Origin of the sequence: Microcystis wesenbergii FACHB-1317, assembly GCF_014696875.1 — a bacterium.
Taxonomy (GTDB): domain Bacteria; phylum Cyanobacteriota; class Cyanobacteriia; order Cyanobacteriales; family Microcystaceae; genus Microcystis; species Microcystis wesenbergii_A.
Map to the genome: position 1 here is coordinate 1 of NZ_JACJQV010000170.1, position 40,771 is coordinate 40,771.

Below are 40,771 nucleotides of genomic sequence, written 5' to 3' on the forward strand. Positions count from 1 at the left end.
AAAATATTCTTAACTACACCCAATCGTTGGCATTGGCTAGAATTTCATACTAAACTTCCCCTAATCCATTGGTTACCTAAATCTTGGCATCGGTTTCTATTAAATATAGTCGGGTTATCCTTCTGGTCCAAGGAAGATAATTTAAACCTACTGAGTAGAGCCGAATTATTAAACTTAGCTAAACAAGCTTTAGGAGACAATTTTAGTATTAGAGTCGAAACCATCTGGGCGCTGGGAATGCCTTCCAATTTAGTATTATTAGCTAGACGGGTTAATGACTAATATAGTTAAGCCCCCATGCCTGAATAGTGTTGCAATCGGCTACCCCAAGCCAGCGATTCAGTAAAACGTAGGGTGCGTTAGACGGCAGAAATTGCTGCTTTAACTTGAAGGTAACAATCCGTCGTAACGCACCACCTATAAAGATAAAATACAGTAAAACGTAGGGTGCGTTAGACGGCAGAAATTGCTGCTTTGACTTGAAGGTAACAATCCGTCGTAACGCACCACCTATCATCAACTAAGTAGCCGGTTACAATTAAAGATTTATTATAACTCGATCGCTGTTAAAATTGCGGTAGAATCGGGAGAGTGACTCGGAGTTTTTTCTTGGGGTGCCGATTCCCGCAAAGGATAGCCATTTATTCTATCAGAATGAGAAGATATTACTTATGATAACACTTGTGACTATATTTTTCACTGCCTTGCTGGCAGTTACGGATTTTACTTACCAAGTTTTGATTCATTTTCCCATACAAATCCTCAATTCTTTGGGGTCGTTGCTGTCCTATGGAGTGATTGGACTGATAATTTTAGTCCTAGTGTGGATTGTGGGTGACTGATTTCTCAGGGGAAAAAAATGAGAGAATCAGCCTGAGCCAATTCTCCCCAATTTCAGCCAACTTTTAATTTTTACTGTTCACTAGCCACTGCTTGGGGTTGTCCTTGCGGTTGGAATTGGAACAGGGAATAAACCACGTTGCGACGGATATCAATCATCATTTCTAAAAACATCTCGTAGCCTTCCTGTTTATACTCAATTAGAGGGTCTTTTTGACCGTAACCGCGTAAACCAATCGACTCGCGTAAAGCTTCCATAGCTTGCAGATGTTCGCGCCATAACATATCGATTTGTTGCAGGATAAAATAACGTTCGGCATCGCGCATTAAACCGGCGCGAATATTATCCACTTGACGTTCTTTAATTTCGTAGGCTTTGCGAACTTCTTCGTGTAGGAACATCTTGATATCATTAACACTCATATCCTCGATATCTTTAGCGGTAATATCTGCCAACAGATGGACGAATTCCTGAGACTTACTAATCAGTTTTTCTAAATCCCATTCTTCCGCCGGCAGTTCGGGATTCACATAAGCCGTGACGATTTCATCCATGGTTTTTTCGGCGTATTGCAGCACCTGTTCTTTTAAGTCCATCCCCTCCAAAACCCGACGACGTTCGGCATAAATAGCGCGCCGTTGATTATTCATCACCTCGTCGTATTCAAACACCTGTTTCCTGGCATCATAATAGAAGGTTTCCACTTTTCTTTGCGCTCCTTCCAGAGAACGAGTTAACATTCCCGATTCAATGGGCATATCTTCTTCCACCCGGAAGGCATCCATTAAACCAGCCACGCGGTCGCCCCCAAAAATCCGCAATAAATTGTCTTCTAGGCTTAAAAAGAAGCGTGTGGAACCAGGGTCGCCCTGTCTGCCCGCCCGGCCTCGCAATTGGTTGTCAATACGGCGGGATTCGTGGCGTTCCGTCCCGATAACGTGCAGTCCGCCCCTTTCTACTACTTCATCGTGTTCTTTACCTGTGTAATCTTCATAACTTTTGCGAATTAATTTATAGACTTCGCGTAACTTTTGAATAACCGGGTCATCCGTGGGGGCTTTTTCGGCCGCGATGGCGATTTTTTCTTCTACTTCTAATTCGGGTAAACTTTGAGTTCCGTGGGTATCAACGGCAAATTTAACCGCTTCTTTCAGGGCATTTTCTACCTCTTTCGGTAACTCGGTGGGAAAAATTTCCGCCGAGGCACGCCAGTTTTTTTTCTTTTTATCCGGAGCGAATCCTTGGGGGCGATTGCGTTCGCCTAAACTGGGTAAACTAAAGGCCAAATTGTCATCCTCGGGCATAACTAATTTGGGCATTAAATACTCGCGAATTTTCAATCGGGCCATATAGTCGGAGTTACCACCGAGGATGATATCGGTTCCCCGTCCCGCCATATTCGTAGCAATAGTTACGGCCCCGGCCCGGCCTGCTTGGGCGACGATTTCCGATTCCCTTTCCACGTTTTCTGGACGAGCATTAAGCAAGTTATGGGGAATCTTTCTTCCCTGTAATAACAGCGAAAGTACTTCTGATTTTTCCACACTGGTGGTACCAACTAAAACCGGGCGACCCTGTTCGTGCATTTGTTGACATTCTTCGGCGACGGCGTTCCATTTTGCCTGTTCATTTTTATAGACCACATCGGCTAAATCTTGCCGACGAGAAACGCGGTTAGTGGGGATAATTGTTACTTGCAGGTTATAGACTTTTTCTAGTTCCGTTTCTTCGGTTTTGGCCGTCCCAGTCATGCCGGATAATTTCGGATAGAGCAGGAAAAAGTTTTGATAGGTAATCGTGGCTAAGGTTTGGGTTTCCTGTTGAATTTCTACCCCTTCCTTAGCTTCCACTGCCTGATGTAAACCATCGCCCCAACGTCGCCCCGGTAATACCCGTCCCGTGAACTCATCAACGATAACAATTTCACCACTGCGGACGATATAGTTAACGTCTTTTTTCTGGAGTTCTTTGGCACGAATAGCGTTAGAAATATAGTGCGCCCAGGGATTTTCTTGGTCGTATAAATCGGTGACTTCTAATAGTTCTTCCGCTCTTTTAAAGCCTTCATCGGTCATTAAAACGTTACGGTCTTTTTCGTTAACTTCGTAGTCTCCCGGTCCGTCTTCTACTTCTTGGCGCACTAATTGCTTGGCGATTTCGGCGGCGAGAATATATTTTTCTGTGGGTCGATCGATCTGTCCTGATATAATTAATGGAGTTCTGGCCTCATCAATAAGAATGGAGTCCACTTCGTCGATAACGCAGTAGTTAAAGGGTCTTTGGACAACTTCCCCCATCACTGTAGCCATGTTATCGCGCAGATAATCGAAGCCGAGTTCGCTGTTAGTGGTGTAGGTGATGTCACAGGCATAATTTTTCTTTCTTTCTTCCGGACTCATGCCGGCTTGAATTAGTCCCACACTCAACCCTAAAAAGCGGTGTACCTGCCCCATCCATTCCGCGTCACGACGGGCGAGATAATCGTTAACGGTGACGACGTGAACCCCTTTTCCGGTCAATCCATTCAAATAAGCGGGGAGTGTGGCCACCAGGGTTTTTCCTTCCCCGGTTTTCATCTCGGCGATTTGTCCTTTGTGCAGTACCATTCCCCCCAATAACTGCACGTCAAAGTGACGCATCCCTAAGACTCGGATTCCCGCTTCCCGGACGATGGCGAAAGCTTCGGGGAGGATTTCCTCGAGAATCTCCTCTCTCTCCTCATAATTTCTGGCTTTGTCTAATCTTTCCTTAAATTCGCTGGTTTTGCTCCTTAATTCCTCATCGGACAGGTTTTTAATATCTTCTTCCAGCAGGTTGATTTCGGTGACGAGGGGCTGAAATTTTTTAATTTTGCGGGCGTTGGGATCTCCGAGTAGGGCTTTTAACATAGCAGTTTTTATTCTCTCGCTTCGATTGGCTCTTGATCTGTGGTGTTAACAATTGTATCACTCTCGTTGGGAGTGGAGAATCATTTATCCCTGAAAAGGGACTCTTGCCAGTGGGCAAAAATTAAGTTAGAGATGGTATCTTAGAGATAAGAATATGCTCATCTACTTTGATTCCCTAAAACCTTAAAAAACTTAGTATTGCCGACAAAGGAGGGTGAAACCATGACAGAAAGCCTTACCATGGCAGCCCTCTACGGGAAACTCTCAAAAATCGGACTAAAAAAAGATTATGTCCGAAAAAATGGCTTACCCGGTTGGTGGGATGATGAACTCAATGATAAACCCGTTGCAGTCCTAGAAGGGGCAGGTTATATCGCCAAAAAGCTCAATCTTGACCTCTCATCCTTATTAACCCCTCAAGAAAAGGTCAAATTTAATCGACCTCCCCATACTAAATTTAAACAGCACAATAGCCAAAATAACCAACATCCCCATCTAGCGCAAGCTTTAGCGAGTCGTTTTGCTGAGTTAATTTCCTTGGGGGTTGAAGTTAATTATACCCCTTTATCTAAGGATGCTAAAACCATCAGAGAAGACATCTTAAGTCACTGGCCAAAGGTTGACTTGACCTCTCTTTTAGACTATTGTTGGTCTCAGGGAATAGCGGTAGGATACTTTGATCATTTTCCTGACAAAACTAAGAAATTTGCTGGATTAATTCAATGGTATTCCACTTGTCCTGTAATTATTCTTAGTTCAAAATATCAACAGTCGGCAAGACTCGCTTTTAACTTAGCGCACGAGTTAGGACATTTAGCATTAGCACATCTAAAAGATGGGGTATTAGTTGATGAAGAGATTAAATTTGATAATGATAGCGAAGAAAAAGAAGCTAATCAATTTGCCACTGAATTACTCCTAGGTGATTGTGATAACTGCCTTGGGGATAGGAAATTCCAAAATGTTGAAAAATTGAGTAAATATGTTCAAGAACATTTTATCTCTCATCATCCCGATATTGATATAGGTGCAATTATTCTGAACTATGGATGGCATAACAACTACTTTGCTTTAGCCATGGCTACTTTAAAAGTATTAGAACCCAACCCAAATGGCAATAAGATTATTAATGAATATTTGGCTAATCAGTTAGACTGGGATAAATTTGATGACGAAACTTACGAGTATCTAGAAAAAGTGTTAGGAGTTTAACCTTGACTGATTCTCTTTATTGTTTGGATAATGACATTATCCTAAAATTGGCCACCTGTGGCTTATTTGAGAAAACCCTCAATACCTTTGGAGTTGAGATTAATCAAGTCAAAATTCTTGAGACATTTAAATATAAATTTAAAAGGCAAGCGCAACAAAAAAGGAAGAAAAACCCTAATGAATATAACCTAGAAGACGCTTTATCTGTGGTTGAAACCTGCGATAAAATATCAATCCATAATATCAATCAAGAGGATTTTATTCAATTACAGAAAATCGCAGGAATAGATATAGGTGAGGCTATTCTCATCAGTTATGTTAGCTACTTGAATAAACAAAATAATTTAAGCTATTTACTCACGGGAGATAAACGCTGCTTAAAAAATTTAAATGTTCCTGAAACCAATCAGATTACTGGCTATCTTCAAGGTAAAATATGGTGTTTAGAACAATTAATTTTAAAAGATATTGAAATTTATGGATTTCAGTGTATTCAAGAGAAAATTTATCCCGTTTGCGATTGTGACACTAATCTTAAATTTATATTCGGTTATAGCAGAGAATCAGCAGAGCAGGAAGTCAGAAAACTGTTAGAAACTGAAATTAGGGAATTAAGAAAAGAAACGGGAAACTTACTTTATCCCTACCCTCAAGGATAGCAAAATTTGTTGTTTATTTTCGTTGATACAGTCCTGTCAGCAAGCGAGTGGAAGGAACCACTCCAGACACAGAGGACACGAAGAATAATACTAAATCTGGTTATTAAAGACTGATTATTTATTCCCCTTTTTCCTTTTTGCATGAGTAGAAAACGGGTTTCTCGGAGAAACCCGTTTTCTGGGCGTTACTCAACGGATTTAGTATAAGAGAGCATCCTTGGGAGTGGAGAATCATTTATCGGTGAACAGGGACTCTTGCCAGTGGGCAAAAATTAAGTTAATCTTCTCTCACCGGTGGCTTAACTAAAGGGGAAACCACCATATTTATTGATAATTATATCTATAGTTTCCATAATTGCGATCGATTCGCCCAAAATGGAGATAATTTGTTGATAATGTTCTAGGTCATCGTAGCTAAGGTGGCGACCTTTGCGGTCTTTTAGCCACTTCTGACACACTTGATAACCGCCGATATAAAAGTTCCAAATTTGGGGCGGAATCCCCGCAAAATACTGGTCAGAATTAATCGAAATTTGTTGTTTATTTTCGTCATATTTCACCTGTTCGACTAGATTGGAACCCGCCACGGGATAGCTACTAATTTCTTTTCCCGTTGCTTTCATCAGGTGTAACTGCACTAATCTGTCACCTTTTTTGACTAATTCCCAGAATAATTTTTTATTACTGGTTAGGGGAACACGAGGAAAGTCTATTTTTAAAAATTCGGCGTAACGTTGGCGATATTGGGGAGAGTGAAAGACAGCATAGATATAGTTAAAAATGTCTTCCGGTCCAAAGGTTTTCTTTTCGTCTCCTTTGCCATCACTGATAAATTCTAAGTCAAGTTTTGCCGAAAGTTCCTTAATAAATTCTGGTGCTAGATTGGGACGGCGAGACATTCCCATGTCTTTCTCTGCCTGAGTTTCAGGATAACAATATAATGGCATAGTGTATCCTCTTTCTCTACTTTTGTTTGAAACATAGGAATCGTCTGTAAGCTGATTAGTAATTAAAATATGTTGCCAAGTTTCACTGACTATTTGTCTGCATATATGAAATCCTAAATTATTTTCTTTTAGGTGACGCATAGTATCAATTCTTGCTCTACAGTGAAACCCACCTGAATTACCTGTATAATAGGTATATCTTTGATCAAAAGGTCTATATGAAATGGGTAAGAGGTTATCTTTAGATAAATTTGATTGCTTAACATCTTTCTGTGCTAAATCTATCTTCCAATCTTGAGAATCTTTACCTAAATTATATTTAATCCTAGCTTGTTCTGGACTGAGCTTGACAAAATCATTGATTATATCCCAAATTTCTTTTTTATTCCATTGAATTGTTAAACTATCTCTAGCTGTGACGATACCAACACTATTAATTGGCATAATTTCAGTAATCTTCCAAAATTGATCGTATTCCGAGCGCAGATTAATATTCTGAGGTTTAAATAGATAAAAAGGAGAATCAGGTTGTAATTCTTGCCAAGAAGTAGAACAAAGATCATTTTCCTCTAACCAGTGATACTTACCACCGACAATAACTTGATTCTCAATCATCTCTCTTTTGCCCCATAAATCAGCATGATAAACTTTAGCTAAATTTGAAGAACCATTGTGATATTTAATAAAAATACCAATAGCTACACCTTGCTGAATATCAAACACATTTTGATCCGGTGAACCGTCGGGACAAGCTTCTTTTTTCTTACTGTTGCCGTGTAAATCGAGGATATAAATATCATCAAAAGTTTTTAATAAACTTTGACGCATTCCCCGAAAAGTTGGGTTATCCAGATAACCATGATTAGTAACAAAAGCTAAAATTCCGTAACCAGTTTTCTCGATGCGCCATTGACTAAAGCGAATAAATTTTACATAATCATCATTTAACCATTTGGGATTTTTTTCGCCTAAAGGTTGCTCATCTACTTCAAAATAACTAGCAGTTTTTTCTCCAGAAATAATATCTTTTCCCTTCAATAATTCCTTAATCCATTCTCCTGTATTTACGGAATGTCCAGAGTAGGGAGGATTACCAATAATCACCATAACCGGATGTTCTTGCTTAACACCTTGCGCTGACTCTGCTTCATCGCGAATACGATTTAAAAACCCATCAGCAGGGGGAATTTGAAAAGCTTCCTGTAGGGTGTTGGTGAGATAGATTCCTAAGCGTTCATCGGCACTAAAATCATAGCCTAATTCCTGAAGTTGTAAACCTAACTTCATGTGTGCTACGGTGTAGGGAGCCATCAGTAATTCAAACCCAAAGAGACGGGGTAATAAATGTTTACTGACATAACTAGACCACATCCCTTGCTGTTGACGAAAACTATCATAGATATGGTCGATAACAGAGTGTAAAAAAGTGCCAGTTCCCACAGCAGGATCGAGGATTAAAACTTGGTGAACTTCCTGAGTTTCTTGGCTATCATTAGGATTTTTAATCATAATTTTTTTGGCATCGGCCAAACCTTTAGGAATCTGAAACTTATTTTTTAGAATGTAGTCCACACTGCGAACCATGTAAGAAACCACGGGTTCAGGGGTATAATAAACACCCCTAGACTCACGCATTTTACTATCGTATTCGGCTAAAAAAGTCTCATAAAAGTGAACCACAGGATCCTGCTTGCGCGTGCGTTTTCCAAAGCTGCTAAGAATTCCCTCCATGTCCGTTTGTTGTAAAATAGTGGCTAGAGTATCCACGGCCCAAGTAATCCGCTCATCTAATTCTGTACCAGCAATTTGATGAAAAATTCCCCGCAAAAAAGGGTTAGTTTTTGGGAGGCGAAATGCTGCCGTTTCCCTGGAAAAAGAACTTATTTGATCCGTATTACAGCGTGCCGCAAATAAACCATAACAGATTGTTTGTGCATACATATCGGCAAACTGCGCTTCATTGAGATCACTAATTAAAACTCGTTGAAAAGATTGCAATTGTTGCCGCAACATTCCCCCGCAATCTTGATCTTTTAAAGCTTGACCGATTGCATCTCGAATTAACTGCGCTAAAGCGGCCATTTTTTTCGCCAATTCTCGCGGGGTTGTTATCTGAATAACTTTTGAGAGGGAAAATTGATAGAACAATTGTTCTACTTGTAAAATACCCTGGGAATCAGGTTTAATTTGCTTTTTTTGATTAAGAGTTGCCACGGCAGCTGATAGACGCAATTCTCCCGATACATACCAACGAAATTCTAAATGATCGGTGATAATTAAATTACCCAAAGCCTGTAAATAACGTTTTATTTGGGGAGTATTTTCAATCTTTTTGAGAGAAGTTCCGATATCTTTTGCTTCCAGATGGCCAATTTCTACTATACCCTGATTAATCACAAAATCTGGAGCGCCACAAGCAATCCTTTTGGGTTCATTGAGAGCTTGTAGGTTATTATTTAGGGATTCAATTAATTTTTTTAAAGCAGGACGATAACTGTGTTCTGTGGCCTTACCCTGTTGATAAATGCCTGTGATTTCCTCTAGATATTTTGGCAGTGAATTACTCATTATCGTTGCCACATACAAACGTTCTCCTATAGATAAAATATAACCTCATTTAGCCCCAATGTCCACTGAGATGCCCTCATCCTGCTTTATCCCTATCCTCAAGGATACCAAAATTAGCTAGAATGAAATAATAGGCGATAATCTCATCCCAACAACTTCACCAAAATATTAACGATGGTCAAAGCATCATCTCCCTTATCTCTAGAGCATCTCTATCATGTTCCCACCTACACTATAGCCGATACTGCGCGCTATCTCCATATTCCTTTGCCCACTCTGAGAACGTGGGTACGAGGACGCACCTACCCCACTAAAAAAGGACAAAAAGAGTTTTTACCCCTCATTCAACGACCTAATCTGAATATTCCGCAACTTTCCTTTACTAACTTAGTGGAAGCGCACGTTTTAAGAGTTATTCGCAAAGTTCATAACATCCCTCTCGATAAAGTTAGACTGGCCCTAGACTATATTAGTGAACAATTTAACACCGATCATCCTCTAGTTCAAAAACAATTTAGTACCGATGGAATTGACCTTTTTATTGAACAATTTGAACATTTAATTAATGCCTCCCGTTCGGTACAATTGACGATGAAACAATTCTTAAATAATCTCTTAACTCGTATTGAATGGGATGAACAAGATATCGCCACACGGCTTTTTCCCACTATCGACATAAATGGGGAAGACTTCAGCAATAAAGTCCTAAAGATAGACCCTAATATTTCCTTCGGAAAACCCGTGATCACAGGAACAGGAATTCCCACTAAAGTTGTCACAGAACTTTATGATGCGGGGGACTCTATAGAAGATATTGCCAATGATTATAATTGTCAACCTTGGCAAATTGAAAAAGCGATTTTATTCGAGTGCAATTGGCAAGCGGTATGACCTATCAATACACCTATTTTATCGACCGCGCTTTAGGAAAATCTATCGGTGAAGCTTTGCAAGAAATAGGGGTTAAAATTGAATTTCATCATGCCCATTTTGCCCCAGATGCACCGGATACGGAGTGGCTACCTATTGTTAGTCAAAGAGGATGGATAGTATTAACTAAAGATGTAAACATTGGTAGAAATATTTTAGAAGTTCAACAGATAGCCCGTTATCAGGCTCAAGTATTTGTTTTAGTTTCTGGTAACTTACCTCGTCAAACCATGGTTAATATTTTTGTCGAAACAATCGATAAAATCGAAAAAATAATTCAAGGTAATCAAGCCCCTTTTATCGCCAAAATATACCAAGATTTTCAAGTAAAATTGTGGAAAAATAAAAATGAATTAACCAGAATAATAGAAACTATGTAAAACTTATTAAAATATTTTTTATTCAGTAAAAAATTACAGCTAAATTTGTTGACAATATTCTCACCATTACCTTTGATGCAATTGTCGAAATTGTCTGAGCAGTGAACCGGTTTAATCAACTTCTTAATCCCCCCACTTGCTGTTAAATTTATCTCCGTTCACTTCACCCAGGGGAAGGGGGGACTTCTGGCGAGATTTGAGTTAAACTAGAAAGGTTGACTATTGACAAACATCGATCGCACAGGAGTAAATTATGTCTAGAGTCTGTACTATGACGGGGAAAAAGGCCAATAACGCCTATGCGGTGTCCCACTCCCACCGTCGCACCAAAAAATTACAAGAAGCTAACCTACAATGGAAAAGAGTTTGGTGGTCGGAAGGCAACCGTTGGGTAAAACTACGCATCTCCACCAAAGCTATCAAAACCATTGAAAAGAAAGGATTAGCCGTCTTCGCTAGAGAAGTAGGCTTAAACTTGAATTTGTACTAAGCGAGTAGTTCAGAAGTGGAGACGAATCGGCCCTATCGTTGACTCCTCTGCTTTTGATTATTAAGTATTGCAACAGGGCGTGATGTGGGGTGAAAACTACCTTTAAGATTAAAAACTTAAAACGACCTGTTCAGGAGAATTTCAATGTATTCAACCCTATTAATGGCCGCTACCGCCGTACAAGGTTCCAGCGAATGGAGTCCCAAAGTGGCGATTGTCATGATTATCTGCAATATTCTCGCTATTGCTTTCGGTAAAGCGACTATTCAACAACAAAATGTCGGTCCTGCTTTACCTTCCCCCGCTTTATTCGGTGGTATGGGATTAGGCGCTTTACTGGGTACTACCAGTTTTGGTCATGTCCTCGGTGCCGGTGTCATCCTCGGTCTTTCCCGTCTGGGAGTTATCTAAATATGTTTTGATTTTCTCAATCGGTGGCCAAAAGTCACCGATTTCTTTTGTTAAGTACCTAAGCAAAATTAATTACACATATCTAACCACCTCTTGCCTCTTACCTTTTGCCTTTTGCCTTTTGCCTATCCTAACCAAGAAATTAATTTTGCACGACTACTTATGACTTTACCTCAAAAAAATTCTTTTTGGTACGATGAGCGATTTCAGAAGATTTTTCTACAGGTAATTATCCTGCTAATTGTCTGCCTAATTTTCTGGTTTTTTGGCCGCAATTTAGTGATTAATTTCCAACGCTTACGCTTAAGTTTTGGCTTTGGCTTTCTCTTTGATCCCGACCGACCAGCCTCTTTTGCGATTGGTGACTCTCCTATTGCCTACAGTCCCACCGATACCTATTTTCGCGCTCTTTTGGTGGGATTAGTTAATTCCCTCCGCATTATGATTAGTGGCATATTTTTGGCGATTAGTCTGGGAATAGTCATCGGGTTAGGTCGCTTGTCGGATAATTGGTTAATTCGTCAGTTAGCAACAATTTATGTGGAAACTATTCGCAATACTCCTTTATTATTACAATTATTTTTTTGGTATTTTGCTGTATTTCTAAAACTGCCGAAGATTGAGGACTCTTTAGAGTTTTTTGGTAGTGTATTCTTAAATAACTCAGGAGTCTATTTGCCTTTCCCCGCTAATAGTTTCAGGACATGGTTAGCCTTAGCTATCATTATTTTAGGAATAATTCTCTCATTATTTTTATGTCTAAAAAATAAACTTAGTTTATGCCTAACTAGCCTACTAATCCTAGTTATAATTCCTCTAATCTTGGGTTTACAATGGCAAAGTCCCCAAGTTAATCCTCTTAATCAAAATATTGACTTTGGTTTACATCTTTCTTCCGAGTTTGCCACCCTCTTAATCGGTTTAACTGTTTATACAGCTGCCTTTATTGCGGAAACGGTACGGGGGGGGATTCAATCGGTTAATCGGGGACAATGGGAAGCAGCTAAAGCCTTGGGATTAAAACCTTTATTAGTGATGAGATTAGTAATTTTTCCCCAAGCTTTGCCAGTGATTATTCCTCCTTTAACTAATGAATGTTTAAATCTGGTTAAAAACTCTAGTTTAGCGATCGCTATCGGTTATAATGATATTTATGCTATCTCTAGTACCATCGCTAATCAGACAGGAAAAGCTGTAGAAATGTTAATAGTAGTTATGGCAACCTATTTATTCTTTAATCTGGTGATTTCCTTGACTATGAATCAATTAAACAAACGGGTAAAAATTCAGGAAAGGTAGGGTGTGTTAGCGAGCGCGTAACGCACCGAATCGCACCAAAAGGTAGCCTAACGCACCAGAATTTAGCGATAAATTAATTAATGAGCATTACCAGAATATAAAGCGGTGATAATTGCTGTCACCGCAGGACTAAGACTAGATAAAACCACCACAGAAGCGGTGGCAATGATGATAGTAGTAGCCATTCTCACCATACCATCTGTCCCTTTTTGATAGGCATCAAATTTATATTCTAAGCGGTCAACTTTTTGACCAAGTTCTTCTCGCAATTGAATCAACGCTTCTCTGATGTCATCATTACTGGGATTTTCGGGAATTTGCATAACCTTAATTAGCAATCAACTAACAACCGCATATATTATAGCAGTTCTCAGCCATAAATTACAATTTTTTATCAGGAGGAGGAGTCAATCGCCAACGCACTAAAAAACTATCAATACTTTCTAAACATTCCAAGTCATCTTTAGGTAAATAAGAATCTTTTAACAAGAAAGAAAAAGCCTGCTGAAACTCTTGACTATCAGCTTGAATCGGACTAGCAAAATGACAAGGAATAACCTGTTTAATCGGCCATTGGGAAATTCTCTCAACCCATTGACTAACCTCGTCAGTAGTGCGATTAAGAATCAAAGTTTGCAAAATTGGCGCGACTATTAACCTCCCCTCTCGACGCAAATTTAAAAAAGTCCTTTGCCAATCATCACCCCATTGAAAAGGGAATAAACCAAAATAGGCTTTTTTACTCTTTTCCTTAGCAGTAAAAGCATCTCTAAACACCTTAATCCAATTGGGAACAGCTAAAACAGGAGGTTGAAAATAAAGAGCAAAAAGACAAATTCTCTGCCAACCACGACGGCGATTTTCTGGGGTATCCTCCACCAAATCCTTAGCACTATTTTTAGCGTGAAACAGCAGGGGATAGGGGTCTAATTCTAAAATAGCGGGAGGATTTTCTGGGATAGAAATAATGCCATCAGTCAGCAGCAGAGTTTGAGAGTAGTGATGAAAAAAAGCCACTTCCGAGAAGTATCCCACATTCAGATCAATTGCGGGTAAAATTTCATAACTAAAATCTTTTCCTAAAGAAGTGGTTGCCGAGTCAGCAGGTAAAATTTCTGTTCGTTTTGCCGGTAAACCCAACCAACTCAAAGGTAAATTAAGAGGAAAACTCCATTGATTAGGAGCAACATAAACTATAGCCTTAGGAAAATAACGGGCAAAAGGACCGACAAAAACCTTATGTTCAATCCCAGAAATCGTCGGCAAAATAATATATTTAACTTCCCCGTGTTCACTTTCCAACTCACGCATTAAGCGAATACATTCAGGAGTCGGGGCCACTGGTGCATAAACAAATAAACCCCCAGATGCTAACCTAATTACCGTCATGCGAATCGGCACGACCACATAAAAAATACCCTGCAATTGCTCAAATGTCCAGAGCGTATCTTGCACCACTTCTTGGCGAATTGTCCGTCTTTGACCGTAGGGATAAAGTGGTACAATTGGCCAAAAAGGCCATGATAAATCTTGCGGAGTTATTGCGGCTTTTGTCATCGTCTGATTCTATCGCTGAAAATCTCTATTTTAGTTATCATAAACCTTTCTAATCCCCATGACTGATAAACTGCCCATTGATTCTTTGGTCAATACTTGGAATAGTCTCACGGGGGAAGTGATGAAAAGACTCCCCATCGACCAGTTGACTAATACTGTCCTCCAGTGGTTTAGTGTTAGTGACACTCAAGTGGCGGAAATTTTAGAAAAAGTCCGTCAAGAATTACCCACCACCGAGGCGCTGTTAATCGGCAAACCCCAAACGGGAAAAAGTTCGATTATTCGGGGAATAACGGGAGTTTCGGCGGAAATAGTCGGGCAAGGTTTCCGTCCCCACACCCAAAACACCCAGCGCTACACCTACCCCGCGGAAGACTTACCCCTGTTGATTTTTACCGATACAGTGGGGTTAGGAGATGCCTATCAACACACAGAGACGATAATCGCGGAATTATTGGCAGATTTAGCCGAAAATACGGGACGCGCCCAGGTTTTTATCCTGACGGTAAAAATTGATGATTTTGCCACCGATAGCCTTCTGGAAATTACCAAACAACTGCGGCAAAAATATCCTAAAATCCCCTGTTTACTGGCTGTAACCTGCCTTCATCAGCTTTATCCCCCTAATACCGCCGATCATCCCCCTTATCCTCCCGATTTCGAGGATATCAATCGTGCCTATCAAGAAATTAAAGAAACTTTTAAGGATTTATATGACAATTCTGTGCTAATCGATTTTACCCTAGAGGAAGACGGTTACAACCCTGTTTTTTACGGTTTAGAGGCATTTAGAGACAATTTAGCCGATTTATTGCCAAAAGCTGAGGCTAACACCATCCACCAACTTTTAGATCGGGAAACCAGCAATAAATTAGGCCATCTCTATCGGGACGTAGCCCGACGCTATATGTTAGCCTTTTCCGTCATAGCGGGAACCTTGGCGGCGATTCCCTTACCCTTAGCGACTATGCCGGTGTTAACCGCCCTACAAGTGTCAATGGTGGGGGTTTTAGGTAAATTATACGGTCAAGTCTTAACCCCATCCCAAGCCGGTGGAATCGTCAGTGCGATCGCTGGCGGCTTTTTGGCCCAGGCCATCGGTCGGGAATTGGTGAAATTTATTCCCGGTTTTGGCAGTGTTATCGCCGCTTCTTGGTCCGCTGCCTATACCTGGGCCTTAGGAGAGGGCGCTTGTGTCTATTTTGGCGATTTAATGGGGGGTAAAAAACCCGATCCTAAGAGGATTCAAAGGGTGATGAAAGAGGCTTTTTCTGCTGCCCAAGAAAGATTTAAAAATGTCGCTACGGGAGGAGATAATTGATCGGTATTCAAAGAATATAGTCATTTCAGATAAATCTGATACACTCTAGAGCGACGGGAAAATATCTTAAGAATTTGTGGTATGTAGATATAGATTCGTCCAGTGTCCGAGGGTGAACCGACTAATAACAGTTATCAGTTAGACGTTTTCAGTGCAATACCGAAGGCACTGCCTAATACTGTGCCGAGCTTGTAGTATATTAACTAAGTGTAATGCGTCTCTTGAACGGGAAACGGCTTTGCTGATTTTAAGTATGAATTGTCCCCTAGACAATTTTTCAAACCTAGTCCTAAGCGTTGGTTGTGGATAGGATTCACAATTAGCATCCATATCTTGATCCAGCAACGCCTAAAACTGTTAGAATAGGTCAAATCAATTAACTAGAGGCCCTATGTTAGCTCTAACCTATCCACACATAGAAAAAAGTGACGACCAACCCGCACATTTACAAAGATTACCGCGTATCCGCGTTGCTCAAATTGTCATGGACTACATCGCCTATGGTTGGTCCGTAGAAGAAATCTGTCGTCAACACCTTTATTTAACCCCAGCCGAAGCTCATGCAGCCATGGGTTACTATTTTGACCATCAAGAAGAAATTGACCAAGAAATCACAATGGAATGGCAACAAGTACAAGAAAATATGACTAATCAAGCTGCCAAGTCGCCTTTTTATATTCGTATGAAAGCCAAAGGGCTACTGTAAATGACTATTGCTTTGTACATGGATGTTCACGTTCCCCAGGCAATTACCGAACAGTTGCGTCGCCGAGGCATAGATGTATTAACAGCATTTGAAGACGGAACCGAACAACTACCTGATGATCAACTTTTGCTAAGAGTAACTGAGCTTAAGCGCATTCTCTTTACCCAAGACATTCGCTTTAGAGTTTTAGCCGAAACTTGGCAAGTAAAAGGCAAACCGTTTTCAGGTTTAATTTTTGGTCATCAACTTGGAGGCACTATTGGTCAATTTGTCAAGGATTTAGAATTGATTGCTAAGGCTTCTGAACCAGATCTATGGTTCAATACAGTTGAATATATTCCGTTCAAGTAATAGACAAAACATATAAAAAATGTGCCATCAGTTTCAGTGGGTAGCAGTATAATTGTTTTAGGCAGTTTGACTGGGATAAAAATAAAGCAGAACGCAATCTATCAAAGCAGCCAGTCTCATTTGAGGAGGTAAAAACTGTTTTTGATGATTCTCTCTATGTTGAATTATACGATCCAGAGCATTCTGAAGATGAGGATCGTTATCTTCTCGTTGGACAGTCAAACCGAGGACGATTGTTGATTATATCCTATACCGAAAGGGATAACTTAATACGCCTCATTAGCGCAAGAGAAGTGACAAAAACCGAGCGAGAAACCTATGAACAGGGATAAGTCAGGAATGGAAGATGATTTACGGGCAGAGTATGACTTCAAGAGCCTTCGAGTCAGAAAGTTAGGCCCTGGAAGAAAAAGTTTTGGTGGAGTTACTGTACGGTTAGAACCTGATGTCGCAGAAATGTTTCCTAGCGCTGATGCAGTTAATGAGGCACTACGATTCTTAATTAGAGTGATGCGAGATAATCAGGCTCTTGCTCCAACGGCAGCGGCTAAAAATTCAGAGGTAGCCGAAGATTAAAACGATTGCTAAATAGTCAAAAGTGCCTCAAGGCGATAGCGTTGTAGCACCTTAAACCCTATACTTTACCCACAGTTAAAAACGAAAGGAAAAAGGCAGTAAATCCGAGAGATTAAAACAATAATTTTGCTGAGTTCCACAGATAATAATCTCCGCTTGCGGTGCTAATTCGGCCATCCATTGACGACAGGCTCCGCAGGGAGTTAACTGACTAATATCATCCTTCCCATCGATACAGGCTATAGCGATCGCCCGTACTTCTCGATCGCCCGCCGCGATTATTTGCGCTAAAGTTGCCCTTTCCGCGCACAAACTCAAGCCATAACTCGCGTTCTCTACATTAGTACCAGCATAAATCTTTTTATTTGTCAAGACCGCTGCCCCCACCCGAAAACGGGAATAGGGAGAATAGGAAAGTTTCGCCACTTCCCGAGCAGTGTCACAGAGTTGTTGTCTTTCTTGGTCAGATAGGGTCATCGGCTAGATAGCATCCGAGGCAACTTTGATTACCGAAAAATTGGGTTGAAAGCCTCGCCCTTTTAGGGCGACTTTATAGGATGTATGATATTAAGAATAGCGGGCAGGGTAAGCAACCGCTTAAAAAACCCAGTCATCAACCGATGAACGCACCGTTCGGACCTCGGCGTGAGCTTTTGTCGAACGCAAAAGCTCACGGCTGAAGCCTTGAAAACTATAGTTATGGGGTTCTATAGGGGAATGCTCCTATAGGTAAAAGCTCTCAGCGTCAAGTACCAAAGAAACCAATTATTTTAGAGGTTTTGAACTGTATCCTAGGGCCTACGAAAACAGGCTTCTGTAAGGTCGCGAAAGTCTGAGGAGAGAACCACCTCTGGGTGGGATTTCGCCAGGAATCTAATTCAAGTGGACTCGTTGAGCCAGAAATTCTCAGCCGTGATGCTAGAAGAATCCACGTCCGTTTACGGCGTGGGGTATGTCAATTCTTAATTATCGCTTTGGTCGTGCTTTGATGACATCCGAGCAAGACGGCCATTTGCCTTTGAGATAAATTTCCCTCTTGACTAGGTTGGTAGAGTAAGTTTCTTTGTTCTATGTTAAGATGTTGGGGGCTTAGTTTTTGGGATTTGTTGTTGTATTGATCGGACAATACCTCATGAGCCTTTCTCTGTCAAATCTTAAGGAGTCGTGCGTTTCATTTTTGAATTGGCGATTTAAGATCAGTTTTGTTTAAGTATCTTTTACCATGACTTCTACATCGAACTTTCAGCCGAAGATAGTCTCAGAGTTTTAGCCGACCTCGAACTCAGGCTAGTTGCTCATTTTCACAGCAAAAACTGCATCCATAAATTTATCGCCGAATTTTAGCATGGAAATTGACACACTACTGCAGCAAATTGATATTGGAGAAGACCAAGAATATGAGTTTAAATCAGCCGAGGGAGGCTTGCCAAAAGACATTTGGGAAACTCTTTCAGCTTTCGCTAATACCGATGGCGGTTACATTATTTTGGGTGTTAGCGAAAAAAAACCTAGATTAGAAATTACAGGATTGCGTAACCCTAAAAATCTTCAACAAGAGTTTTGGGATAACCACAACAACCGACAAAAACTGAATATATCTATCTGTTCTAATTCAGACGTAGAAGTTAAAAAGATTAATGAATATCAGCTTCTCATTATTCATATTCCTAGAGCTACCCGAACTCAGCGTCCTGTATATATTAACAATAACCCAATGACTGGTACATATAAGCGAAATTATGAGGGAGATTATCGCTGTCATAAGGAGGAAATAGAGCAAATGTTTCGCGATGCCAGCAATGAACCTCAAGATTTTCAAGTTTTAGATAATTTTAATCTCAACGATATTGATCCTGAGACTCTGAAAGTATTTCGCCAACGGTTCAGCAATCGCGAACCCGATCATCCTTGGTTAGCATACAATGATCAACAATTACTCCATCAGTTAGGAGGATGGCGACGAGATAGAAATTCTAGCAAAGAAGGATTAACTGTAGCGGGTTTACTCATGTTTGGACGAGAACGCAGTATTTTAGATGCTTTCCCCCATTATAGTCTCGACTATCAGGAAAAATTCTCTGACGATCCTGAAAAAAGATAGACATATCGCTTAACTCTTGATGGTAAATGGGAAGCTAATTTACTTAACTCTTATTATCGTGTTTATGGCAGATTAATTAATAATTTAGATGTTCCTTTTCAATTAGATAAAGATGCCGTTCGTAAAGATGAAACCCATGTTCATGAAGCTTTAAGAGAGGCTTTAGTTAATACTTTAATCCACGCCGATCACCAGTCTTCACGGCCTATAAAGGTGGTAAAATCTATCGATGGCTATCTGTTTTCTAATCCCGGTCGTCTGAGAATTCCCCTAGAGCGTCTCTATGAAGGCGGCACTAGCGATCCTCGTAATCCTCATCTACAAAAAATGTTTCAAATGCTCGGATTAGGTGAAAAAGCTGGCTCTGGATTTGGGAAAATTCTTCGTGCTTGGAAAGAACAACAATGGTTGAGTCCCCTAGTTTCGGAAAAACTGGACCTAGAAGTTACATCTGTTAATTTACCGATGACAAGTTTTATTCCCGAAGCAGTTGAAGTGGAATTAAAAAGGATTATCGGGGATGCTTACCGTCAGTTAGGTGATCTTGATAGGATAATATTAGTATTAGCGCATCAGTTTGAGGAAATTAGTAATACTGACATTCAGCGTTATCGATCAGAACATCCCAGAGATATTAGCGAACGCCTTCGTAATTTAGTTCAAAATGGCTGGTTACACCAGTCAGGTAAGTGTCGGGGAACACGCTACACCCTACCGAACCAGAATTTTTCAGCGCAACTTTCTCTATTACCAAGCTCCGAACATTACCCACCAAGCTCCGAACATTACCCACCAAGCTCCGAACATTACCCACCAAGCTCCGAACATTACCCACCAAGCTCCGAACATTACCAACAGTTAGAGGCAATTGCTGAACCCATACGCAGAAAAGGCCGCGCTAGTAAAGATTCGGTACGAAAAGTGATTCTTGAACTATGCTCCCAACAATATCTACCCCTCCGAACATTAGCTCAACTGCTCGGAAGAGAACCTGATACTATTCGTAATCACTATGTTAACCCGATGATAGATGAGGGATTGCTGACGCTTAAGCATCCCGAACAAGGGAACCATCCTCAACAAGCTTATCGAACAGTCTCTCGATCGCATTTCCTATCAGCGCAAGATGAGTAAACACCCGCTCCTCAAATCCGAGAGATTAAGCAGACTACATCGGCAAACCACTAATTTAGCGATCGATACCTAACTTATCACTTAACATTTCCCTGACGATTTTAGCGGTAGCGGGGGCTAATAAAACCCCGTTGCGGTAGTGTCCCGTGGCCAGAATAACGTTATCGTATCCGGGCAAATATTCGATGATGGGAGCGGATTTTTTCTCCGGTCGCGGTCGCTTACCGGACCAAGTACGCACGATCGCACCCGCAGCCAAAGAGGGACAAAAAGTGATCGCTTTTTGATACACTTGCTCTAATAGGGCAGTATCATGCATAATTTCGTCCTTTTCGTCCATAAATTCCACCGTTGCTCCAATCCAGTATTCTGCTCCGGCCAAAGGCAGAATATGCAGGTCATTTCCCGTTAAAATCGGCTTAAAATCGGAACTTTCTAAGGGTTGCGTCAATTTTATCTGTAAAGCTTGCCCTAAAACCGGTCGAATCTCCACTGGATGGGTAAGAGTTTCGGTTAAAGCAGTGGAACCAATTCCCGCAGAAAGAATCAAAAAGTCGGTTTCTTCCATACCATTAGAACTATAAACCTGGGTGCATTGCCTCAAATTAGAGCCTTGAAGCTCTGTATTCCCGAAATTTTCAACTTTTATCCCAAATTGACATTTAACCCCCCTTCTTGCCGCAGCAGCGACGAGAGCCTCCGTGAGCAGGGCCGGATTAATTTGATGATCCCTGGGAGAATAGATAGCACCCTGGAGATGATCGCTGGCCACCTGGGGACATTTTTGGTTTAAAGTCTCTTGATCCCAGATTTCTAGACAATATCCCTGTTCTTGGCGGATTTGGGCTAACTTGCGCCAATTTTCTTCATCTTCGGCACTCGAGCGCAGTAGGACAATACCATCACGGTTACAGGGAATAGTCAGTCCAGTGAGGGATTCTAGCTCAGGAAGGAGGGTTTCGTAACGTTTTAAACTTTCTTGCCGCAGTTTCCAAGCTCTACCTTTAGTTTTATGGCTGATAATACCCATTAAAATCCCTAAAGCTGCCCCAGTTGCTCCTTGTCCCGGTTTTTTTTCATCGATGAGGGTAATTTCTAATCCTTCGATGGCACTTAATTCGTAGGCAATGGTGGCCCCTACTATCCCCGCACCGATGATGACAATTTTAGTCATAAACTCCAGAGGTTATTTTTCTAGCAGCAACAGGACTAAAAAAGGGTTGAGGCTGCATCTCACATTTGCAGAAATACGGACAATCAGCAATTATCAGTGATTCTTAAATTATCACAGATATATCAGCAGCTGCGTGTAAGCATCCCACCGAAAAACTAATGCGCGGGGGGTTTGGGGGGTTCTACCCCCCAAAGACTTGGATTGAGTGATAAAATCGGAAGTAATGACCAATTTTAGAAGACAGTTTACATTTAAAAATCCCAACTCAACAGATTTACAAAAATGAGATGCACCCAGGGTTGAACAGGTTGCCACCCCGATAATTAATTACAGAACCCGGAAAATAAAAGGATAACGGAAAACCTTATAGACATCTTTCCAGACTTGCAGGATAGCAAGAATGGGGAGAACAATATTCACCACAGCAAGAATCGGTAAGAGCAAATAACCGATTAAAACCCAAACTAGAATCCCAGCAATTAGGTAGTATAACCACATATTCAGGTGAAAGTTTAAAGCTTCTTTGGCTCTTCTGGTTTCTGTGTGGAAATGAGGTCTATACTGATGGGTTTTTCCATAAAATAGTCCTAAAAGTGTTGCCTAGTAAGCATTTCACGATTCCATAAGCAAAAATTATCACACAAAGTCGAGAAGAGCCGCTTCTTTGGCGTTTTCCTTCACCGTTTCATCATCAGAAATGAAATAAATAGCTAAGGGAATTCCCACTGATACCAGCGTAGCAGTCAAAAAGATCGAAGCATGACAAGCCACGGATAGGAGTCTTTTTTTGGTTAAATCTTCACTCATGACCATTGGGTTTATCCCCCTAAAATTGGCGGAGAAAGCGGATATCGCTATTATAACAACGGCGAATATCGTCTATCTCATGTAATACCATAGCAAATCTTTCCACGCCAAAACCAGCAGCAAAACCCGTATAGATTTGGGGGTCATAACCGACTGCTTTTAAGACATTGGGATCCACCATACCACAGCCCATCACCTCCAACCATTTGCCTTTCCACTGCACATCTACCTCGGCCGAGGGTTCAGTAAAAGGGAAGTAGGAAGCGCGGAATTTAACCGGTAAATCGGCCCCAAACATTTGCTTAAGAAATTCTTTAATTGTTCCTTTCAAATCCGTAAAGGTTAATCCCCGGTCCACCGCTAATAATTCCACTTGATGGAAAACCGCGGAATGGGTTGCATCCACGGTATCACGACGATAAACGCGGCCCGGGGCCACAATCCGAATTGGGGGTTCATGACTTTCCATGTAGCGAATCTGCACCGGGGAGGTATGGGTCCGCAATAAACGACCATCCCTCAAGAAAAAAGTATCCTGCATATCCCGGGCCGGATGGTCAGCAGGGATATTTAAAGCCTCAAAATTATAATAATCGCTTTCTACCTGCGGCCCGGTGGCGATGGTGTAACCCAGACCGACGAAAATATCGATCATGCGATCAACTGTGCTATTTAAGGGGTGAATTCGCCCTAAAGGACGGCTAAGAGCAGGTAGGGTGACATCGAGGGTTTCCGCCGCTAATTTCGCCTTAATTTGGGCATTCTGGAGACTTTCTCGCTGGGATTCCAGCAGCGATTGTACTAATTCTTTGACCTCATTAGCGATCGCACCGAGGCGCGGTCTCTCTTCGGGGGTTAATTTGCCCATTTCGCGTAAAATCTGCGATAATTCTCCTTTCTTACCCAGATAATTCACCCTTAGCTGTTCTAAGTCTTCTAGGGTTGTTGTTTCTTCGATGGAATTTTCCGCTTTCCCTGTTAAGGTTTTTAGGGCAGTTTCGATCGGATGGGGGGATAAACTCATAATTAGGGCATTTTATGGGGCAGCATTCTAGTCTAGTTTATCTGCTGCCGTGGCGAGAGCGGCAGCATCGATCAAAGCTAATAGCTATGTGCTAGGATGGAAGTTGAGAATAAAAGTCGGCACTGCGGCTCGTTGTCAGTATTAATGGTCAAAGCGTTTCTGTTTAGTATTGGTTCAGCTAGTTCCCGAAATCTTGGTTCTCTACAAATCTGTTGTTTTTATCTGTGCAAGGATAGGTTTTATGTCAATTTATGTTGGTAATCTCCCCTTCGAGGTTGACCAAGACGACGTAGTTGAGGTTTTTAAAGAATACGGTAAAATTAAGCGCGTTCACCTCCCCATGGATCGGGAAACGGGAAAAAAACGCGGGTTCGCTTTCGTGGAAATGGAAACCCCAGAGGAAGAAACGAAGGCTATTGCCGCTCTTGACGGCGCTCAATGGATGGGGCGAGAATTAAAAGTCAATCAAGCTCGTGAAAGAGAACCCAAATCTTCCTTCGGTGGTGGCAATCGCAATCGAGATCGTCGCTACTAATCCCCAATCGTAACCATTCTAGGCTATGATTACCTAACTTCTTTTCATTGTCAATGGGGGGAGCGATCGCTCGTTTCCCCGCTTGTCTATCTAATATCCCAAGGAGATTCTTGTGGCTAAACGTCGTAATTTGAAAAAAGAAAAAGCTGAACGCAACCGCGCCTACGCGCGTCAATTCCGGGCTGCCTCTAATCGTACCACCACCAGAGGAGGTAGAGGCGGTTATTCCAGCGATCAAAGACAATCTTCGGAAAATGAAGGGGCAGCCGATACCTAATCTGCTGACTTAGTTAAACTAGCAATAAAAGCCCTAGCCTCGCTTTTATTGCTGACTATTCCATCTAAAGTCGCCCCCAACACCGCCGCAAGTAATAGTTTAAACTGGGGACCGGGTTGATAACCCAAAGCTTTTAGGTCATTGCCGTCGATAGGAGCCTCAATCTGCGACCATTTAGTTAAATATCGCCAGATTAAACCCCGAATCCTAGTCTGACTCCTCACCGCCACCAATAACAAACTAGGAACCTGATAACCATTGAAAAAGCTGACGATTTGACTAATGGGGCGATCATAAGCAAAATTATTGCTAATCTCCTTTTCCATAACTTCTAGTTTTTGTAAACGCCCCACAGTATCTTTAGGCAATTGTAAATTATTAGCGATCGCTATTCTTTCCCCCACAGCCAGAGAAGCGATTAATAATTCCAACCGCATTAACCAAGCATTCACTGGCAATTCCAGACTTAAACAATCTAACCAACGACTGAGACAGCGCAATTGTCGCCATAAAGCCCGATTTAAACTTAAATCCCCGTGTAAACAGTGCAAAGCCCCCAAATCGGCCAACTTTTCTAAGGCACTTTCCCAGTAATCCGCCTCTAAAATATAATTCAACTCCGCTTTTAAACGGGACTGTAAAGCGGGTGCATTCTGATTTTGTTGCCGTGAGCGATCATAAACCCCACTTTCGATCGCATACCTAATATAGTTTTCTGTCAAGGGTTCAATAACAAATCTTAAGCGAGTGGCAAAACGCACCGCTCGATAGATGCGCGTTGGATCCTCAATAAAACTATTAGCGTGGAGAACCCGGATGTGTTGGGCGCGTAAATCCAACATACCGCCAAAAAAGTCGAGTAATTCTCCCTCTTTCGGCGAAGTTAGGCGAATTGCCAGAGCATTAATCGTAAAATCCCTTCTATACAAATCCTGTCGAATCGAACTAGCCTCCACTTGGGGATTACTGGCAGGATAGGGATAGAATTCCGTGCGTGCCGTGGCGATATCCACCCATAACGAGCCAAAACGCTCATCTTTGTGCCATAACAAAGCCGCCGTCTGAAATTCCCCGTGAATCGATAACCGGGCCCCCGGATAAATTTCCTGTAAACAATTAGCCAAATCCACCCCCGCACCCACATCGGCGGCACGATGGCAGCCATCCACCACTAAATCGATATCCTGTAACAATAAACTATCCCTTTCTGTGGCTAACAATAAATCCCGCACCGCACCCCCAACCAGATAGAGATGCCAACCGCGTTTTTGAGCGGCAGCGGCAGCAGCTTGCAGGAATGACCATAAAATCGGCTCTAAACGCTCTTTAATCGCCGGTAAAAGACAGGAAACCAAAGCAACCCCTTCAAAACGCACCCGCTCATTTTGATGAATCTGTCTTAATACATCTGTACGAGTGACGATACCGACTAACTGCCCATTTTCTAGTACAGGTAAACGCCCCAAATCATACGTTACCATCAGCGACTCGATTTCCTGAAGAGAAGTGTCGGGGGTAATAGTTTTCGGATTACAAGTCATGTATCCCTTCACAGGAGAGCGAGAAAAGCCGTGATGGAGAGCTAAATCGAGGTCACGACGAGAAATCACCCCAACTAAGCGATCCTGCTCATCTACCACCGATAACCCCGAATGGCCGTAACGAAAAAGGATGCGCTCGGCTTGAGATATGGAAGTATCGGGACGAATTGTCCGCACCGGAGAAGACATTAAATCCCTAGCGGTAGGAGAAGGGGGAATTTGAGCAATTAAGTCCCCCAGTAGTTGATTTAACTGTTGAACTGGCTGAACATCGCGAAAACTCACCGAAGCGGCCTGAGCATGACCACCGCCGTTATAGGGGGAAAAAAGCTGATATAGATTCACTCCATCGATCCTAGAGCGACCAATCACAGTTAAACGCTGTCGGGATTTATCTTCCTCGTCTTTACTATAACTATGACCAAAAAGTAGCGCATCACTATCGGATAATTCCAGTAGGCGCTCGGCCACACTAGACAAACCCGGGATAAAATCGGCAGTATGGAGGAGAACGTGGGCGATTTTACGGTCATGGATCGTTTTAATCTCTAGATTTTCCCAAGCAAGGCTAAATAACTCCTGTAAGCGCGGAGAAAAACTCGGTTGACAGTATTGGGCGATCGTTTTAATGTTAGCAGCACAGGTCATTAACCAAGCCAAAGCATAGGCATCCCTGGGGGTACTACCGGCAAAAGTCAGGGAACCCGTGTCAACATGAATACCGAGCGCCATTACCGTCGCTGCCATCGAGTTTGGCTTAATGTGGGCTTTTTGTAAAGCTTCCACAATCAAAGTCGTGGTGGCTCCCACCGCCTCTAAATGGACGCTAGAGGCATGAATATCGCTTTCACTATCCAAATGATGATCATACAATTCGATCGCCTGTAAATGCCCTAAATCGAGCCACTGGGAGGCTTTTCCCAGACGCTCTCGCCACTGATTATCAACGATAATTAAAGAGCGAATACGGTCCGGATTGACACTACGCATTTCAATTAAAGCGAATTCATCCCGATGCAGGGCCAAAAATTCCCTCACCGTCGGATGCGCGCCTCCCGTTAACACAATGCGACTACCCGCTTTCAGCAACGATAAACCCACCGCTGCCCCCAAAGCGTCAAAATCCGCCGTTTGATGACATAAAATTAAATCCATATTTTTTAGTAAGGAGAAGTTATCGGGATTTTTTCTGTATCTATTGTTACTAAATGCTCGGCAATAACCGGGTCAAGTACTATAAGTTAGCAAATCATGACTGAGAGAAACCGATGTTGTTCAAAATTTTAGTAATTCTCCACACCCTAGGGGCGACCGTCTGGGCCGGTGGTCATTTATTGTTGGCAGTCACCGTTCTACCCCAGGCCCTCAAAAACCGAGAACCAGACCGAATTCGTCAATTTGAGCAATATTTTGAAGGTTTTGGGTTATCTGCGCTATTGTTGCAGGTAATAACAGGCCTAGGACTGACTTGGATTTATTTGCCCGGTTTTCGTGATTTTTGGTCATTTGATAGTTTTTTATCGGTTTATATAGGCATTAAGTTAGCTTTACTGCTATTAACTCTCATCTTGGCCCTTCATTCCCGCTTTTTTCTCATTCCTAAACTGAGCGAGGAAAACTTAAATTTCCTCGCCCTGCACATAGTCGCCGTCACCACTCTAGCAGTATTGTTCGTCATTTTTGGCGCGGGCATCCGTTTGGGGGGCTTGACCATTAGCTTTTAGCAGTTCAGCAGTCTGGAGACCTTTCTAGGGCAGGTTTGGCGAAAACGCGAAAATACTGTAATCTGGGCAAGGGATTACAGGGAGTCACTTCCCCCACCTAACCCTTACAATCCTGCTTTTGGCAAGGATGGAGACATCAAAAAAATTTTAGAACCCGCTGCGGCTGGGTAGTCACTGGCAGTAAAATTAAAATGCTCGTGGATTCAGTCTGACAGGGATATCTCCTGGGAACCCCTGATTCAGAGAGGACTTAGAGGAAGGATCGTCCAGTTAAGTTGAGTGGAAGCGAGGCTCTTCCATACAAGTATCAAATCTGGGAGAATTATCTAAATAAACATCAACTGCTTTAGGAGAACCCAATCATGTCTATTGTCTTTCAATTTTTTCTCATTGCCCTAGTTTTATTTTCCTTGCTGATGGTGATTGGTGTCCCCGTTGCCTATGCTTCCCCCCAAAACTGGGATCAATCGAAACCCCTTCTCTATGTGGGTTCGGCAATTTGGGCGATTTTAGTCGTTGCCGTCGCTATTTTAAACTTTTTAGTGATTTAGTCTTGATCAGGGGGACGGGGGACAGGAGTCAGGATCCGGTCGTCAGGAGTCAGTATTCTCCCCACACCCCACACCCCACACCCCACACCCCACTTCCCACTCCTATCCCCTTCTACCTATGACTGTTTTTGAGGGAAATTTTACCGAAGATATATCGTCCTGGCGCTTTGCGATCGTGATTGGTCGTTTTAATGATCTCGTCACTGATAAACTGTTATCAGGCTGTCAAGACTGTCTGAAGCGTCACGGGGTTGATGTCAATCCCGATGGCACCCAAGTCGATTATATCTGGGTACCGGGTAGCTTTGAAGTGCCAATGGTAGCCCGTCAAGTCGCCCTTTCCCACCGTTACGATGCCGTTATTTGTCTAGGGGCAATTATTCGCGGCCAAACGCCCCATTTTGACTACGTTGCTGCCGAGGCTGCTAAGGGTATTGCTGCGGCCGCTTTTCAGACAGGTGTTCCCGTTGTCTTCGGTATTCTCACCACTGATACTCTACAACAGGCCCTCGAACGGGCTGGTATTAAAAGTAATTTGGGCTGGAATTATGGCCTATCTGCCCTAGAAATGGCTAGTCTCATGCGTCAATTGCGCCCCCGGGATGAAGATAAACCCCTAGGATTATTGGAAAATAATCCCCCACAGGCACTGATGGAAGGCTAAGAAAATTCCCCCAGCATTTAGGATTTTAGTTGTCCCCACTCCCCAAGAGTTCCACTGATGAGCGAAGCTGAACAGAACAAATATATTAACCAACTCAGACGGCAATTAGTCAACGCCGTCGAGAGAATCAAGACTCTGGAATTAGATTTAGAACCAGAGGGGCGGATTACGGCAGCTTTTGACGCTATGGAACGGCATATAGATGAAAAATTCGCCGCAGTGGATGAAAAATTCGCCGCAGTGGATGACAAATTCGCCGCCATTGACAAGCGTTTTGATCGCTTGGAACATCAGTTCAACCGACTACAGGCTAAGATAGAAGTGGTTCTCGAAGCTATTACCGGTTTGGGGGATTTGCCAGAAGATGAATCATTGTAAAAAAATGCTCCAAACCACTTGACAAATGCTCTGAGATTTGGCATAATTAGGGAAGTGTAAAAAAACGGCTTGCGGGCATAGCTCAGTGGTAGAGCGTCACCTTGCCAAGGTGAATGTCGCGCGTTCGAATCGCGTTGCCCGCTTAGAAAAATCTTGAAATAGATCTTAAAATTGGGATGAATAATTTAGGGGTATCCCTTAAGATAGGAATTACCCGTGAGAAACAGGTTTCAGGATTTTGGGCAACCATTGAATCCCTGAGCTATTGCTCACGAGCGACTAAAAACAACCGTTTATAAACAAAAAATTAGCTTGTGCGACCGCATAAATATACCAAAATCGACCAACACCAAGACTATCCTTGTCCCTGTCGTCGGAAAGGGACATTATGCCCGATTTTATTGACCGATGCCTTTGGTTGCGATCGCTGTCAACAGATATTTGTGCTACAGGAAAACGGTCAAATTATCGAACAATTAGCCCCCCAGTACCCCTATAAACGCACTTGGCGCTGGACGGGATTTCGTTGGGTGAGTACCAATCAGCGCCTTGGACAAGAGGTATTACCTCTGATGGTGGGGATAATTCTGTTATTATCGATCGTCTGGCTACCCTTAATTTTGAAATCACCGCCGGGGGTAAGCGTGATTTTTGGGGCAATTCTAGTTATGCTATTAGTTATTTTGCCCGCATTCATCTTTTGGTTAGCCTATCGACGCTAGACAAGAATCTATGATCGAAAGTTCCCCCAAAACCCCCCCGACGATCTTTAAGCAAGCATACAATGCTTTTCTGGCTCTAGGTCAATTTAATGGCAACGAAAGAAATCGCGGAGTAATTGCGATCGCTAAGGGCATTAAAACTGGCTTTGATCGTATTTTAGAAGCCAATACCCTCGATTTAGAAGTCAGTCGAGAGATGGCCGTCTCAGAACAAATGATTCGCTGGTTACGGTTAACTCCCGAACGTTTAGAGACGACGGTGGAGGTATTGCAACAACTAGCGGAAGCATCGGATCCGCTGCAACAGGTAATTAACGCAGCCTATCAACTTAATCCTTCCCAAACCTATTGCCAAAGGATGCCTTTAGGAGTGATTGCCTTCGTCTATGAAGGTTTTCCGGAATTAGCAATGGTAGCGGCGGGATTTTCCCTAAAAAGTGGCAATAGTTTGATTATTCGCGGTTCCAATGCCTCTAGTCATTCCGATGAGGTGATTACGGAAATTATCCAAGAAGCATTGGAAGATGTGGGTTTACCCGTGGATTGTGTCAGTGGTTTACCCTGTGATTCTAGTCCCTCCCTAGAGGAGTTGCTGACCCAGGAAAATTATGTTAATTTGATTATTCCCTACGGTCGCCCTAGTTTAATCGGTCGGGTGAGTCAATTGGCTACGGTTCCCGTTTTGCGCGCGGCCATGGGAAACTGTTATTTGTATTGGTCTCCTAGTGGCGATTTGGAGTTAGCTCGTCAGGTAATTATCGATAGTCATGGCAGCATACCAGATCCGGTTAACGCGATCGAAAAAGTTTTAATTAGTCCCCATCACAATTCTTCGACTTTAAGTCGTTTGTTTAAAAGTTTGCAGGAAAAAGGCTTTAAATTGCGGGGAGATACCCGATTAGCGGCGGATTTTCCCGAACATTTAACCATTGCTACCGATAATGATTGGCAAAGACCCTATTTAGAAAAAACGGTGGCCTTTAGGTTAGTGGATACCCTCACTGATGCGATCGCTTGGATTAATAAGTATAGTAGTGGTCATGCGGATTGTATTGTCACCGAATCCTATCGAGAAAGTCGTCAATTCGCCATGGAGTCCGATAGTGCTTTAGTTTATATCAATTCTTCACCCCGATTTGATCGCAATCCCAAACAGGGAGAATCGGTATTTTTGGGCATTTCCAACCAAAAAGGCCAGCGCCGGGGCTTAATCAACCTAGAAACCTTTACCACCCTTAAACAGGTGGTGCAGGGCTAGTTTTTTTCAGTGATCAGTAATCAGTGAACAGTCAACAGTAATCAGTGAACTGAAAACTCACATCTGATAACTGATAACTGATAACTGGTAACTGATAACTGAGAAAACGGTAGCAATTTCTACCAAAAGTCCCAATAAAATTCGTTATTGTCATAAGGTCATGACGGAATGTAATTAAAACCAGAAAGAATGCGGATCGAGCAATTGCAAGCCTTTTTAGCCGTAGCCGATACGGGCAATTTTGGTCAAGCCGCGCGCCAGTGTGGAGTCACCCAATCGACTATCAGCCGCCAGATTCAATCCCTAGAAACCGATTTGGGCTTACCTCTTTTTCATCGTACCGCTCAAGCGAAGTTAACCATTGCTGGCGAGAAATTACTGCCCCGGGCGAAACGAATTTGTCAAGAATGGACGAATGTTCACGAGGAAATCACTGACCTACAGGCAGGAAAACAGCCAGAATTGTGTGTGGCGGCGATTCATTCCGTATGCGCCCACTATTTACCGCCGATTTTGCCGAAATTTTGTGCTGAATACCCAGAAGTTCAGTTAAGAGTTACAGCCCTAGGCAGCGATCGCGCTTTAAAAGTGCTGCGGGATGGTTTAGTAGATGTGGCGTTGGTGATGAATAATCGTTTTCTCACCTCTAGCCCGGAGATGGTGGTCGAGGTATTATACCAAGAAGCGATCGAAATTCTCATGGCCGCTAATCATCCCCTCGCCCAATACAAAGAAGTGCCATGGTCGGAATTAATCCCCTATCCGCAAGTGGTTTTCAAAGATGGCTACGGAATGCAAAGATTAGTACAAGAATGGTTTTCCCGTCAGGATGCCCACCTAAAAACTGTCATGGAATTAAACACCCTTGATGCTTTTCGCGGTGTGGTGCGTCAGGGTAATATTATCGCTCTTCTGCCCCAATCTGCCCTGATGGAGGCTCGCAGCGATGTCACCCTCGCCATTCGTCCCCTTCGACTTGGCTCAGGGCAAGCTCTTGCTTCCCCTAGTGGCGAAAATCCCCATGCTAATAATGGTAAATTTAGTCATCGTCTCACCCGTCAGGTAGTCCTTGTCACCACCAGCGATCGCCTACAGATACCACCGATCGCTCATTTTTGTCAATTAGTGCGGCAAATGAAGCAAAGTGTGGTTAAAAACCTAGAAAATCACCACGTCCAGCCTTAAAAATCCCAATCAATCCCATTTACTCTTTATTTTCTTCCTTGAGATGAGCGATACTTTTCGAGAATTATTAAAAGCGATCGGTAGTGGCACCCATACGGGCAAAAATTTAACCCGTCCTGAAGCGGCAATGGCCACCAAGATGATGTTAACCCAAGAGGCAACCCCGGCCCAAATCGGTGCTTTTATGATTGCCCATCGCATTAAACGCCCCACCAGCGATGAGTTAGCGGGAATGCTTGATGCCTACGCCGAGCTTGGCCCGCAAATACCCCTAGAATCAGCCTCTTTTCAGCATCCGATCGCTATTTTTGGCAATCCCTACGATGGACGCTCTCGCACTGCCCCGGTTACTCCGATCACTACTTTAATCCTAGCGGCGGCGGGGATTCCCGTAGTCCTGCACGGGGGCGATCGAATGCCGACTAAATACGGTATTTCCCTCAAGGAAATCTGGCAGCAATTAGGAGCAGATTTTAGTCAATTATCCTTAGCAGCAGTGAAAGACTGTTTAATCACCACAGGATTGACTTTTTTCTATATTCCGCGCCATTTTCCCCTAGTACAGAATTTCATCACCTATCGGGAGCAAATCGGTAAACGTCCGCCCATGGCCACGGTAGAGTTAATGTGGTCGCCTTTTGTGGGTAATATTCATCAGATATCGGGTTTTGTTCACCCCCCCACCGAGGATCGTTTTTGCGAAACTTTTGCCCTGAGAAATATCTCTCACTTCACCACTGTGAAAGGATTAGAGGGGAGTTGTGATTTAGCCTGTAATCGGACGGCGATTATTGGTTTGGGAAATCCCACCGATCCCCCTTCCTTTCAGCGATTTTTCCTAAATCCTCGCGATTATGGCTTCTGTCCCTCAGATTATCCCCTCGAATCTTTAGAAATGCTCACCGCTAAATTAAAGGGTTTATTAGCTGGAGAACATAATGAATTAACCGATGCGGCAATTTTTAACGGTGGTTTTTATCTTTGGCGCTGTGGAATTGCGCCAGATCTACCCACGGGTTTCCAGCAAGCACAAAAATCTTTACAGTCAGGAAAAGCCCTGGCTAAACTAGAACAGATCAGTAATTATCTCGAAAATCAGGAATAGATAGGGTTTGCTGAATAATGGTAAAACCCTTTTAAAATAAAGCTTTTGACCTGTTAAAGTCCGATGTTAGTGCAAGAAAATAGGATTGGGACTTTCAAAAACCTTGCATTATCCTTCTTGTAGTACATCGCTTGGTACAAAAAGCAAGGGCAACAAAGCCTAAAACGACCGGCTACTGACGACCGACGACCGACTCCTACCCCCAGGAAAAACTTTTTCAGCAGACCCTAGATAGGAATGGGGCTGTAGGGGAAATTACCTAAAATGTCGGATGAATGCCCCCGCTAGATTTTTCGACAAGATACTCACCTTTGCGGGGGATGAAATCCGACCAGAATACAAACTAACAGGCTACAAACTATCTGATGATCGACGTAAAATCAGATTTACTGACGGTTTTCAAGCAGGAGAATTTGATTTATGGTGTAGTCAGAAGACATTAGTTTATTATTCAGATCAACAGATTAGACGGGTAAGAGTTGTTAGACGTGCTGACGGTTATTATTGTCAGTTTTTGATTGACGTAGAACGGCGAGAATACCATAAACCAACGGGACAAATAACAGGAATTGACTTAGGGTTAAAGGAATTTTATACCGATGCCCAAGGCAATACTGTAGAGAATCCACGTTATTTAAGAAAGTCAGAGCCTCGACCCTTCGACTTCGCTCAGGGTTAACACTGAGCGAAGTCGAAGTGTCAACGGTACTGTTGGGCAAACAGAAACCGACCCAAATGCCTTGGGAGAGTCTGGCCTCTGGATTCTTAATGGAGACATTGAGAATCTAAGCTGTCTCGTTGAACAAGGAATTTACGATAACGCTCTTGGAGGGAGTCTGGCAAAAGTCTTACAGTCTCTAAACTCTAGCTCTCTTATGGGGTAAGCCTTCAAGCTATCGCTAACTAACAGAAACCCGAAATTTGAGTTTTTATTAGAAAAAAAGTTAGCGTTCGCTTGTCAACCGAGGGTTTCAGAATCTGGATTCGGTCGGGGATTCCCGAAAGTTCCAGAAGAGCGTTAGTGATATGGAAAGAATCCCCTGTCACAGCGTAGCTTGACGGTGGGAGTATGTCAATTGATTCAAATTAATTAACTCGCTGCCATAAACGTTGAATTTCTTTCCTCAGTTGTGCATCAGGAGGCTGGCTAAATTGTACAGAAGGATTGACCTGCACACCTGGAATATTCTGATTCCAGGGACTGTTGGAGACTGATTCTAAATTTATGCCACTTATCACAGGGCGAAACCCGTAGCGGACGAATACTTCCTGTTGGGAAGGCTGTCTGAGAAAGGCGACAAACTCCCTGGCTGCTTTCGCTTGTCCCTCATTCACATCCCGCCGTGCGATTGCGGCCGTCGCTACTGTCTCAATAGTCGGGTCAAGATAGTAGATTTGGTAAGGTTTTCCCTGGGTAGTTTGGGCTTGGGACCAGCGATAGAGGGCGATACTTTCGTAGGTGGTCGCCACATCAGCGTCGTTGGGTCCGCGAGCAATAAATTCCCGCAAGAGAATGTCACTCGAAAGGGGCGGCTGATAGACGGAACGCTTAATCAGAGCAAACAAAGATTGAATTCCCGGCTCATTCAAGTTAGTACCAGTTAGGGGACTTCCGCCAAGATTGGACTGGGACCACAAACTTAAGGTTAACTGACCACTGTTGGAACGGCTAGGGTCTGTCATGACAAAATCGAAGCTTCCCCAGGTAGATTGTCCGCCAATAGCAGTCCAGTTACGCTGTTGCATGGCCCGTTCTACACTTTGCCATTGAAAGCGTCTCCCAGGGAAGATAATCTTTCCTCTCTCGGGCCAAGCGATACCCACCAGGAAGGTTTTGACAATGGGTTGGGGCATATCGTAGAAGGGATTGCTTTCTCCCTGTACCGCCAGGCGATCGCGCAATTCCTCTAATATTTCCCCATTGGCTGGAATGAGGATAGTAGGTGTAAAGTCATGTTTCTGGTCGATGTAGTTATTAACTATGTCCTGAGAGCCTTGAAACTTGAGTTCTAAGTTAATGTTGGGATGAGATGCCTCGAATTGTGGCTCTAGGACTGCCAATGGTTCTTGAAGTTCCGTCCCACTGACGATGGTAAGGTTTTGCTGCACGCCTGGAAGAGGTGCATAAGCTAAAGCGAAAGCAATTAGGGCGATCGCAGCCGAAATTATTGCCCGTCTGCGTTTCGATTGAGGGCTGTTTCTCCTAGTGGGAGGCGTTAAGAGTCCTGGTTGCATGGCGAGTAATTCTTGAATGCGGTTGTTAGTGGGAGGATGGGTGGCAAATAAGCGATTGACAAGTTTACCCTTGAAGGGATTAATAATTAGAAGGGGAGCCAATGCCGGGTTTTCTTCTGTGGATATTGACTGCTGTTGGCTGTTATTTTCTAATCTTTCTAAGGCGTTAGCGAGGGCGCGAGGATTTCCGGTTAAACTTGCTGAACCTGCATCAGCAGCATACTCTCTCGTTCGAGATATGGCTAATTGAGTTAAGGTAGCCGTAAGGGGCGCAAGCAGCAAGGTAGGGAATAAGGCGGCTAGGCGGATGGGATTGGCGTTGCGGTAGTTAAACATGGCAAACATTCCCGTCATTCCTGTTTCCGTGAGGAGAGAAATTGCTACAGAAATAGTGACAGCAACTGTAGCAGTAAGGGCATCACCGTGTTTAATGTGGCTAAGTTCGTGGGCGATAACGGCTTCTAATTCGTCTTCAGGAAGCAGTTTCATCAACCCTTCTGTAATGCAGACAACACCCCGTTGGGGATTCCTTCCAGTAGCAAAAGCATTAGGAGAAGAAGTAGGAATGATATACAGTTTAGGTTCTGGTAAATTTGCCCTGTAGCACAGCACTTCAACTATGGGTTTGAGTATAGCTTCTTCTTGAGAATTGGCAGGACGAACATCAAAAGCGGCTAAAACAACTTGGTCGGAATAGAACCAGAGACTAAAGTTAATTACAGCAGCAACGATTAAGCCGATAACTGCACCAATTATCCCGCCGATGAGTAGATAAGCCGTCAGAACTAAGATGCTGCTTAATAACGCTAATAAAGCAACTGTTTTTAAGAAGTTCATTAATCGTCAATCTCCAGGGTAGTATTGTGGTGTTGATTTTTCCAGTTTAGTTGATTGATTAGTCAGGTTCAAGAAATGATAAAATCAATATTTTCTTGAAAGCCACTCAATTCTTCACTCAAATTTCTTAACTCTATAAGTTCTTCCGAATTAGTCAAGTCAGCCGTCCGCAATTTATTTTGTAATTGTTGCAGAACCCCAGCCGAGTCTTGAATCACAGTGTACAAGCTAGTTAATTTTGCTTGACGAGTATCTTGTCCTTGTTGTGCTAATTCAATATTCCGTTCTAAACTGGCTTGCAACTGTTCTAATTGTTTACGAGATACACCGAAACTCGAACGAATTTTACTTTTAACTTCCAAGAGTTGCTGTTGTAACTCATTGATTGACAATAAGGATTCACTTTCTGGCAAACGTTGAGCAATTTGTTCTATTTTTTGGGGAAGTTCAATAGCACTATCGCAAGCTTGCTGTACGGCGATTAATAAGTCCATTTGCACTGAACTGCTGCTTAATAATTGGTTAGCTTCTTGACGCAGAACTTCTGCCTTTCCTGCTAAACTTTGAGCCGAACCTTGAATAACTTGCAGTTCCTGTTGTAATTGTTGTTTGACCCGTTTCTCCCCATCTGGTTCTCTAGCTTTCAAGGCGGTTGCGCCGACTACAGTTACCGCCAATGCTGTTGGTAAAGTAACAGTATTAGATAATCCCAAAAAGCGAACACCAACAACTAAAACGATCCCGCCTGCTAAAACGGCTAAAGGGTAATAAAGAGGGTTAGCAATTTTCATTTTTAGTTAACCGTTGATGATTGATGATTAATGATTTAGTATTCATTACCTAAAACGGGAGCATCTCATTTATGCAAGTGAGTAATTATACTTATCACTAAAACTGTTTTCCAGCAAGGCTTTCAAAATAGCTTGACATAAAAACCTGATTTAGGGGTTACAAAGGTGAGATGCTCCCCCTAAAACTCTACTTGCAAGTCTCCCATCACAGTTGATATAGTCGCCGGATCTCCTTGACGATAGTAACCGCCGTTAACTTCGGCAATTTTTTGCAAAGCCTGGGGATTAAATTCTCCTTCTTTCCCATAACCAATAGTAAAGAAAGCAATTCGCTGATCGGAAGAAAAGCCACTCTTTTGCAACTCTTGTTCCAACTGATCCAGATTAATTTGTGACCCCGAATCTTCTCCATCAGTTAAGATTAACACTGCATTAATAGTATCAGGGCGCAAATTTTGAGATAGCCAGTTGCGGGCATAGAGGGCGCTATCATAAAGCCTTGTACCACCATCTGCCCGCAGTTGGCCAATAAATTCAATACCCCGATCTCGCCCCTGTGGAGTTCCTTCTATAATCACAGGTTCGTTAATAACTGAATTGAAACTAATTAGGGCAATTCTTTCCTTCGGCCCCAGGTTCTGAACGTAATTAAGTAAAGTATTCTTAACTGATGTCATTTTTTGCCCTTTCATCGACCCAGAAGTATCAATTACTACTGCTACTTGCGACGGTTTCTTAGCATAATTTTGCCAGCTTTTAAGCATGGCTTCAACTACTTCTGGTTGGGGCGAACGGTAAGAGTCATAGGTGGGTTGAGGATTCACGCCAAATTCAGCAGAAAACTTGCTTCCCAAGGCTACTCCTGGAACACCCGGTCGCAGTCCCAAATCTGTGGCAATTTGTTGGTTTTCGGGCAAAAGAATGAATTCAATTACCTTTTCAGCAGCTTCTTTTTCTCGGTCACTTATCCAAGGCGCATTGGCTAAAATTGCCCGCATATTGGAACTGAAAGTAGCCTTGGGATAGACGGCTTGATAGCGCGTTTGATTGGAACCAGCTTGGCTGTTAGCAGCAATTACCAAAGACTCGTAAACTGAGGCTACCGAAGCCCAAAAGGGTCCGTTGGCGACCATAGATTGGGCAAGAGAAGCGGTAGAAGTACCGTAGCGAGTGATTTTACTCTGGATCTGTTGAATTTGTCCCTGATATTTTTCTACGTCAGCTACAGTCAGATCTTCTGGGCGCTTACCTGCTACAGCAGCAAATTGGGCCACCAGGGTTTGTAAGCCGGAATTAGAACGGGTAGGCGCGGTGTGAACGTAAGTGATGGGAAGTGGTGGGGCTTTGGGATCGAGTTGGCGGTAGTTACCCAATTTAGCTAGGGCGACGAAGGGATCTTCTACTTTTTCTAAACCCTTGGCGAGTTCAGCAGTTGTCATTAATACCATCGGACTGTAAGCGATCAGGGGTGAGTCGGTAATTTTTGGGATGTAATTTTGTCCTGGAAATAGCTTGTTCATCTGGTAGATGAGTTGACTCTGATAAATTTCGCCATCGACGGATAAAAGGGTGGGAAATTCGGGCGCATCGGCTTTAAGAGTTCCCTTTTGGTACTGTTGGGACAGCGAGAGAATTGTTTGGACTACATCGCCACTTCCTTTAGCTTCGCAACTGAGGTAAAAGGCTTCACCGCTAGCGAGTTTGGGTTGGCTTTGGTTCAATTTCGTGGCTGCTTGCTGACAGAATTGGGCTAAGTCGCTTCCCACGAGAAATTTGACTTCAAGTCCCTGTTGTTTGGGTTGTTGGCTTCCTTGTTGCTGGGGTTGCTGTCCACAAGCGCCTAGAAATAGCAAGGTAGCCAGGACGGTTAAGGGAGTAACTGAGGTTAAATAACGAGAAAAAGGAAGATTTTGGCGTTTAATCATGAGTCTTGACAGAGTAATAACCAATAAAGCACGAAGTTACTCGGATCAATGCAGATGGGATGAGAACATATTTACATCCATATCTTACATTCCCCACCCCTAACTATTTACCAATGGTCCTGACTGAGCAATTTTTAGTTAAGGTAAAATTATGAAAAAGTAAATTTTAGGTTAAAATTAAAGGCATCTAGACCAAAAAAACGACCAGTTCTCTTGCTGGCAATGCCCTCAAAACTCAACATAAAAGTAAACTTTTAAGAACGGTTTGGGCTCTTTTGGATTTGGTGGGTAAAATGTATTCTGAGATACAGTCCTGCTGGCGAGGGAGTAGAGGGAACCACAGAGACACAGAGGACACAAAGATCGATCTATCCTATGTAAGTTAAACTTATCACACAGAACCTAGAAGAGCCCGATTTGACTGAATTGATACCGTTCAAGATAAACTTAAAAGACATCCCCATAATATTATCTCAAGACCAAAAGTCTTTCTAGTTAAGGAATCTAACCGAATAAAAATGATTTTAATTGCCTCATATTTTTTCAGTAAAATTGAATTAGCAAGGATAGATATACATTACAGCTATTGAACTATTTGGTTGGTACACAAGACAAAGGTAAGCTGTGACTAGGTTGTAATTTTTGGAGATGTCTAAAGTGTAGGAATTAAAGAGGTAAACTCCAAATGGCAGCTAAATTCGTCCCCGAACTTGAGGAAATCGTCGAAGGTCTTGGCATTCTAGGAATTGCCGCGATCGTGCTTCTGCCTGTTCTCGTTCCGGTGGTAGCAGGTGTTGGCAAGCCGTTAGCTAAGGCAGCCTAAGTCTCCTCGCGCTGCGGCAGCTGTTCTCTAAGAGTCCGGGTTGAAGATGGCCCCCTGGTATATCCTGGCTTGGTACGCCTTTGATAGTTTCCTAAAGCTGAATGACCAGGCGGAAAAGCCCGCTTCGATCGCTGCCAGATGAAGACAAGCCATAATTCAAATTTTACTTCTAAATCAATCATTAATTTGAGAAGTTGGGCCAGAAAGATAAACCCCAGACTTGGTGTAATACTAAATCCAGTTATTAAAAACTGATTATTTATTCTCCGTTTTGCATGAGTGCATGAGTAGAAAACGGGTTTCTCCGAGAAACCCGTTTTCTGTGCGTTACTCAACGGATTTAGTATAACTTCTAGGTTTAAAGATCAATACTTTTGAGAAAAAATTTTTCCCGACTGCATCATTTCCTCGCTCAAGCGAGGAAATAGCTATGACTACGCTGAACAATTTAGAAGTTTCTAATTCCTATCACAGTCGCTCGGTCGCACTTTGGCATTATCCCAGGAAAGGGTGCGACAAATTGAGTTGAAAGCGTTGCAAAAACTGCGTCAACCTTCAAGGGGTGACAGAGGGGCTACAAGCTAGATAGAGCGGGGAGTCTAGCCAAACGACCCCCTAAAGAAATAGAGTGGTTAGGACAACCACTCAAAAATTAAAAATGTTACCTTCATTCTATCAGGCTTGCTTACAGGCGAACCTTAGCGAGGCGAGCTATTTGACCTTACAGCTCCTAATCCTGCTCTTACAAAGTCATCGGATAGTCCAACTAGAGAAACTGGCCGCTCTTTTCCCGCAACCGATAACCTTTGAAAGTAGAAGACGGAATTTGCCGAGATTTCTTAAG

36 protein-coding genes, 1 tRNA gene and 8 pseudogenes are annotated in these 40,771 nt (G+C 42.8%); 30 read left to right on the plus strand and 15 right to left on the minus strand.

The window, feature by feature from the left end; translation table 11 throughout:
* Positions 1 to 282 (plus strand): annotated as a pseudogene (locus H6F92_RS16010) (hypothetical protein); the annotation flags it as partial.
* Here H6F92_RS16010 and H6F92_RS16015 read toward each other — a convergent pair.
* Both H6F92_RS16015 and secA read right to left on the minus strand, forming a co-directional pair.
* Positions 272 to 517: a hypothetical protein gene (locus tag H6F92_RS16015; RefSeq protein WP_190358710.1), complete on the minus strand. Its 246-nt coding sequence runs from the start codon at positions 515 to 517 to the stop codon at positions 272 to 274. The pseudogene H6F92_RS16010 and the gene H6F92_RS16015 overlap by 11 nt on opposite strands.
* Positions 518 to 912: 395 nt before the next feature.
* Positions 913 to 3,729, minus strand: a complete 2,817-nt coding sequence (gene secA, locus H6F92_RS16020) for a preprotein translocase subunit SecA (protein WP_190358687.1) — start codon at positions 3,727 to 3,729, stop codon at positions 913 to 915.
* 222 nt (positions 3,730 to 3,951) lie between these two features.
* Between secA and H6F92_RS16025 the strand changes: the two genes are divergently transcribed.
* The gene (locus tag H6F92_RS16025) at positions 3,952 to 4,941 is read left to right on the plus strand and encodes an ImmA/IrrE family metallo-endopeptidase (RefSeq protein ID WP_190358688.1); all 990 of its coding nucleotides are present in this window, start codon (positions 3,952 to 3,954) and stop codon (positions 4,939 to 4,941) included.
* Positions 4,942 to 4,943: 2 nt separating this feature from the next.
* Positions 4,944 to 5,600, plus strand: a complete 657-nt coding sequence (locus tag H6F92_RS16030; RefSeq protein ID WP_190358689.1) for a hypothetical protein — start codon at positions 4,944 to 4,946, stop codon at positions 5,598 to 5,600.
* A 299-nt stretch (positions 5,601 to 5,899) separates the two neighbouring features.
* Here the strand turns inward: H6F92_RS16030 and H6F92_RS16035 are convergent, their stop codons facing one another.
* On the minus strand, positions 5,900 to 9,115 hold the full coding sequence (locus H6F92_RS16035) for a type ISP restriction/modification enzyme (protein ID WP_190358690.1): 3,216 nt from the start codon (positions 9,113 to 9,115) through the stop codon (positions 5,900 to 5,902).
* A 174-nt stretch (positions 9,116 to 9,289) separates the two neighbouring features.
* Here H6F92_RS16035 and H6F92_RS16040 point away from each other — a divergent pair, with 174 nt between their 5' ends.
* From H6F92_RS16040 to H6F92_RS16060, 5 genes are all read left to right on the plus strand, one after another.
* On the plus strand, positions 9,290 to 10,006 hold the full coding sequence (locus tag H6F92_RS16040; RefSeq protein ID WP_190358691.1) for a DUF433 domain-containing protein: 717 nt from the start codon (positions 9,290 to 9,292) through the stop codon (positions 10,004 to 10,006).
* Positions 10,003 to 10,425: a PIN-like domain-containing protein gene (locus H6F92_RS16045; RefSeq protein WP_190358692.1), complete on the plus strand. Its 423-nt coding sequence runs from the start codon at positions 10,003 to 10,005 to the stop codon at positions 10,423 to 10,425. The genes H6F92_RS16040 and H6F92_RS16045 overlap by 4 nt, the downstream gene beginning before the upstream one ends.
* Before the next feature lie 253 nt (positions 10,426 to 10,678).
* On the plus strand, positions 10,679 to 10,915 hold the full coding sequence (gene rpmB, locus H6F92_RS16050) for a 50S ribosomal protein L28 (protein ID WP_002732080.1): 237 nt from the start codon (positions 10,679 to 10,681) through the stop codon (positions 10,913 to 10,915).
* 144 nt (positions 10,916 to 11,059) lie between these two features.
* Positions 11,060 to 11,326: a photosystem I reaction center subunit PsaK gene (gene psaK, locus H6F92_RS16055; RefSeq protein ID WP_002760753.1), complete on the plus strand. Its 267-nt coding sequence runs from the start codon at positions 11,060 to 11,062 to the stop codon at positions 11,324 to 11,326.
* A gap of 162 nt (positions 11,327 to 11,488) precedes the next feature.
* Positions 11,489 to 12,625, plus strand: a complete 1,137-nt coding sequence (locus tag H6F92_RS16060) for an amino acid ABC transporter permease (protein WP_190358693.1) — start codon at positions 11,489 to 11,491, stop codon at positions 12,623 to 12,625.
* 77 nt (positions 12,626 to 12,702) lie between these two features.
* Here the strand turns inward: H6F92_RS16060 and H6F92_RS16065 are convergent, their stop codons facing one another.
* Both H6F92_RS16065 and H6F92_RS16070 read right to left on the minus strand, forming a co-directional pair.
* Complete coding sequence (locus H6F92_RS16065) at positions 12,703 to 12,948, minus strand: ssr2422 family thylakoid membrane protein (RefSeq protein ID WP_002749050.1); 246 nt, start codon at positions 12,946 to 12,948, stop codon at positions 12,703 to 12,705.
* A 58-nt stretch (positions 12,949 to 13,006) separates the two neighbouring features.
* On the minus strand, positions 13,007 to 14,182 hold the full coding sequence (locus H6F92_RS16070) for a DUF4336 domain-containing protein (RefSeq protein WP_190358694.1): 1,176 nt from the start codon (positions 14,180 to 14,182) through the stop codon (positions 13,007 to 13,009).
* A 58-nt stretch (positions 14,183 to 14,240) separates the two neighbouring features.
* On the opposite strand from H6F92_RS16070, the gene H6F92_RS16075 reads away from it, so the two are divergent.
* The 5 genes and pseudogenes from H6F92_RS16075 to H6F92_RS16095 all read left to right on the plus strand — a co-directional run bounded on the left by H6F92_RS16075 (position 14,241) and on the right by H6F92_RS16095 (position 17,136).
* A complete protein-coding gene (locus H6F92_RS16075) occupies positions 14,241 to 15,503 on the plus strand; it encodes a YcjF family protein (RefSeq protein WP_190358695.1) in 1,263 nt (420 codons plus the stop codon).
* 391 nt (positions 15,504 to 15,894) lie between these two features.
* The gene (locus H6F92_RS16080) at positions 15,895 to 16,209 is read left to right on the plus strand and encodes a DUF433 domain-containing protein (RefSeq protein WP_190358696.1); all 315 of its coding nucleotides are present in this window, start codon (positions 15,895 to 15,897) and stop codon (positions 16,207 to 16,209) included.
* Positions 16,210 to 16,560 carry a DUF5615 family PIN-like protein gene (locus H6F92_RS16085; protein WP_190358697.1) on the plus strand — a complete coding sequence of 117 codons (351 nt, stop codon included), beginning with the start codon at positions 16,210 to 16,212 and terminating at the stop codon, positions 16,558 to 16,560.
* 62 nt (positions 16,561 to 16,622) lie between these two features.
* A pseudogene (locus H6F92_RS16090) lies at positions 16,623 to 16,892 on the plus strand (BrnT family toxin); the annotation flags it as partial.
* A complete protein-coding gene (locus tag H6F92_RS16095; protein WP_002793495.1) occupies positions 16,879 to 17,136 on the plus strand; it encodes a hypothetical protein in 258 nt (85 codons plus the stop codon). The pseudogene H6F92_RS16090 and the gene H6F92_RS16095, both read left to right, overlap by 14 nt.
* A gap of 75 nt (positions 17,137 to 17,211) precedes the next feature.
* Here H6F92_RS16095 and cdd read toward each other — a convergent pair whose 3' ends face one another.
* Positions 17,212 to 17,613: a cytidine deaminase gene (gene cdd / locus H6F92_RS16100; protein WP_004160855.1), complete on the minus strand. Its 402-nt coding sequence runs from the start codon at positions 17,611 to 17,613 to the stop codon at positions 17,212 to 17,214.
* A 484-nt stretch (positions 17,614 to 18,097) separates the two neighbouring features.
* A pseudogene (locus H6F92_RS16105) lies at positions 18,098 to 18,262 on the minus strand (helix-turn-helix domain-containing protein); the annotation flags it as partial.
* A gap of 219 nt (positions 18,263 to 18,481) precedes the next feature.
* Here H6F92_RS16105 and H6F92_RS26135 point away from each other — a divergent pair.
* Both H6F92_RS26135 and H6F92_RS26140 read left to right on the plus strand, forming a co-directional pair.
* The gene (locus H6F92_RS26135; RefSeq protein ID WP_242030158.1) at positions 18,482 to 19,237 is read left to right on the plus strand and encodes an AlbA family DNA-binding domain-containing protein; all 756 of its coding nucleotides are present in this window, start codon (positions 18,482 to 18,484) and stop codon (positions 19,235 to 19,237) included.
* A gap of 213 nt (positions 19,238 to 19,450) precedes the next feature.
* Positions 19,451 to 20,371, plus strand: a complete 921-nt coding sequence (locus H6F92_RS26140; protein ID WP_265795426.1) for an ATP-binding protein — start codon at positions 19,451 to 19,453, stop codon at positions 20,369 to 20,371.
* A gap of 55 nt (positions 20,372 to 20,426) precedes the next feature.
* Here the strand turns inward: H6F92_RS26140 and H6F92_RS16115 are convergent, their stop codons facing one another.
* The 4 genes and pseudogenes from H6F92_RS16115 to pheS all read right to left on the minus strand — a co-directional run bounded on the left by H6F92_RS16115 (position 20,427) and on the right by pheS (position 23,376).
* On the minus strand, positions 20,427 to 21,545 hold the full coding sequence (locus tag H6F92_RS16115) for an NAD(P)/FAD-dependent oxidoreductase (protein ID WP_190358698.1): 1,119 nt from the start codon (positions 21,543 to 21,545) through the stop codon (positions 20,427 to 20,429).
* Between the two features lie 327 nt (positions 21,546 to 21,872).
* A pseudogene (locus tag H6F92_RS27205) lies at positions 21,873 to 22,073 on the minus strand (DUF4870 domain-containing protein); the annotation flags it as partial.
* Between the two features lie 141 nt (positions 22,074 to 22,214).
* Positions 22,215 to 22,358, minus strand: a pseudogene (locus tag H6F92_RS27210) (DUF4870 domain-containing protein); the annotation flags it as partial.
* A gap of 13 nt (positions 22,359 to 22,371) precedes the next feature.
* Positions 22,372 to 23,376 carry a phenylalanine--tRNA ligase subunit alpha gene (gene pheS / locus H6F92_RS16130; protein ID WP_190358699.1) on the minus strand — a complete coding sequence of 335 codons (1,005 nt, stop codon included), beginning with the start codon at positions 23,374 to 23,376 and terminating at the stop codon, positions 22,372 to 22,374.
* Positions 23,377 to 23,617: 241 nt separating this feature from the next.
* Between pheS and H6F92_RS16135 the strand changes: the two genes are divergently transcribed.
* Positions 23,618 to 23,911 (plus strand): RNA recognition motif domain-containing protein, encoded by a 294-nt coding sequence (locus H6F92_RS16135; protein WP_002731511.1) that lies wholly within the window; start codon positions 23,618 to 23,620, stop codon positions 23,909 to 23,911.
* Between the two features lie 112 nt (positions 23,912 to 24,023).
* Positions 24,024 to 24,188, plus strand: a complete 165-nt coding sequence (locus H6F92_RS16140; RefSeq protein ID WP_002733784.1) for a hypothetical protein — start codon at positions 24,024 to 24,026, stop codon at positions 24,186 to 24,188.
* Here the strand turns inward: H6F92_RS16140 and H6F92_RS16145 are convergent.
* On the minus strand, positions 24,185 to 26,884 hold the full coding sequence (locus H6F92_RS16145) for a CBS domain-containing protein (protein WP_190358700.1): 2,700 nt from the start codon (positions 26,882 to 26,884) through the stop codon (positions 24,185 to 24,187). The two genes, H6F92_RS16140 and H6F92_RS16145, sit on opposite strands and share 4 nt — an antisense overlap.
* 113 nt (positions 26,885 to 26,997) lie before the next feature.
* Between H6F92_RS16145 and H6F92_RS16150 the strand changes: the two genes are divergently transcribed.
* The 10 genes and pseudogenes from H6F92_RS16150 to H6F92_RS27215 form a co-directional block, all read left to right on the plus strand.
* Positions 26,998 to 27,453: a CopD family protein gene (locus H6F92_RS16150; RefSeq protein WP_061432142.1), complete on the plus strand. Its 456-nt coding sequence runs from the start codon at positions 26,998 to 27,000 to the stop codon at positions 27,451 to 27,453.
* Between the two features lie 362 nt (positions 27,454 to 27,815).
* Complete coding sequence (psbZ, locus tag H6F92_RS16155) at positions 27,816 to 28,004, plus strand: photosystem II reaction center protein PsbZ (protein ID WP_002732865.1); 189 nt, start codon at positions 27,816 to 27,818, stop codon at positions 28,002 to 28,004.
* 118 nt (positions 28,005 to 28,122) lie between these two features.
* Complete coding sequence (gene ribH, locus H6F92_RS16160; protein WP_190358701.1) at positions 28,123 to 28,668, plus strand: 6,7-dimethyl-8-ribityllumazine synthase; 546 nt, start codon at positions 28,123 to 28,125, stop codon at positions 28,666 to 28,668.
* Between the two features lie 57 nt (positions 28,669 to 28,725).
* Positions 28,726 to 29,046, plus strand: a complete 321-nt coding sequence (locus H6F92_RS16165) for a hypothetical protein (protein ID WP_190358702.1) — start codon at positions 28,726 to 28,728, stop codon at positions 29,044 to 29,046.
* 71 nt (positions 29,047 to 29,117) lie between these two features.
* Positions 29,118 to 29,189, plus strand: a tRNA-Gly gene (locus H6F92_RS16170).
* A 171-nt stretch (positions 29,190 to 29,360) separates the two neighbouring features.
* The gene (locus H6F92_RS16175) at positions 29,361 to 29,768 is read left to right on the plus strand and encodes a hypothetical protein (RefSeq protein ID WP_190358703.1); all 408 of its coding nucleotides are present in this window, start codon (positions 29,361 to 29,363) and stop codon (positions 29,766 to 29,768) included.
* 10 nt (positions 29,769 to 29,778) lie between these two features.
* Positions 29,779 to 31,026: a glutamate-5-semialdehyde dehydrogenase gene (locus tag H6F92_RS16180; protein ID WP_190358704.1), complete on the plus strand. Its 1,248-nt coding sequence runs from the start codon at positions 29,779 to 29,781 to the stop codon at positions 31,024 to 31,026.
* Between the two features lie 189 nt (positions 31,027 to 31,215).
* A complete protein-coding gene (locus H6F92_RS16185; protein ID WP_190358705.1) occupies positions 31,216 to 32,211 on the plus strand; it encodes a LysR family transcriptional regulator in 996 nt (331 codons plus the stop codon).
* 43 nt (positions 32,212 to 32,254) lie between these two features.
* Entirely contained in the window at positions 32,255 to 33,316 is a 1,062-nt protein-coding gene (locus H6F92_RS16190) for an anthranilate phosphoribosyltransferase family protein (RefSeq protein ID WP_190358706.1), read from the plus strand.
* A gap of 334 nt (positions 33,317 to 33,650) precedes the next feature.
* Positions 33,651 to 33,971: pseudogene (locus H6F92_RS27215) on the plus strand (RNA-guided endonuclease TnpB family protein); the annotation flags it as partial.
* A gap of 431 nt (positions 33,972 to 34,402) precedes the next feature.
* Here the strand turns inward: H6F92_RS27215 and H6F92_RS16200 are convergent.
* The 3 genes from H6F92_RS16200 to H6F92_RS16210 form a co-directional block, all read right to left on the minus strand.
* A complete protein-coding gene (locus H6F92_RS16200) occupies positions 34,403 to 36,388 on the minus strand; it encodes a M48 family metalloprotease (RefSeq protein WP_190358707.1) in 1,986 nt (661 codons plus the stop codon).
* 68 nt (positions 36,389 to 36,456) lie between these two features.
* Positions 36,457 to 37,179, minus strand: coding sequence for a hypothetical protein (locus tag H6F92_RS16205; RefSeq protein ID WP_190358708.1), 723 nt, complete (start codon positions 37,177 to 37,179; stop codon positions 36,457 to 36,459).
* A gap of 179 nt (positions 37,180 to 37,358) precedes the next feature.
* Entirely contained in the window at positions 37,359 to 39,104 is a 1,746-nt protein-coding gene (locus H6F92_RS16210; RefSeq protein ID WP_190358709.1) for a VWA domain-containing protein, read from the minus strand.
* Positions 39,105 to 39,789: 685 nt separating this feature from the next.
* Between H6F92_RS16210 and H6F92_RS16215 the strand changes: the two genes are divergently transcribed.
* From H6F92_RS16215 to H6F92_RS26145, 3 genes and pseudogenes are all read left to right on the plus strand, one after another.
* Positions 39,790 to 39,927: a hypothetical protein gene (locus tag H6F92_RS16215; protein ID WP_199308240.1), complete on the plus strand. Its 138-nt coding sequence runs from the start codon at positions 39,790 to 39,792 to the stop codon at positions 39,925 to 39,927.
* 477 nt (positions 39,928 to 40,404) lie between these two features.
* A pseudogene (locus H6F92_RS16220) lies at positions 40,405 to 40,512 on the plus strand (sigma factor-like helix-turn-helix DNA-binding protein); the annotation flags it as partial.
* Between the two features lie 73 nt (positions 40,513 to 40,585).
* Positions 40,586 to 40,771 (plus strand): annotated as a pseudogene (locus H6F92_RS26145) (IS4 family transposase); the annotation flags it as partial.

Bases quoted from the DNA above. Each gene is read 5' to 3' on its own strand.
- H6F92_RS16015 (WP_190358710.1), bottom strand. From the start codon at position 517: ATGATAGGTGGTGCGTTACGACGGATTGTTACCTTCAAGTCAAAGCAG.
- secA (WP_190358687.1), bottom strand. From the start codon at position 3,729: ATGTTAAAAGCCCTACTCGGAGATCCCAACGCCCGCAAAATTAAAAAA.
- H6F92_RS16025 (WP_190358688.1), top strand. From the start codon at position 3,952: ATGACAGAAAGCCTTACCATGGCAGCCCTCTACGGGAAACTCTCAAAA.
- H6F92_RS16035 (WP_190358690.1), bottom strand. From the start codon at position 9,115: ATGAGTAATTCACTGCCAAAATATCTAGAGGAAATCACAGGCATTTAT.
- H6F92_RS16040 (WP_190358691.1), top strand. From the start codon at position 9,290: ATGGTCAAAGCATCATCTCCCTTATCTCTAGAGCATCTCTATCATGTT.
- H6F92_RS16045 (WP_190358692.1), top strand. From the start codon at position 10,003: ATGACCTATCAATACACCTATTTTATCGACCGCGCTTTAGGAAAATCT.
- rpmB (WP_002732080.1), top strand. From the start codon at position 10,679: ATGTCTAGAGTCTGTACTATGACGGGGAAAAAGGCCAATAACGCCTAT.
- psaK (WP_002760753.1), top strand. From the start codon at position 11,060: ATGTATTCAACCCTATTAATGGCCGCTACCGCCGTACAAGGTTCCAGC.
- H6F92_RS16060 (WP_190358693.1), top strand. From the start codon at position 11,489: ATGACTTTACCTCAAAAAAATTCTTTTTGGTACGATGAGCGATTTCAG.
- H6F92_RS16065 (WP_002749050.1), bottom strand. From the start codon at position 12,948: ATGCAAATTCCCGAAAATCCCAGTAATGATGACATCAGAGAAGCGTTG.
- H6F92_RS16070 (WP_190358694.1), bottom strand. From the start codon at position 14,182: ATGACAAAAGCCGCAATAACTCCGCAAGATTTATCATGGCCTTTTTGG.
- H6F92_RS16075 (WP_190358695.1), top strand. From the start codon at position 14,241: ATGACTGATAAACTGCCCATTGATTCTTTGGTCAATACTTGGAATAGT.
- H6F92_RS16080 (WP_190358696.1), top strand. From the start codon at position 15,895: ATGTTAGCTCTAACCTATCCACACATAGAAAAAAGTGACGACCAACCC.
- H6F92_RS16085 (WP_190358697.1), top strand. From the start codon at position 16,210: ATGACTATTGCTTTGTACATGGATGTTCACGTTCCCCAGGCAATTACC.
- H6F92_RS16095 (WP_002793495.1), top strand. From the start codon at position 16,879: ATGAACAGGGATAAGTCAGGAATGGAAGATGATTTACGGGCAGAGTAT.
- cdd (WP_004160855.1), bottom strand. From the start codon at position 17,613: ATGACCCTATCTGACCAAGAAAGACAACAACTCTGTGACACTGCTCGG.
- H6F92_RS26135 (WP_242030158.1), top strand. From the start codon at position 18,482: ATGGAAATTGACACACTACTGCAGCAAATTGATATTGGAGAAGACCAA.
- H6F92_RS16115 (WP_190358698.1), bottom strand. From the start codon at position 21,545: ATGACTAAAATTGTCATCATCGGTGCGGGGATAGTAGGGGCCACCATT.
- pheS (WP_190358699.1), bottom strand. From the start codon at position 23,376: ATGAGTTTATCCCCCCATCCGATCGAAACTGCCCTAAAAACCTTAACA.
- H6F92_RS16135 (WP_002731511.1), top strand. From the start codon at position 23,618: ATGTCAATTTATGTTGGTAATCTCCCCTTCGAGGTTGACCAAGACGAC.
- H6F92_RS16145 (WP_190358700.1), bottom strand. From the start codon at position 26,884: ATGGATTTAATTTTATGTCATCAAACGGCGGATTTTGACGCTTTGGGG.
- H6F92_RS16150 (WP_061432142.1), top strand. From the start codon at position 26,998: ATGTTGTTCAAAATTTTAGTAATTCTCCACACCCTAGGGGCGACCGTC.
- psbZ (WP_002732865.1), top strand. From the start codon at position 27,816: ATGTCTATTGTCTTTCAATTTTTTCTCATTGCCCTAGTTTTATTTTCC.
- ribH (WP_190358701.1), top strand. From the start codon at position 28,123: ATGACTGTTTTTGAGGGAAATTTTACCGAAGATATATCGTCCTGGCGC.
- H6F92_RS16165 (WP_190358702.1), top strand. From the start codon at position 28,726: ATGAGCGAAGCTGAACAGAACAAATATATTAACCAACTCAGACGGCAA.
- H6F92_RS16180 (WP_190358704.1), top strand. From the start codon at position 29,779: ATGATCGAAAGTTCCCCCAAAACCCCCCCGACGATCTTTAAGCAAGCA.
- H6F92_RS16185 (WP_190358705.1), top strand. From the start codon at position 31,216: ATGCGGATCGAGCAATTGCAAGCCTTTTTAGCCGTAGCCGATACGGGC.
- H6F92_RS16190 (WP_190358706.1), top strand. From the start codon at position 32,255: ATGAGCGATACTTTTCGAGAATTATTAAAAGCGATCGGTAGTGGCACC.
- H6F92_RS16200 (WP_190358707.1), bottom strand. From the start codon at position 36,388: ATGAACTTCTTAAAAACAGTTGCTTTATTAGCGTTATTAAGCAGCATC.
- H6F92_RS16205 (WP_190358708.1), bottom strand. From the start codon at position 37,179: ATGAAAATTGCTAACCCTCTTTATTACCCTTTAGCCGTTTTAGCAGGC.
- H6F92_RS16210 (WP_190358709.1), bottom strand. From the start codon at position 39,104: ATGATTAAACGCCAAAATCTTCCTTTTTCTCGTTATTTAACCTCAGTT.
- H6F92_RS16215 (WP_199308240.1), top strand. From the start codon at position 39,790: ATGGCAGCTAAATTCGTCCCCGAACTTGAGGAAATCGTCGAAGGTCTT.